This window comes from Marivita sp. S2033, from assembly GCF_046592965.1.
GTDB lineage: Bacteria > Pseudomonadota > Alphaproteobacteria > Rhodobacterales > Rhodobacteraceae > Marivita.
Genome location: NZ_JBISBV010000014.1, coordinates 1 through 41,346, shown reverse-complemented (window position 1 = coordinate 41,346; position 41,346 = coordinate 1). Strand labels below are relative to the sequence as shown.

At 60.2% G+C, this 41,346-nt stretch carries 44 protein-coding genes and 1 pseudogene; 21 read left to right on the top strand and 24 right to left on the bottom strand.

What is annotated here, in order from left to right; translation table 11 throughout:
- Positions 1 to 136 precede the first annotated feature (136 nt).
- The 3 genes from lgt to ACGKZZ_RS15870 all read right to left on the bottom strand — a co-directional run bounded on the left by lgt (position 137) and on the right by ACGKZZ_RS15870 (position 2,282).
- Complete coding sequence (gene lgt, locus ACGKZZ_RS15880) at positions 137 to 1,057, bottom strand: prolipoprotein diacylglyceryl transferase (RefSeq protein WP_050686145.1); 921 nt, start codon at positions 1,055 to 1,057, stop codon at positions 137 to 139.
- 105 nt (positions 1,058 to 1,162) lie between these two features.
- Positions 1,163 to 1,549, bottom strand: coding sequence for a DUF302 domain-containing protein (locus tag ACGKZZ_RS15875; RefSeq protein WP_050686143.1), 387 nt, complete (start codon positions 1,547 to 1,549; stop codon positions 1,163 to 1,165).
- A gap of 139 nt (positions 1,550 to 1,688) precedes the next feature.
- Complete coding sequence (locus ACGKZZ_RS15870) at positions 1,689 to 2,282, bottom strand: EF-hand domain-containing protein (RefSeq protein ID WP_411224510.1); 594 nt, start codon at positions 2,280 to 2,282, stop codon at positions 1,689 to 1,691.
- Positions 2,283 to 2,679: 397 nt separating this feature from the next.
- Between ACGKZZ_RS15870 and ACGKZZ_RS15865 the strand changes: the two genes are divergently transcribed.
- On the top strand, positions 2,680 to 3,237 hold the full coding sequence (locus tag ACGKZZ_RS15865; protein ID WP_233152328.1) for a hypothetical protein: 558 nt from the start codon (positions 2,680 to 2,682) through the stop codon (positions 3,235 to 3,237).
- 87 nt (positions 3,238 to 3,324) lie between these two features.
- Here ACGKZZ_RS15865 and ACGKZZ_RS15860 read toward each other — a convergent pair whose 3' ends face one another.
- From ACGKZZ_RS15860 to ACGKZZ_RS15845, 4 genes are all read right to left on the bottom strand, one after another.
- Entirely contained in the window at positions 3,325 to 3,990 is a 666-nt protein-coding gene (locus ACGKZZ_RS15860) for a L,D-transpeptidase (protein WP_411224509.1), read from the bottom strand.
- Between the two features lie 42 nt (positions 3,991 to 4,032).
- Positions 4,033 to 4,518, bottom strand: a complete 486-nt coding sequence (locus ACGKZZ_RS15855; protein ID WP_100931433.1) for a disulfide bond formation protein B — start codon at positions 4,516 to 4,518, stop codon at positions 4,033 to 4,035.
- A gap of 140 nt (positions 4,519 to 4,658) precedes the next feature.
- Positions 4,659 to 5,948, bottom strand: coding sequence for a multicopper oxidase family protein (locus ACGKZZ_RS15850; protein ID WP_411224508.1), 1,290 nt, complete (start codon positions 5,946 to 5,948; stop codon positions 4,659 to 4,661).
- 98 nt (positions 5,949 to 6,046) lie between these two features.
- The gene (locus ACGKZZ_RS15845; protein WP_012187183.1) at positions 6,047 to 6,628 is read right to left on the bottom strand and encodes a L,D-transpeptidase; all 582 of its coding nucleotides are present in this window, start codon (positions 6,626 to 6,628) and stop codon (positions 6,047 to 6,049) included.
- A 179-nt stretch (positions 6,629 to 6,807) separates the two neighbouring features.
- Between ACGKZZ_RS15845 and ACGKZZ_RS15840 the strand changes: the two genes are divergently transcribed.
- Positions 6,808 to 7,644 (top strand): DUF305 domain-containing protein, encoded by an 837-nt coding sequence (locus ACGKZZ_RS15840; RefSeq protein ID WP_012187184.1) that lies wholly within the window; start codon positions 6,808 to 6,810, stop codon positions 7,642 to 7,644.
- Between the two features lie 12 nt (positions 7,645 to 7,656).
- Positions 7,657 to 8,421 (top strand): annotated as a pseudogene (locus ACGKZZ_RS15835) (MauE/DoxX family redox-associated membrane protein).
- A gap of 21 nt (positions 8,422 to 8,442) precedes the next feature.
- On the opposite strand, the gene cueR reads toward ACGKZZ_RS15835, so the two are convergent.
- Complete coding sequence (cueR, locus tag ACGKZZ_RS15830) at positions 8,443 to 8,841, bottom strand: Cu(I)-responsive transcriptional regulator (protein ID WP_038008399.1); 399 nt, start codon at positions 8,839 to 8,841, stop codon at positions 8,443 to 8,445.
- Positions 8,842 to 8,853: 12 nt separating this feature from the next.
- Positions 8,854 to 11,364, bottom strand: coding sequence for a heavy metal translocating P-type ATPase (locus ACGKZZ_RS15825; RefSeq protein ID WP_411224507.1), 2,511 nt, complete (start codon positions 11,362 to 11,364; stop codon positions 8,854 to 8,856).
- Between the two features lie 152 nt (positions 11,365 to 11,516).
- On the opposite strand from ACGKZZ_RS15825, the gene ACGKZZ_RS15820 reads away from it, so the two are divergent.
- Positions 11,517 to 11,717 (top strand): heavy-metal-associated domain-containing protein, encoded by a 201-nt coding sequence (locus tag ACGKZZ_RS15820; RefSeq protein ID WP_007803412.1) that lies wholly within the window; start codon positions 11,517 to 11,519, stop codon positions 11,715 to 11,717.
- 42 nt (positions 11,718 to 11,759) lie between these two features.
- On the opposite strand, the gene ACGKZZ_RS15815 is transcribed toward ACGKZZ_RS15820, so the two are convergent.
- The 7 genes from ACGKZZ_RS15815 to ACGKZZ_RS15785 all read right to left on the bottom strand — a co-directional run bounded on the left by ACGKZZ_RS15815 (position 11,760) and on the right by ACGKZZ_RS15785 (position 17,322).
- Positions 11,760 to 12,491: a DsbA family protein gene (locus ACGKZZ_RS15815; protein WP_009807488.1), complete on the bottom strand. Its 732-nt coding sequence runs from the start codon at positions 12,489 to 12,491 to the stop codon at positions 11,760 to 11,762.
- Between the two features lies 1 nt (position 12,492).
- On the bottom strand, positions 12,493 to 12,975 hold the full coding sequence (locus tag ACGKZZ_RS15810; RefSeq protein ID WP_411224506.1) for a c-type cytochrome: 483 nt from the start codon (positions 12,973 to 12,975) through the stop codon (positions 12,493 to 12,495).
- A complete protein-coding gene (locus tag ACGKZZ_RS15805; RefSeq protein WP_038008397.1) occupies positions 12,972 to 14,366 on the bottom strand; it encodes a multicopper oxidase family protein in 1,395 nt (464 codons plus the stop codon). The genes ACGKZZ_RS15810 and ACGKZZ_RS15805 overlap by 4 nt, the downstream gene beginning before the upstream one ends.
- Before the next feature lie 43 nt (positions 14,367 to 14,409).
- Entirely contained in the window at positions 14,410 to 15,327 is a 918-nt protein-coding gene (locus ACGKZZ_RS15800; RefSeq protein WP_411224505.1) for a c-type cytochrome, read from the bottom strand.
- 2 nt (positions 15,328 to 15,329) lie between these two features.
- The gene (locus ACGKZZ_RS15795) at positions 15,330 to 15,902 is read right to left on the bottom strand and encodes a c-type cytochrome (RefSeq protein ID WP_054540597.1); all 573 of its coding nucleotides are present in this window, start codon (positions 15,900 to 15,902) and stop codon (positions 15,330 to 15,332) included.
- 372 nt (positions 15,903 to 16,274) lie between these two features.
- A complete protein-coding gene (locus ACGKZZ_RS15790) occupies positions 16,275 to 16,733 on the bottom strand; it encodes a c-type cytochrome (protein ID WP_163852047.1) in 459 nt (152 codons plus the stop codon).
- Between the two features lie 28 nt (positions 16,734 to 16,761).
- On the bottom strand, positions 16,762 to 17,322 hold the full coding sequence (locus ACGKZZ_RS15785; protein ID WP_054540595.1) for a L,D-transpeptidase: 561 nt from the start codon (positions 17,320 to 17,322) through the stop codon (positions 16,762 to 16,764).
- A 201-nt stretch (positions 17,323 to 17,523) separates the two neighbouring features.
- On the opposite strand from ACGKZZ_RS15785, the gene ACGKZZ_RS15780 reads away from it, so the two are divergent.
- Both ACGKZZ_RS15780 and ACGKZZ_RS15775 read left to right on the top strand, forming a co-directional pair.
- Positions 17,524 to 17,781 carry a DUF2933 domain-containing protein gene (locus ACGKZZ_RS15780; RefSeq protein WP_239521101.1) on the top strand — a complete coding sequence of 86 codons (258 nt, stop codon included), beginning with the start codon at positions 17,524 to 17,526 and terminating at the stop codon, positions 17,779 to 17,781.
- Positions 17,782 to 18,064: 283 nt separating this feature from the next.
- Positions 18,065 to 20,194, top strand: a complete 2,130-nt coding sequence (locus ACGKZZ_RS15775; protein ID WP_411224504.1) for a protein-disulfide reductase DsbD family protein — start codon at positions 18,065 to 18,067, stop codon at positions 20,192 to 20,194.
- A 28-nt stretch (positions 20,195 to 20,222) separates the two neighbouring features.
- Here ACGKZZ_RS15775 and ccmI read toward each other — a convergent pair whose 3' ends face one another.
- The 7 genes from ccmI to ACGKZZ_RS15740 form a co-directional block, all read right to left on the bottom strand.
- Complete coding sequence (gene ccmI / locus ACGKZZ_RS15770) at positions 20,223 to 21,374, bottom strand: c-type cytochrome biogenesis protein CcmI (RefSeq protein WP_411224503.1); 1,152 nt, start codon at positions 21,372 to 21,374, stop codon at positions 20,223 to 20,225.
- Entirely contained in the window at positions 21,371 to 21,844 is a 474-nt protein-coding gene (locus ACGKZZ_RS15765) for a cytochrome c-type biogenesis protein CcmH (protein WP_411224502.1), read from the bottom strand. The genes ccmI and ACGKZZ_RS15765 overlap by 4 nt, the downstream gene beginning before the upstream one ends.
- Complete coding sequence (locus tag ACGKZZ_RS15760; RefSeq protein ID WP_411224501.1) at positions 21,841 to 22,407, bottom strand: DsbE family thiol:disulfide interchange protein; 567 nt, start codon at positions 22,405 to 22,407, stop codon at positions 21,841 to 21,843. The genes ACGKZZ_RS15765 and ACGKZZ_RS15760 overlap by 4 nt, the downstream gene beginning before the upstream one ends.
- 8 nt (positions 22,408 to 22,415) lie before the next feature.
- Positions 22,416 to 24,416 (bottom strand): heme lyase CcmF/NrfE family subunit, encoded by a 2,001-nt coding sequence (locus ACGKZZ_RS15755; protein ID WP_411224500.1) that lies wholly within the window; start codon positions 24,414 to 24,416, stop codon positions 22,416 to 22,418.
- 65 nt (positions 24,417 to 24,481) lie between these two features.
- On the bottom strand, positions 24,482 to 24,787 hold the full coding sequence (locus tag ACGKZZ_RS15750) for an SHOCT domain-containing protein (RefSeq protein ID WP_239367986.1): 306 nt from the start codon (positions 24,785 to 24,787) through the stop codon (positions 24,482 to 24,484).
- Positions 24,723 to 26,189, bottom strand: coding sequence for an ATP-binding protein (locus ACGKZZ_RS15745; RefSeq protein WP_411224499.1), 1,467 nt, complete (start codon positions 26,187 to 26,189; stop codon positions 24,723 to 24,725). The genes ACGKZZ_RS15750 and ACGKZZ_RS15745 overlap by 65 nt, the downstream gene beginning before the upstream one ends.
- Positions 26,189 to 26,911, bottom strand: a complete 723-nt coding sequence (locus tag ACGKZZ_RS15740) for a response regulator (protein ID WP_007803380.1) — start codon at positions 26,909 to 26,911, stop codon at positions 26,189 to 26,191. Before ACGKZZ_RS15740 ends, ACGKZZ_RS15745 begins: the two co-directional genes overlap by 1 nt.
- Before the next feature lie 188 nt (positions 26,912 to 27,099).
- Here ACGKZZ_RS15740 and ACGKZZ_RS15735 point away from each other — a divergent pair, with 188 nt between their 5' ends.
- From ACGKZZ_RS15735 to ACGKZZ_RS15710, 6 genes are all read left to right on the top strand, one after another.
- Positions 27,100 to 27,573 carry a rhodanese-like domain-containing protein gene (locus ACGKZZ_RS15735; protein WP_411224498.1) on the top strand — a complete coding sequence of 158 codons (474 nt, stop codon included), beginning with the start codon at positions 27,100 to 27,102 and terminating at the stop codon, positions 27,571 to 27,573.
- A 40-nt stretch (positions 27,574 to 27,613) separates the two neighbouring features.
- Positions 27,614 to 28,099 carry an ion channel gene (locus ACGKZZ_RS15730; RefSeq protein ID WP_007803359.1) on the top strand — a complete coding sequence of 162 codons (486 nt, stop codon included), beginning with the start codon at positions 27,614 to 27,616 and terminating at the stop codon, positions 28,097 to 28,099.
- 161 nt (positions 28,100 to 28,260) lie between these two features.
- Complete coding sequence (locus ACGKZZ_RS15725) at positions 28,261 to 28,710, top strand: DUF6010 family protein (RefSeq protein ID WP_054540584.1); 450 nt, start codon at positions 28,261 to 28,263, stop codon at positions 28,708 to 28,710.
- 3 nt (positions 28,711 to 28,713) lie between these two features.
- Complete coding sequence (locus ACGKZZ_RS15720) at positions 28,714 to 29,376, top strand: TVP38/TMEM64 family protein (RefSeq protein WP_008327266.1); 663 nt, start codon at positions 28,714 to 28,716, stop codon at positions 29,374 to 29,376.
- A 1-nt stretch (position 29,377) separates the two neighbouring features.
- On the top strand, positions 29,378 to 30,385 hold the full coding sequence (locus ACGKZZ_RS15715; RefSeq protein WP_411224497.1) for a cation diffusion facilitator family transporter: 1,008 nt from the start codon (positions 29,378 to 29,380) through the stop codon (positions 30,383 to 30,385).
- Positions 30,386 to 30,396: 11 nt separating this feature from the next.
- Complete coding sequence (locus ACGKZZ_RS15710) at positions 30,397 to 30,846, top strand: DUF411 domain-containing protein (protein ID WP_411224496.1); 450 nt, start codon at positions 30,397 to 30,399, stop codon at positions 30,844 to 30,846.
- A 5-nt stretch (positions 30,847 to 30,851) separates the two neighbouring features.
- Here ACGKZZ_RS15710 and ACGKZZ_RS15705 read toward each other — a convergent pair whose 3' ends face one another.
- Positions 30,852 to 31,466 (bottom strand): Crp/Fnr family transcriptional regulator, encoded by a 615-nt coding sequence (locus tag ACGKZZ_RS15705; RefSeq protein ID WP_411224495.1) that lies wholly within the window; start codon positions 31,464 to 31,466, stop codon positions 30,852 to 30,854.
- A 27-nt stretch (positions 31,467 to 31,493) separates the two neighbouring features.
- On the opposite strand from ACGKZZ_RS15705, the gene ACGKZZ_RS15700 reads away from it, so the two are divergent.
- From ACGKZZ_RS15700 to ACGKZZ_RS15660, 9 genes are all read left to right on the top strand, one after another.
- The gene (locus ACGKZZ_RS15700; protein ID WP_411224494.1) at positions 31,494 to 32,018 is read left to right on the top strand and encodes a hypothetical protein; all 525 of its coding nucleotides are present in this window, start codon (positions 31,494 to 31,496) and stop codon (positions 32,016 to 32,018) included.
- Between the two features lie 106 nt (positions 32,019 to 32,124).
- Positions 32,125 to 32,682: a ubiquinol-cytochrome c reductase iron-sulfur subunit gene (petA, locus tag ACGKZZ_RS15695; protein WP_411224493.1), complete on the top strand. Its 558-nt coding sequence runs from the start codon at positions 32,125 to 32,127 to the stop codon at positions 32,680 to 32,682.
- A gap of 532 nt (positions 32,683 to 33,214) precedes the next feature.
- On the top strand, positions 33,215 to 33,634 hold the full coding sequence (locus tag ACGKZZ_RS15690) for a hypothetical protein (RefSeq protein WP_411224492.1): 420 nt from the start codon (positions 33,215 to 33,217) through the stop codon (positions 33,632 to 33,634).
- Between the two features lie 101 nt (positions 33,635 to 33,735).
- A complete protein-coding gene (locus ACGKZZ_RS15685) occupies positions 33,736 to 35,592 on the top strand; it encodes a ParB/RepB/Spo0J family partition protein (RefSeq protein ID WP_411224491.1) in 1,857 nt (618 codons plus the stop codon).
- A gap of 825 nt (positions 35,593 to 36,417) precedes the next feature.
- Positions 36,418 to 36,756 (top strand): DUF736 domain-containing protein, encoded by a 339-nt coding sequence (locus ACGKZZ_RS15680; RefSeq protein WP_411224490.1) that lies wholly within the window; start codon positions 36,418 to 36,420, stop codon positions 36,754 to 36,756.
- A 515-nt stretch (positions 36,757 to 37,271) separates the two neighbouring features.
- Positions 37,272 to 38,489: a plasmid partitioning protein RepA gene (gene repA / locus ACGKZZ_RS15675; protein WP_411224489.1), complete on the top strand. Its 1,218-nt coding sequence runs from the start codon at positions 37,272 to 37,274 to the stop codon at positions 38,487 to 38,489.
- A gap of 73 nt (positions 38,490 to 38,562) precedes the next feature.
- Positions 38,563 to 39,558 (top strand): plasmid partitioning protein RepB, encoded by a 996-nt coding sequence (gene repB / locus ACGKZZ_RS15670; RefSeq protein WP_411224488.1) that lies wholly within the window; start codon positions 38,563 to 38,565, stop codon positions 39,556 to 39,558.
- Between the two features lie 164 nt (positions 39,559 to 39,722).
- On the top strand, positions 39,723 to 41,021 hold the full coding sequence (gene repC, locus ACGKZZ_RS15665) for a plasmid replication protein RepC (RefSeq protein WP_411224487.1): 1,299 nt from the start codon (positions 39,723 to 39,725) through the stop codon (positions 41,019 to 41,021).
- Between the two features lie 51 nt (positions 41,022 to 41,072).
- Positions 41,073 to 41,258, top strand: coding sequence for an AAA family ATPase (locus tag ACGKZZ_RS15660; RefSeq protein ID WP_411224486.1), 186 nt, complete (start codon positions 41,073 to 41,075; stop codon positions 41,256 to 41,258).
- The last annotated feature ends 88 nt before the right edge of the window (positions 41,259 to 41,346 follow it).

Here is a 41,346-nt window from a genome sequence, read left to right as displayed (position 1 = left end):
AGCTGTCGCTCGAAAGCTCATTACAATCGTCAACGCCCTCTGTAAATCAAGCCAGAAATGGGCCGTTCCAGCAAGTTGAAGATACAGTTGCTAGGGCTTCCATCCGCGGGAGGGTCAAGAGAGATCAGTACGGCGATTACATTGCGGCTCTGCGGGGTGGCGCTGTCCGGCCCCGTTCCCGCCGGGCGAACACGATCAACGCCAGCCCGACCAGCGCCATTGGCATGGAGAGCAACTGGCCCATGGTCAAACCCCACTCACCAAAATGAAGCGCATGGCCGATCGGGTTGTCCGCCGTCACAAATTGTTGGTCCGGTTGCCGGAACATCTCGACGAAACTTCGGGCAAGACCATAGCCGGTCAGAAACACGCCAGCCAAGGCACCGGGCATTTTCAGCCAGCCCCGGCCCCAAGCGAGATAAATGAGCAGCATTCCAAGAATGAGCCCCTCCAATAGCGCCTCGTACAGCTGGGACGGGTGTCGGGCGCAGAGGCCACTAATCCCTGGGCAGGCCTGCGCGACTTCGCCGGGAAAGATCACCGCCCAGGGAACGTCCGTCGGCCGCCCCCACAACTCATTGTTGGTGAAGTTCGCCAGCCTCCCAAGAAACAAGCCTGGCGGTGCCGCCAAAGCCAGCAAGTCGCCAGTGCTGAGCAAAGACGCGTTCTGTCGAAGGCAGAACAGCAAGGCAGCGATGACAACGCCCGCGAACCCCCCGTGGAAGGACATGCCGCCTTGCCAGACCATCAGAATTTCCAAGGGATTTGCGAGATAATATGCAGGCTGGTAGAACAGTACAAAGCCTAGGCGACCACCAGCAATCACGCCGATGATGATCCACGTCAGAAGATCTTCGATCTGCGTCCGGTCAAGCGGCGGTCCAACTGATGTCCAGAGCGCGGGACGGCTTATCGCACTCAAACAAATGCGCCAGCCAATCAGGATACCGAAGATATAGGCTAGCGCGTACCAGCGGAGTGCGAATGTGACCCCCCCGATGTCGAAGGAGATGAGGTCGGTTCCAATATCCGGAAATGGCAATCCCGCTGGCAGCACTGGGTGAGTTCCTCATCAGGAATTTACGTGGGGATTAGATGGCATTGATCGAGCACCGCTAAAGGCGCTCGATCTGCGACAGGGCATCCAACGCCCATCCCGCCATCACGCGGCGTCGAGGGCGTCCCGGAGTAGATCGCGGACTTCGCCGGCGACCGCGTCCAGGTCTTGGTTCTGCACCGCCTGCATCGAAGCGACAGGATCGACCGCGCTGACCTCGGTGTCGCCGTCCACTTGCCGCAGGATGACATTGCAGGGAAGCATCGCACCGATGCGAGGCTCGATCTCGATGGCTTTGTGCGCCATGCCCGGATTACAGGCCCCGAGAATGCGGTAAGGCGGCATGTCCGCATCAAGTTTCTTTTTCATCGTCGCTTTGACGTCAATCTCAGTCAGAACGCCGAAGCCCTTGTCTGCCAAAGCATCCCGAACACGCATCTCTGCGTCATCGATATTGGTGTCTTTCAGGACGCGATCATAGGTATAGGCCATGGGAATTTTCCTTTCCGTGTCTCTATTTTTTGGCATAACGAGGCTAAACGGTTCAGGTCGCGGTTCGGTTCAATGTCCCGGCCGAGAACGGTTTTGGCGTTTTGAGGACGGGTGCCGGAAAAAACCGGCACCCGTTGGCTCAGTTGTCCTGCATCATGGAGCCGTTGCCCATGCCCTGACCGTTGCCCGGCCGCGCAGGCGCATCTGCCATGTTCGACCGCATCATCTGCATCCGCTCCATCCTATCGGCCGGAGCGGCCATCTCTTCCGGCGTCACCGCGCCGTCGCCATCGGCATCGAGGTGTTGAAAACGATCCACCATCATTTCGCGGATCATCGCGCTGTGGAGAGCTTCAAACTCGGTAATCGAGAGGTTTCCATCCCCGTCGCTGTCAAACTCGGAAAGCTTGGCCTGCAGCTGCGTGCGCATTTCTTCCGGCGTCGTTGTGCCGTCTTCATCGGTGTCGAACATTTGCATCATGCCGCCAGCCATGCCTGCGCCCATCATACCACTGCCCATGCCTGCGCCCATCATGTTTCCGTGCATGCGCTGCATCATGTCCATCATTCCGCCCATGTTCCCCATCATGCCCGGACCACCGTTCTGCATCATGCCTGCCCCACTTTGGGCACCAGGTTGACCACTGTGCCCATGGTTGGCATCCGCCAAGGCGACGCCACCAAAGGCGGTTGCAGCCAGAGTCATTGCAGCGAGTAGAGTATTGCGTTTCATGTCGATCACCTCGTGTCAGTGTTACGATAGCCACCATATGGGATGCACCTGCAGATTCGGAATGCCACGCGAGCCGGTGTTTTGTATCGCGAGGTCACAAAGGCGGGGTCTGTTACAAATTGCGACAAATCAATTCGGGGCGAACGCTCCTCTTAATCTGAGACTTGCGATATCCAGAGAAAAACCTGTCGAGGAGTCGCGTACCAACCGACACCGAACCCGTGTTTCGGTGGACGTGAAATCCGGAAGAGTTGGTGTCGAGAGTGGTAGAGGACCTGAATATCCCGAAAATTCAATTATTCAACCCATGGCAGGAGGCTGCAGGGTGCTCTTTTTGAACCGCATTTTCTCAGTTCTAACCTTGGTAATTTTGGCGGGGTGCGGTGCAGGAAACGACATGCGCCCTGATGCTTCAGCCGAAGTCATCAGTAGTGCATCCTACCGTCACGACGGACCGGCCGCGCTGACGCTGTACACCATGATCAATAACAGGTCCGGGGCGGGTGCGCATACCAGCGTCATGATTAATGGGTCGCAGCGTGTTATCTTCGATCCGGCAGGAACGGTCCGGCTGAGCGCGGTACCGGAACGGGGAGATGTGCTTTATGGCATTACTCCACAAGTGGCCGATTTTTATGCGCGGGCTCATGCTCGGGAGACCTACCATGTCGTCATACAAGAGATCGATGTGTCTCCCGAAGTCGCGGAGCAGGCCTTACAGCTTGCAATTGCCAGCGGCCCAGCCGCTTCCGGTTTTTGTAGTGCCAGTACCTCCGCGGTACTCAGACAATTACCAGGATTTGAATCCATTGGACGCACATTTTTTCCAAAGCGCCTGATGGCGGATTTTGGCAAGTTGCCGGGTGTGCGAACCAGAAAGCTGTTCGAGAACGATGAGGACGATAAATCCGTAGCGATCGCACAGTTCGAAAATTCACTTGCGACACAGCCGTGAGTGTTCGTCCAACAATTCGTTGCAAGATTTTCCTGCATGACGCTGTCCTCAGCGCGTGAGCCCAAGATGCGCTGTCCGACGAATTGATCAGCTTCGAGCGGTAACGCTGTCCTCGGCCGAGTAAAGGAACGCCGTCGATCCGACAGCGACATTCGGATAGAGATCATTGATGTGGGCCATCACCATGCGCACGCATCCCGAACTGGCCCGGCCGCCAATGCTGCGTGGGCTGGGTGTCCCATGGATACGAAGGTACGTATCCCGATCTCCGACGAATAGATACAAAGCCCTGCTCCCCAAGGCATTTTCCGGGCCGGGCTCCATTCCATCGGCAAACTGAGCGAATGCATCTGGGTCTCGCTCAATCATCGACTGCGTCGGCGTCCAGTGTGGCCATTCGACCTTGCGACGGATCGTATAGGTGCCGGGTTCATAGAGATCGCCCTTGGCAATCGCCACCCCGTATCGCATCGCGGTGCCACCTTCCTCGATATGGTACAGATAGCGCGCGATCGCATCGACGTGAATGTCACCCGGGCGCAAACCGTCATTCGCCAAAACGCGTTGCGGCAGCAGCCTGGGATGCAGCCCCCATGGGTTGGTTGTTGCCGGGTCATAGTTGGCGGGCGTGATCTGCGCATCCCAAGCTGCTTTTTCGGCTGTTGACGGCCAGGTCTTAGCGAATGCTGGCGAACTCAGAGAAGCTGAAAACAGCGAGCCGGAAAGTGCAAGGAAGTGTCGTCTTGTAACCATGAAGCGAAGCCCTTTGTTTGTTTTCGATGAATGCGGGACGATTCAAGAAACGTCCGCGACCCCATGCCACCGAACCTTTTGATGTCTTGCGATCGCGACCAACCAGAGGCAAGCAAGGACACCGCTTAGGATCGCGTTCCAACTCGCCATGGACAACGTCAGAAATTCCCAGACAACCTCACTGCACAGAACAAGATTGGACGCATTTGAACTGGCAGAGGGCAGCAATTCCGATACCGACATTTGGGAAACATCGAGGCCGGATCCCGTGCAAGAAGTCGGTCCCTCCCACCAGCCGCGCTCGACACCGGTATGAAACACTCCCAACGCGGATGTGCTGAGTGCCGACAGGGCACCGATTATCAGGATTGGCAAAATCGGCAGAGCAAAGAGCAACAGAGCGCCCATTCCAATGGCGATTGCGTGTGGGTAGCGTTGCCAGATGCACATTGCGCACGGCGCGTACCCAAGAGCCTGGAAAACGAAGGCCCCCAACAGCAAGGCGGCTGATCCTGCCGCCGCAGTCATGCCGAGAGATTTTGGTGTCAGGGTCAATGAACGCTCCCATTGGCAGTCGATGGACCTGTTTCTCGCTTGTCAGGTTACGTAGACGGCGAAAGGCCTGTTATCATTCAGAGATTTGTAACGGTATGTATCCGTCTCGACCCTCAGCCGACTCTGATCCACGTTGCCATACCGTCGGCTTGGTGGCTCAACATGTGGCAATGCAGCATCCAGGATCCCGGATTGCCCAAGACGACGAGAATATCCCGCGTCTCGCCGATATCCAGAAAGGTCGAGTCCCGGTATGGACCGGCTTTCCCCGCCGCATCGAGTTCCCAGAAATGGTGGCCATGCAGATGCATGACGTGTGGAAACCCGGTTTCGTTGCGGATCGAAATGCGCGCGGTCGTCCCCTGCGCGACGGATAGGAAAGGGGTTCGAGGCAGGCCCGATACGTCATTGAGCGCCCACGTCCCTGTGCCGTTGTGGGACGCGCTTCCCGCACCTCCCTGAAGCACCAGCTCCGCGGTTTGGCCGGGGTCTTGCGGGGCGGGCATTCGGTTGGCGGGCAACGCGGTGATGGGCGCTTTCGCAGGCTCACGAGAGCCGGAAACAGCGATTTCGCCAAGGCTCAACGTCCGCTCTCCAAAGCTGTCGTCAAATCTAATAGGCCCGGTCGCATCACCAATCACATCGCATCTTTGCCCCGGAGCTAGGAGGATGGGTTCGAGTGTCTGTGGCTGCGCCAGGGGCATACCATCCAGTGCAACGATCTTGCCTGCCAGACCGTCCAGCCCGACACGGTAAACCCTGTCGATAGAGGGATTTATCAGGCGCAAGCGCAGGCGGTCGCCTTGTCTCACATTCTTGCTGGTTCCATTGGAAACAAGCGCCGTGACCGTATTGCCGATACGGCCCTCGGTCGCGAAATGAGCCGGGTTGAACCCTTCGTCGTACTGTCCGGACTGATCCAACAAGACATCGAAGAACTGAACAACGATGTCATGGTCGACAGCCGGCGCATTTTGCTCCTCGACGATGAAGGCGCCGAAAAGACCGCGGCTGACCTGATCGTAAGACAGGTAATGCGAGTGATACCAATACGTGCCGGCATCCGGGACGCCGAATTGATAACGATACGAGTCGCCCGGAATGACCACATCCTGAGTGAGGACGTTGACACCATCCATCCGATTTGGAACCCGCAACCCATGCCAGTGAACGAGAGCGCCCTCCTCCAATCGGTTATCGAGGGTAATGCGGGCGGTTTGTCCTTGTCGCATTCTGACTTCTGGGCCCGGCAGACCACCGTTGAAGCCCAACATCGACACGTCGTACCCAGCAAGGTGCGCCTTGATCGATTGGGGCGCGAGGATCAACTCGTGTGTCGCTGCTGGCAAGCGGGTACCAGCCAGCGCAACGGTCATCCCGCCAAGGAAAGACCTCCGGCTCAAAGACAATTCCGTCACCTCATGAATGATAGACTGGCTTTCGCCAACTGCCGCACTTGTGCCATTTCCGGAAGAGGAACTTCAAGGCGACAGAACACTCCTCACGCCGTTGTCACTTTGGGATACAGGAAGACGCGGGCGCCGATTTCAACGCGTTCGTACAGATCCTTCACATGTTCATTCGTCAACCGCGCGCATCCATTCGACACGGCAGACCCAATTGTCTCCGGGGCGTTCGTTCCATGAATGCGAAGATAGGTATCGCGTCCCTCGGCATCGTAGAGATAGAGCGCGCGGGCCCCGAGCGGGTTGTTTGGCCCGCCTTTCAGTCCATCCTTGTACTTTGCGTATTTGCGTGGCTCGCGCCGGATCATGGCGTTCGTTGGCCGCCACCATGGCCATTTGGCCTTGCGCGCTACCGTGAACTCTCCGGGTTCGTACAAACCTTTGCGCCCTACCCCGACCCCGTAGCGGATCGCCATCCCGTCCTCGAGCATGAAATAAAGGAAAAAATCGTCGGGAACGACGTGGACATCGCCTTTAACCCAGTCACCACGACGGGTGTTTACCAATTGTGGTTCGAACCGTTCGGGCAATTTGACTTTGTGGGCCCAGGCAGTTGTGGGCAGAAAGCAACCCATCGCTCCGGCACAAATCAATTCTCGTCTCGTGAAATTCTGCATGGCGCGATCTCCTCGGACCCATGAAAATTCAGTGCGCGTCAGGGGCAAAGAAAAGAAGCCGTGAACCGGGGCAAACGACGCGCCTTTGTTGCCTTGAAACTACGAAAATTCGTGCTTTTGGAACTCTCCAGCGCTGGAATGTTGTTGTTTTACAGAGAACTGCAAGGAGGTGACTGGAAATGCACTACTCACGATTCTTTATGATGATCGGAACATCGACCGTGGTCATGTTCGTTCTGATGTACCTGAACACCTATCTTTGGGGCCATATCTTCTTTTCGGAGACACGCCTTTACATGGCCATCCTGATGGGGGCGACCATGGCCGTGATCATGTTGGCGTACATGTTGTCCATGTATCAGAACACCAAAGCCAACATCGCGATTTTCGTTGGCGCAATAGTCCTTTTCGCGGCGAGCCTCTGGCTGGTTCGCGGGCAATTCACGGTGCAGGACAGGTCCTACATGCGCGCCATGATCCCGCACCACTCGATCGCCATCATGACGTCGACTCGTGCCGAGATCACCGACCCGCGCGTCCGGGGGCTCGCAGACGACATTATCTATGCGCAGGACAAGGAAATCGCCGAAATGCGCTACCTTATTGCTGACATTGGAGCAAACGGCGAAGCATCGGCCACGCGAAGCGAAACGCCGGCGCAGGTTGTGGATGCGCAACAGGCGCTTCAAACGGAGGTCGTGTCGAAGGTCGATCCTGAGTTTCTGACGGAAGACGAAATCGCTGCGGTGTTCCCGAATGGCGGAAATTGCCGCTTTGCTTACACCTCGGACAGTCCGGCTGTACTGGTGACTGGTGAAACCGGCGAAGGGTCTGCAGCCGCAATGAAGATCAGCGGTGATCTGGTGCGCCTGAATGCGCAGGGCGAAAATGCATTTTCTGAAGGCCCGCTGTCGGCCGAGATCGCAGAGACGAACGGTGACCTGACCGATCTGATCGTCAGCGCGGGAACCGACTACGAAGCCGGGTTCCGTGGTCAACTTACGTGCAGCGGATAAGGAGGAAAGGACATGCCCCGCGACACAGACAGTAAATCCGCGCAGCTTTATCGCATGGTCATGCCGGGCCATGTCTGCCCCTACGGTCTGAAATCGAAAGACCTGCTGGAGCGGCAAGGCTTCGAGGTGGAAGACCATCCGCTTGACACCCGTGAAGACACCGATGCTTTCATGGAGAAGCACGGGGTCGAGACGACGCCGCAGACTTTCATCGGGGACGAACGGATCGGCGGTTACGATGATCTCAGGGTGTTTTTCGACATTGACCCACCCGAGGAAGAGCAAAGCGACACGACCTACCAGCCGGTCATCGCGATCTTTTCCGTTGCCGCGCTGTTGGCATTGGGCCTGTCTTGGCACCAGTACGGGTCGGTCCTTACCTTGCGGGGGTTCGAATGGTTCATTTCGCTGTCCATGACCATTCTCGCGATCCAGAAATTGCAGGATGTCGAAGGGTTTTCGACGATGTTCCTCAACTACGATCTGCTGGCGCGCAAATGGGTGCGATACGGCAAGGTCTACCCGTTCGGCGAAGCGTTGGCAGGTGTCCTGATGACTGCCGGCGCGCTGCTGTGGCTCTCGGCGCCTGTCGCCCTGTTTATCGGCACGGTAGGCGCTGTCAGCGTGTTCAAGGCTGTTTATATCGACAAGAGAGAGCTGAAATGCGCCTGAGTCGGCGGTGACAGTTCCGTCCCGCTGGGGTTCATTTCGCTGACGGAAAACCTGATGATGATCTTCATGGGTATCTGGATGCCGGTCCGCGCGATCTGGTTCTGAGGTACAGCCCCTTCTTGCCTGTCACTTGGCCAACCGCTCCGGCGACAGATCCTCGATGATGGGGCAGTCGGGCCGGTGATCCCCGGCACATTTTTCCACCAGTTCGGCGAGCGTCGCGCGCATGGATTGCAGTTTCGCGATCTTTTCCTCGATCTGGCGCAGATGGTCTTCCGCAACCGCCTTCACTTGCATGCTTTCGCGGTTTTCATCCTCGTAGAGCGACAGGAGAGTCCTGCAATCTTCGATGGTGAACCCCAAGGCCCGTGCGCGACCCAGAAACGCCAGCTTGTGAACGTGGTTCTCGGTGAACGCGCGATAGCCGTTCTCGCTACGGTTCGGGCGGATCAGACCGATGTCCTCGTAGTAGCGGATCGTCTTGGCGGGCACACCCGATTGTCGGGCAACGTCTCCGATGTTCATGTCGGACCTCCGTTATTCTGCTGGAGCAGGAGTGGCGGCTGCCATCTCTGCCGGGATTGCGCGCTGCTCGTCCATCGCAGGCGCGATGCGCCGCAGCCGCAGGGCATTGGTCAGGACAAACACCGAGGACAACGCCATCGCACCCGCCGCAAGGATTGGTGACAGGAGCAACCCAAAGGCCGGATAGAGCACCCCGGCAGCGACCGGAATAAGTGCCACGTTGTAGGCAAAGGCCCAGAACAGGTTCTGCCGGATGTTGCGCATGGTCCGCCGCGATACTTCGAAGGCGTTCACCACGCCGCGCAAATCGCCCGACATCAGGACGACATCCGCAGATTCGATGGCCACATCGGTGCCGGTTCCAATGGCGATGCCCACATCGGCATGCGCCAGCGCCGGGGCGTCGTTGATCCCGTCGCCGACAAAGGCGATGCGCTTGTTCCCTTGGCGCAAACTGTCGAGCGCCGCAACCTTGCCGTCCGGCAGGACGCCGGCGATGACGTGGTCGATACCGGTTTCGCGGGCGATGGCTTCGGCGGTTTCGCGTTTGTCGCCGGTGATCATCGCAACCGCAAGACCCTTTTCGTGCAGCGCTGCGATGGCTGCGCGGCTTGCCGGTTTGACCGGATCGGCCACGCCGATCACGGCGGCGACACGCCCATCTATGGCAGCGTAAAGCGCCGTGCGACCCTTGCTTGCGATCTTCGTTTCCTCTGGAGACAATGCCGAGACGTCAATGCCTTCGCGCGCCATGTAGCGGTCGGCCCCAACCAACACCTCCACGTCTTCGACCACGGCGCGCACGCCGTAACCTGTGACCGATTGAAAGCCTTCGGCCGCCACAAGAGGTGCGCCCTCGGCCCGCGCGGCCCGCACGATGGCGTCCGCGACAGGATGCTCGGAGAGCGACTCCACGGCAGCGATCTTCGAGAGCGTTGTTGGGCGATCGAACCCTTCCGCCAGCACAAGGTCAGTCAGTGCGGGTCGCCCCTCGGTCACCGTGCCTGTTTTGTCGAGGGCGACCACATCAACGGAATCAAGTTGCTGCAAGGCGTCACCTTTACGGAACAGGACACCCATTTCCGCAGCACGTCCCGTCCCGACCATGATCGAGGTCGGCGTCGCAAGCCCCATCGCGCAGGGGCACGCGATGATGAGCACCGACACACCGGCGACCAGCGCCATCGTCAGGGCCGGATCAGGCCCGAAAAACAGCCAGACCAGCACGGTCGCCGCCGCGATCGCCATCACGGCAGGCACGAACCACAAGGTGATCCGGTCGACCAATCCCTGGATCGGCAGTTTGGCGCCCTGGGCCTCTTCGACCATGCGAATAATCTGCGCCAGGGTCGTGTCGGCGCCGACCCGCGTGGCGAGGAACTGCAGGCTTCCGGCGCCGTTGACCGTCCCGCCGGTCACCGTATCTCCGGCACCTTTTTCAGCGGGGATCGGCTCGCCTGTCAGCATGCTTTCGTCGACGCGGCTGGTCCCCTCGATGACCTCGCCATCGACCGCGATGCGTTCACCAGGGCGCACGATGACGATGTCACCCTGAACCAGCGCATCGATCTCGATCTCGACGCTTTCTCCGTCCCGCATCACGCGTGCAGTCCGCGCCTGAAGCCCTAATAGCTTCTGGATGGCCGCGCCCGTTCTCCCCTTGGCGCGCGCTTCAAGAAACCGCCCCAGAAGGATCAGAACGACGATGACCGCTGCCGCCTCGAAATAGACGGTGCGCAGCGTGTCAGGCAGGACCGACGGTACGAATGTCGCAACCACGGAATAAAGGTAAGCCGCCCCGGTGCCGACCGCGACGAGGCTGTTCATGTCGGGGGCACCCCGGAACAAGGCCGGGAAACCCTTGGTGTAAAACGTCCGGCCTGGGCCGAAGAGAACGATTGTCGTCAGCACGAACTGAAGAAGCCAACTCGTCTGCTGGCCAATCGTGGTCTCGATCAGCATATGAACGGCCGGAATGACGTGGCCACCCATTTCGATCAGGAAGACCGGCAAGGCGAGGATGGCCGCAAAGGTGACCCGTTTGGCAAGCGCCTGAGCCTCTTCCTCCTTGCGCGCAACTCTGTCGTCACCGGCCTGGGCCGTTGCCACGGTTGCTGGATACCCTGCCGCGCCGCTTGATTCGATCAGATCGGATGTCGTGACAAGACCTTCGACGTAAACGACCGTCGCCGTCTCTGAGGCGAGGTTGACGTTCACCTCGACCACCCCGGGCACCGCGGCAAGCGCCTTATCGACCCGCCCGACGCAAGAGGCACAGGACATCGCTGCAATCGTGAGTTCGGCCCTGGCCTTCCGCGCGGGGTAGCCCAGCTCGCGAAGGGATTCGATGATGTCGGGAATGCGCTTGAGCGCGTCCACGCTCATGCGAGCAGTTTCCGAGGCAAGGTTCACCGACACATCCTCTACGCCGTCGATTGCATTCAATGCGCGATCGACCCTGCCAACGCAGGACGCGCATGACATGCCTTCGATCGGCAGGCTGATCTGTTTGGGTTCGGGCATATGTGTCACCTGTTTTTCCATTCGAAGTGGAATATGAGGCTTCCAGTTACTGGAGGGTCAATGGGAGGGCGCCAAATATATTTCTTCACTTGACCTTCCAGCGGGGGGAAGCCCCATGTCACCGATAGAAATCAGATCAAGGAGTGGTTCCGATGAAGTTCAGCGTTCCGGACATGAGCTGTGGGCATTGCACCGCAGCAATCGAAAGCGCGGTGAAGAGCGCAGATCCGAATGCAGGCGTAGAATGTGACCTTTCTGCCCGACAGGTGCATGTCGACAGCGTGTTACCAGCCGATCAGGTCCAAGCGATCATTCGGGATGCGGGCTACAACGTGGAACCTGCGGCCGCTTGATGCAGTGCCTGGACCACCCAAGGGTGGTCCGGGCACAGAATTTCAGTCTTCGACTTTGCGGGCTTCCTCGACCAAGTCGGCAAGCTGCGCCTTTTCGACGAAGCCCGGGACCAGCGCATCCCCGATCACGAAAGACGGCGTGCCGTTAAAGCCCAGAGCTTGGGTCAGTTGCATGGAGGTCGCAATGTGCTCTTCGACCTCGGGGGCCTCCATGTCCTTGCGCAACTGCGCGATATCCAGGCCGATCTCCTCGGCCACGCGCAGCACGGAGGCCTCTTCCGCGCGGCCTTCCAGCCCCATCATTGCCCAGTGAAACTCTTCGTATTTGTCCTGCTTGCGCGCTGCCAAGGCCGCTTTCGCGGCAAACACCGATCCGTCTCCGAGAATGGGCCATTCACGATAGACGAGGCGAATGTTGGGATCGTCTTCGATCAAAGCCCGCACCTCGGGTTTGACCCGCCGACAATAGGGACAGTTGTAGTCGAAAAATTCCACAACAGTGACGTCCCCTTCCAGGTTGCCGAGAACCGGCGCATTCGGATCGTTCTCGATCAGATCGCGCTGGTCATTCAGAACTTGGGCCTGACTGAGCTCCTGCGCTTGCGCCTGCCTTTGTTCGAGGATCGCCACGGCCTCCATGACAATCTCCGGGTTCTCGCGGATTGCCTCGAGCACAAGTTCCTTGACCCGGGACTCTGACAGTTCGTCCGCGAGTGCCGGTATCGGAAGCAAGGCAGCTATCGCGACCGTCGTGAAGGCTTGTCTGAAACGCATTTTAGTTCTCTCCCCGTTGTTCGTCGGCTTCTGTCCGCGCGGCCTGGACTTCGCGGATGCGGCCTGGCCAGGTGGACCGGATGAAGGCCAGGATGTTGTGAATTTGCTGGTCGGTCAGCACGTCTGCGAAACCGGGCATGCCACTGTCGAATTCGACGCCCTGACGCGCCAGAAGCGCCGCACCCCCCAGTTTTGTGTAATCGAAGAGCAGGCTGTCAGGATGATGCCAGGTGTGACCCGTCTCATCATGTGGTGGTGCTGGCAGGCGCCCATCCGCGCCGGGCGTTCGCCATTCCGGCTGGCCTTCCAGACCCGCGCCATGACAAGACGCACAGTTTTCTGCGTAGAGCAACGCGCCTTCTTCGATGTCGTAGCTCTCCGCCCTGGACGCGCTGCCGACATCCGAGGATGCACTGGTCGAGAGCCAATACGTGAAGGCGGCTGCTGCGACAGTGATCGGAAGGGACCAAACGAGATATCTCATGTGACCCGTATCCAGGTTGTCATGCCAGATGCGGCGTGGCTGAGCATGTGGCAATGGAACAGCCACTTGCCGGGATTGTCTGCCGTAAAGGCGATCTCCCGGGACTCGTTGCCGGCCAACAGGATCGTGTCCCGCATCGGCCCGAACGCGCCGTCGGGGCGCAGCTCGCGGAAATGCATCCCGTGCAGGTGCATCGCATGTGGGAAAACGGTCTGGTTCTCGATCTTCAGGCGCACCGGCTCGTTCAGGGATAGATCGGCCAGTGGCGTGTAGGTCATTTCGGCGACATCATTCAGGGCCCAGAATTTGCCCGCTTGGGCAAGCTGACGGAATCCAAGACGTTCCCCGCCAAGCAATGCGGACTGCATTCGCCCCATTGCCCCGCCGGACATGACCAGTCGCAAATCACGCGCATCGGCAAGGTCCGGGGCGTGTGCCGCGGGGTTCGGCGGCAACGGCAGTGGCTTGCCTCTTGGTACTGAACTGGCTGTGCCGTTGACCAGAAAACTCACCAACGGGGTCAGTTGATCATCATCGCCGATGCGAAGCAATTGGGCGGTGCCGCCTTCGCCTTCGGTCACATCCACAATTAAGTCGACGCGCTGTGCCGGGCCGAGGATCAACTCGCCGTCAACCGACTGGGGTTGGCCGGTTGGCATTCCATCCACGGCCACCGTCCAGCCACTGAATCCAGAGAGCCTCAGCGGGAAAATTCGAGCGCTTGCTGCGTTGATGATCCGCAAGCGAATGCGTTCGTTGCGCTTCGCGGGCAAGGTCAGGTCATAGCGCCCATTGGTCGTGATAAAGTTGCCGATGCGTCCACCGTGGCTCATCATCATAGGCTGTTCGAAATTGTCGAACAGCTGCCCGCTCTCAGGGTCGAGCAACCAGTCCTCCAGAACGATGACTTCCTCGCGGTCTATGTCCGGTCCATCGACCTCTTCGACGATCAAGGCACCGCGCAAACCACGCGCGACTTGCTCGTATGAGCGATTATGCGCGTGATACCAATAGGTGCCCGCGTCCGGTACGACGAAGTCGTAGTCAAAGGTTTCACCTGGTGCCACGGCTTTCTGGGTCAGTCCTGAAACGCCATCCATCGCGTTATCGATCCGGATTCCGTGCCAGTGAACCGAACTGGGATCGGGTACCTCGTTGCGGAACCTGCGACGCACCCGATCGCCTTGTGCAACCCGGATTTCCGGGGCCGGAACAAGACCGTCATAGCCCCAGATCTCTGTTTCCGGGTAGGTGTCCGGAAGAAGTTGTCGACGCGCAACCTTGGTAACCACGTCCTCGAACGGGGTTGCGGCATAAGCCGACCGCGGGATGGCGGCCGCACAGGCCGCCAGAGTTGCATTGCGCAAGAAATCCCTACGTGTTTGTTTCATTTCGATCCTCGAGAAAGCGGGGGCGTGTCGCCCCCGCGTGATGTTAGTTCGAAGCGGAGTTCTCCGCCTCGACCGTGTCCTTGTTCAGTAGGAAAAGCGCCATCGCTTCGCGATCGGCAGGTGTCAGAAACCGAGTTCCGTCGCGAACGACTTCCGCCATGCTGCCGCCGAACGCATCGCCCGAAGGGGTGATGCCGGTCTGGAGCGCATAAGCGAGGTTTGAAACCGTCCAGTCATTTTTGGCCAGGTCTTTTGGCCGTATCGCGGGTGCCTTGCTGCCACCGGGAAGCTGGGCGTTGCCTGCAAAGGAAGCACCGATATCGCGGCCTCCCGCAAGATTGCGCGGCGTATGGCAGGCTCCGCAATGTGCCGCACCGCGCACCAATTCCCGTCCGCGATTCCATGAGTCGCTTCGCCCTTCAACCGGTTCGGTATCCGGATCGTAGAAGAACGCCGCTCGCCAGAGCTTCAGCCCCCATCGTTGGTCGAATGGGAAGCTGACATCGTTTTCTGGTGCAGGCTTGTCCACGGGCTGCACGGTTTGAAACGCCGCCCAGAGGTCAGCGATATCCTGGTCAGAAAAATCCGCATAGAGCGTATATGGGAAAGACGGATAGTAGGGCGTTCCATCGGGGCCGATACCCTGCCGCACGGCTTTTGCGAACTGTTCTGCCGTCCATTCGCCCATGCCATGTTCGGGGTCTGTCGTCAGGTTGGGCGGATAGAACGTTCCGAACGGGGTTTCGAGCGGCGCCCCTCCGGCAAGTGGCGCGCCGCCCGCTTCGAAATTGGTATGACAGGCAATGCACCCACTGGCGCGCGCCAGATACGCGCCCCGGTCGACATTGCCCGCTGTTGCGATCGGCGCCACCGCACTGCCGACAGGCCATGCAATCACCGCGCCGAGGCCGGCCGCGCCCAGCACGGCGACCCCGCTGACCAGTGTCAAAAACCGTCGCATGGTCAGTCTTCTTCCGCCCGGAAGCGTTCATGGCACGCGGAACAGACCTGGGTCGTCATCGCGAATGCCGCGTCGGCGGGCATTTCGGCAATGGCGGCAGCATCCATCATGCCGCCTCCGCCCATCATCGTGCTCCCGCCCATCATGGACCCACCGCCCATCATCGAGGTGCCACCCATGGAGGTATTGCCGCCCATGCCGCCCAATCCATTGTCGGCTGCGCGTTCCAGGCCTTCGGAATATTCTTCCAGCTGACTCGCCAATGCTGCGAAGCGGTCCCAGTCGGTCCACACCTCGTCTTTGGCTTCCGAGGGCATGCCCCCTGTGCCCTCAGGGAACAGGTTCGTCATGCTCTCACCGGCGTGCTGCTGGAACAGGCGCGCGGCATCGCGCACTGTTTCTGCGTCATAGGCCGTTTCGCCCCTCATCATCGGGGCCACGGTCTTGACCGCCTTCCCCATTGCAAGCATGGCGTCCATGCGCTCTTTCACGATGCCGGTGGCACCGCTATGCGCGAATGCCGTGACCGCAGTACCTGCAATCAACACTGCCGCTACGATAGTCGTCTTTTTCATGTCTTCGATCCTTCTTTGGGTCTGCTTTTCGAGCGATGTGAAATCAGACCCACCGTCGTGGCGGTGGAGGATCGCTGGCGGAGCGCAACTCGGTTCGTTGGGTCGCGACGTCTTGCATGACTGCCGTCAGAAACTGCGGCTCGTAAACCACGTTTGGCTGGAGAAACACCACCGCCGTGACAGAACAATCGAGTCCCGGATGACAGTGGCCAGAGGCCTCGTTCGTCGATGACCCTACATCTTCGTGAGCGTGAAATTCTTGCGCCAAGGACGCTTCACCATGAAAAGCTGGCGCCTCAGGCACTCCGAGAACCACTAGGAAAAGGCCGAAAACGATCGACAGAATCCATCCGTTTGTCTTCGACCAACGCATCAGTCAATCCCGTTGGCCCGCTGTAGTTCGCGGACATAGGCGGCAACCATCTTGACGTCTCCCTGGGTCAATCCCTCGATCCGTGGCATGTTACCGAAATTCCAGTGATGCGCACGCACGCCATTTTGAGCGGCCAAAACAAAGGCCATGTCGGAATGGTGGCTTGGTTCGTAGATCTTGTGCACAAGAGGCGGCGCAACACCGTTTTGACCGGCAGCATTTTCACCGTGACACTCAGAACACTTTGCCTCGAATATGCTCTTTCCAAGCGCCGCCTGTTGCGAGAGATGAGAAGGCAGCTGGACCTGAACGATCGGGCCGCCTTCAGCGATCTCACTTGTGTCGGGTGGCGTCATGGAGTGGCCAACCGCTGTATCTTCCGCTCCAACGAACTGCCAAACGGCAAAACCCCCGCCGATAACAAAAACGGCACCAATCAGCGCAGTCAATTTGTCCATGCCTGTATCTTCCGCCTTGCCCGTTGGGTCAGATGAGTTTGACTTGAGTGCCGACAGGTGCCCGCTCGTAGACTTCCTCGATCTGTGCGTTGAACAGGCCGATGCAGCCGTTTGACGACCGGCGGCCGATCTTGCGCGTATCCTGTGTCCCGTGAATACGGTAGTACTGCCACGACAGGTACAGTGCACGAGTACCCAATGGGTTGTCCGGATCACCCCCCTCGACACGAGCCGGCCATTCCGGATTGCGTTCCCGCATGGAGGGCGTTGGCGCCCAGCTGGGGTTTTTGCGTTTTTCCACCACTTCGGTGTAACCGCGTTTGGTGAGTTCGTCGGTCAGCGGAACGGACGTTGGGTAGATCCGCATTTCGCCATCTGATGTCCAATGCTGGAGCGCCTTCGTCACGGTATCGGAGATGATGATCCCCTTTCCGAGTGCGTCGAAGTGATCTTGCCAGTCATGAACTCGAAAAGAAGAGATGTTGCGGCGAATGGTTTCGGCTCGAACCACGCTTGGTGCAACCAAAGCGACAGCCGCATATCCCAACAGGCTTCGTCGATTAACCTTGTTGTTTCGCAAAATTGTCATGACACACTCCTAGCCTCGGATTTGTTGCATCTCTTTTACGGGAGACCCGGCATCAGGCAACCTGACAAGGCCGCGAGAAGTGTATCCATTTGTATCCTTGACCTTACCCTGCTGGAGGGCCGCAAATGACGCGGGGAACGAGACAATGGGGGTGTCATGGACCACCGGAACCACAGAAAAAAGCCGATCACGGACAGGCTCATGCATTACGGAATGATGGCGTGTTGCGTCGTCATGCTGCTGCCCATTGCGGGATTTTTTCTTGCCGGCGGCACATTGGCGGGCATGTGGGGCAATGCAGCGGCTTTTGCCCCGCTCCTGCTGTGCGTGGGGGCGCATCTCGTGATGCACAAATTCATGGGAAAATCGTGCCATTCCGACAAGGCAAAGGATACTATCGAGGAAACGACCGAGCCCATAACCTCCGCGATTCCAGTCGTGGTCCGCGACAGGCCGTGATGTGCGCGGGAAGGTACGCGTAGGCGCGTTGCTGTTGTCGGGTTTCATGCTTGGGGGATGTGCAGGAAGTCTTGAAGACTGCTCGGATCGCGGCGCTATCGTGTCCACGTAGCAAGCGTCAGACCTTCTGCCGGATGGGTGTCGAACCCTTTCATCTTCTGCGACTGGCGTTGCGCGAATTGTCTGTGCGGACGGTCGTCAGGGTTTTGCCACAGGTGGACTTTGACGCAATTTCCGCCGTCCTGGCGAAATCTGCGGAAAATATGGGAAGGAAGCAGGTATCTTGATCGATTGCCTTTTGATCCTGCGACGGGTTTTGCTTATTCCCTTCGTGCTCCTGGCCCTTGTCTCTGGAAGTGTCTCGGCAGCAACCTCTGCTGAATACCAAAGTGCGCCACTTACCGCGTATCTCATCAGTGTACAGGACGGCGTTCCCGAGAACACACGGACTCTGTCAGCCGGGCTTCATCTTCAACTGAACGAAAACTGGAAGACCTATTGGCGGTCGGCGGGCGAGGTGGGAATACCGCCTTCGGTCGAATGGAGCGGTTCCGAAAACGTCGCAGATGTCGAATTCATGTGGCCCGCCCCGACGCGCTTCACCGCCTTCGGCATCGAAAATTTTGGGTACGCGGGTGACGTCGTCTTTCCGCTGCGCATAACGCTCAAAGATCCCGGCGCACCTGTGACTCTTTCCGCGCAGGTCAAACTGCTGGTGTGCTCCAATGTCTGTGTCCCGGAAGAGTTTGACCTGTCACTTCGCCTCGGACGGGGCAACGTCATCGACAGCACTTCGGCTGGGCTGATCGGTACGTTTTCCGAGCGCGTCCCCGAAAGTGCTGAGGCGAGTGGCGTCAGCGAGGCAAATGCCTTCATCGACGAAGACCTCACGGAGTTGATCGTCAGCCTTCGCGTCGATGAACCACTCCAGTCGCCGGATGTGTTTCCCGAACTGGGTATGGGTGTTGCGCTTGGCAAACCCGATATCCGTTTGGGAGAAGAGGATCGTTTGCTTTGGGCGCGCTTGCCGATCCTCTCGTCGAATACGGATGTGACAGTGGCTCCGTCGATTACCGTCACCGACGGCGAGAACCGGGCCTTCACGATCATCGCGGATCGCGTGGCGCAAGGAATAGCACCACCCTTTGAACTGGCCGCCACGACACCGGACATGATGGAACTGATCTGGATTGCCGCGATCGCGCTGCTGGGCGGATTGATCCTGAATGTGATGCCCTGCGTGCTGCCGGTGCTGTCCATCAAGGTGTCGTCTGTGCTCAAACACACCGATCACGACACAACCCGTGTCCGGTTCGGTTTCGTCGCTGCCAGCGCCGGCATCATGACGTTCATGTGGGGTCTGGCGCTCGTCCTCTGGGCGCTCCAGACGGCAGGCCTCAGCGTCGGGTGGGGTTTGCAGTTTCAAAGCCCGCTGTTTCTTGCGGCGATGATCGCTGTCCTGCTCGTCTTTTCGGCAAATCTGTTCGGAGCGTTCGAGTTCGCCCTTCCACACGGCATGCAGACGCGGCTTGCAGGGGCCGGAGGACGCAACGGGTATTCCGCCGACTTTTTCACTGGCATGTTCGGTGCCGTCATGGCGACGCCTTGTTCGGCACCGTTCCTCGGCACCGCGGTGGCCTTTGCTTTGGCCGGGCGTGGCGTGGACATCCTCATCGTCTTTACGAGCCTCGGGCTCGGCCTCGCCCTGCCCTATCTCGTCATCGCCGCGTTCCCGCGTCTGGTCGCATTCATGCCCAAGCCTGGTCGATGGATGCTGATCATCAAAAGCGTCATGGGGGTTTTGTTGCTTGCAACCGCCGTGTGGCTGTTCTGGGTGCTCGACGGTGTCGCCGGGCTTGCGTCTGTCATCGCGGTCGCGGCGTTGTCCGGTCTCGCCGTTCTGATCTTGTCCCTCCCGAATGTGCAGTCCCAATTCAGGTGGTCTATTGCCACAGCCAGCCTTGTCCTGGCTCTTGCCGCAGGTCCTGTCCTGCAGCAATCAGCGCCGGCCCGTTCAGAGTCGCAATCGGCATTGGCTTGGATCGCATTTGATCGTTCGGACATAGCGAAACGCGTGTCCGCAGGAGAGGTCGTCTTTGTCGATGTGACCGCTGACTGGTGCCTGACGTGCAAAGCGAACAAGACACTTGTCATCGACCGTGATCCGGTCCGGAGCGCGCTGGACACGCCGGGCGTCACGCCGATGCAGGCAGATTGGACACGCCCGGACGCGCGCATTTCCCGCTACCTTGAGAGTTTCGGCAGATATGGCATCCCCTTCAATGCGGTCTATGGGCCGTCGGCACCAAATGGCATTGTGCTGTCCGAATTGCTGACGACCGAGGACGTGATGAACGCCTTGGCGCAAGCCAGTGGTCGGGATATTTCCGCAAAGTTTGCCGGACAGGAGTGACCTGCCCGGGCGAGACACCGAGCAGTAGTCAGCCGCCGAGCCGCTCAAGCGCGGCACGGACCGCCGCACGCCGAGGATCACTGGCGGGCTGCTGCTCCAACAGCGCTTCAGCCTTGCGGTAGGCCTCAACGGCGCGATCGGACTCCTGAAGGACGGTATAGGCATTTGCCAGCCGCATCCAACCATCCAGATCGTCCGGATCATCCTCAAGACGCTCGGCCAACCGCAAGACCATCGACCGGATGAACTCCGCGCGGTCCGCGTCATTCATCTCCGACGCCGCCGCAACATCTGCCGCACTCGGGCCGGGTTGTGATGTCGGCCCGCTGGGTAGATCGACGACCGGGAGGTCGGCTGCCGTTGCAATCCGGTTGATCTGCAAAACGTATGTTTCCATCCAGGGCACGAACGTCTTTTCCTGGTTCAGCCGGGAAACGAGCAGATCGTAGGCCTTACGCGTCTCTTCTTTCTGGAGATAATACAGAGACTCGAAGTAGGTTGCCGCAGGATTGGATGGGTCAAGTTCCAAAGCGCGATCAATGGCCAATTTCGCCCGTGGAATAACAACGCCGTCATTGGCAACCGCGACGGCCTCCGCCAGCATGGAGAATGTCGCGGAGGTGGCATCCTCCCGTTTGGCGACAACTTCGAATGCTTTGACGGCATCAACTGTTCTGCCCATGCGCTGATAGGTCTGGCCCAACAGCATCCACCCTTCGCTGGGGCCGCCGGTCGGATCGGATACAAGCCTTTCGCGAAGTTGTATCGCCAGCGCCGTCACTTCATCAGTCTGTGCGCGCTCCTCTGCACGGGCAGCGAAGGCCATTGAAGGCACCTCCGGCGATCCCATCGTCAGATAGTAGCCCGCGGCAATAACCGGCGCGAGAACCGCCGCGACAACGAGAGTGACTCTGCCACCACTACGGGACGATCCGGCTTTTTCTTCCGAATTGCGGGTCGTCGCGAGGATCCGTTTCTTGATTTCGAGTCTGGCTGCTTGAGCTTCATGTTCAGAAATCAAACCGCGGTCCATGTCTCGTTGGATTTCCCGCATCTGATCGGCGAGGATTGCCGGTACAGCATCTCCTCTGGTGAGAGTGTTCGATTTGGACAGCAGCAGCGGGTAGAGGACTATTCCGATCGCGAGCAGCGTCAGAAGACCAAAAATACCCCAGATCATGGCGCATCCCCCGCTTCGTTTTGCCTGAGAATTTCGGACACGGTGTTCTCATCCTCTGAGCCCAAGTCTTCAAATGGCTCTTGCTTTCGCCGACTCATCAGTACCCCACCACCGACGAAAACCCCGACCAGAACGAAAGCGATTGGCGCAAACCAAAGCGCGTAGGTCGCAGGCTCCAGAGGCGGTTTGAGCAGCACGTAATCCCCGTACCGCGCCCGTATGTATTCGATCACCTCGGTGTCACTGTCTCCGGCGACCAAGCGCTCGCGTACGAGCAGACGCAAGTCCCGCGCCACACCCGCGTTCGAGCTGTCGATGTCCTGATTTTGACAGACGACACATCGCAGATCCTTGGAAATCTCCCGCGCACGCTGTTCCAATACCGGGGCGGTCAGCATTTCGTCCGGTTCCACCGCATTGGCGGCAATGGGAAGGAGCCCGATGCAAAACGCGAAAATCAACTGTCTCATGATGCTGCTCCATTTGGCAGTGCGCCTGCCTGCTTCAGGGCTTGCGTGAACCGTTCGACGGCGTCCGGACCCACGACCGGCCCGACATAGCGAAACAAAACGGTGCCATCGCTATCGACGATGAAGGTTTCCGGCACGCCCGACAGGCCCCATTCGATCCCGGTCCGGCCCGACAGGTCGGACCCGATCCGCTCGTAGGGATTGCCGAGGTCATTGAGCCACTTCACGGCATCCTCAGGTTTGTCTTTGTAGTTTATTCCGAACAACCGCATGCCTTCTCGTTCGACAAATCTTGTCAACACGGCATGTTCCGCGCGGCAGGGCACGCACCAGGACGCAAAGACATTGACCACGACCGGTCGTTCGTTGCCGACAAGATCGCTTCGGGCCAGGCCGGGTGTCTCCAACCCCGGCACGGGATCGAGGTCGAACGCCGGGGCCGGTTGCGAGATCAGGACGGAAGGGATCTCGTTGGGATCCCGGTCGGGATTGAGCCCCCAGAGAAAAAACCCACCGAATATGACCGCCGCAATAAACGGCAGCCCGGCAATGAGACGTTTCATCTTCTCTCCTACTCGGCAGGAACGGCATCGGTGGCTGGCTGTTTGGCACGGCGCGGCGCCCCGACCCTCAAACGGCGATCCGACAAGGACAAACAGCCACCGATCACCAGCAGGATCGAGCCGATCCAGATCAGGTTGACGAGCGGTTCATAGAGGATCCGAAGGGTCCATGCTCCGGCGTTGTTCACTTGATCGGAGGCTGGCGTTGCAATCGACGTATAGAGATCACCCGCCAATGTGGAGCGGATGGCCGACTCCGTCGTCTGGCTTTCCGCGACCGGGTAATACCGCCGTTCCGGGAAAAGTGTCGTGACCAATTCGCCATCCCGACGCACCACAAGGGTGCCGCGATCCGCGATGTAGTTCGGCCCTTGAACCTTTGCGGCCCCTTCGAAGGTGATGTCGAACCCGGCGATCGTGACTTCGGTCCCGGGGGCGGCAAAGACGATCTCCTCACTCTTCCATCCGGTCGAGCCGATCATCCCCATCATCAACACAGCGACGCCGGCATGGGCAAGCGTCATACCGTGAGAGGCGCGTGGCAGGTTGCGCACGCGTCTCGCGCTCTCTGCAAGGGAAACCTCGAACAGACGGATGCGTAGCGCCCATTCCCGCAGGGTCGCAAAAAGCAGCCACGCTGCGCCGAAAATGGCAAGATAGGCCATGATCGGCCCGCCATACAGAAGATACCACGCGGCCAAGGCGGCGACGACCGCCAGCACGGCCACGAACCGAATGCGATCGAGCAAACCGGCGAAATCAGCCCGCTTCCATGAAAGGAATGGACCAAGACCCATGAACACGACCAGCGCCAGCATCATCGGAATGAAGGCCGCGTTGAAGAAAGGTGGACCCACCGAGATCTTGTCCCCCGTGACAGCCTCGAGGATCAGCGGATAAAGCGTCCCGAACAGGACCGTTCCCGTAGCGGCGGCCAGAATGAGGTTGTTCACGAGCAGCCCGGCTTCGCGGCTGATCGGGCGAAACAGACCGCCCGGCTCCATTTCGGGTGCCCGCCAGGCGTAGAGCGCCAGCGACCCACCGATGGACACGGCCAGCAGACCCAGAATGTAAAGCCCGCGCTCCGGATCGACGGCGAACGCGTGTACCGATGTAAGCAGGCCTGACCGGACAATGAACGTCCCGAGAAGTGAAAGCGAGAAAGTCAGGATGGCAAGCAGGATAGTCCAGCTTTTGAACGCATCGCGCTTTTCCGTGACGATGGCCGAATGCAACAGCGCTGTGCCCAGAAGCCAAGGCATGAAGCTTACATTCTCGACCGGATCCCAGAACCACCAGCCGCCCCAGCCCAGTTCATAATAGGCCCACCAAGACCCGAGGGCGATACCCGCCGTCAGGCTGATCCAGGCGGCCAATGTCCATGGCCGGACCCATCTGGCCCAGGCCGGATCGACGCGACCCTCTATAAGAGCCGCAACGGCGAAGGAAAACACGATGGAGAAGCCGACATACCCGAAATACAAGAGCGGCGGGTGCATGGCGAGACCCATGTCCTGAAGCAACGGGTTCAGGTCATTGCCGTCGAGCGGCGGCGGAAACACCCGCTCGAAGGGGTTCGACGTCAGCAGCAGGAAGGACAGGAAGCCGACACTGATCCACGCCTGCACCGACAGGGTGCGCGCCTTGGTCTCGGCGGGGATGTTCGATCCGAACCAGGCGACGCCCGCGCCGAACACCGCGAGTATCAGGATCCAGAGCAGCAGCGAACCCTCATGGCTGCCCCAGGTCCCGGCCACCTTGTAGAGCATCGGCTTGAGCGAATGGGAATTCTCGACGACGTTCCTGACGGTGAAGTCGCTGACGATGAAGGCCTGCATCAGCGCTGCGAAGGCTATGGCCACAAACAGCACTTGTCCTATTGCCGTCGCCTGGGCGGATTTCATCCAGACGGCGTTTCCACGCGACGCACCTGCAATCGGCAGAACGCTTTGAACAAGCGCAAGCGCAAGCGCGAGGGCCAGTGCGAAGTGACCAATTTCCGGGACCATGGCGTTCTTTCCTATCCAGTGTCGGTGGGCGTCGCGTCGGACGGCTTTGGCGTCCGCGGCGGGGTCTATTCGTCGAGCGTTGCTTTGCGGCGACGGAACTCTTCTTCGTCGATTTCCCCATTCGCAAAGCGGCGCCGGAGCGCTTCCTGCGCGTCCGAGTCCGGGGGACGGGTGCCATTGTCCCGCAGCCTGAGCACCAGAAACACGATCAATGCGATCACGGCGCCCCAGAAGGCGAGCATCATGAAGCCGCCCATAAAGCCATAGCCTCCGCCCCACATGTGACCTGTCCAGGAGCCTGGACCATCAGCTCGCGCCATGCTGGCGGGCAAGCTGGCCAGCAACGTTGGAATGAGCGTTTTCAGTTTCATCTGTTTCTCCTTCGATTAGTTCGCTTTCATCCAGTGGGATGGTGACAACAGCGCGCAAACCCGCGCTGTTATGGTTGACCAGCTGGATATCGCCGCCATGGGATTGGACGATTGTCCTCGCGATCGAGAGCCCGAGCCCATAGCCGCCCGTTTCCAGAGACCTCGATTGCTCGAGGCGATAGAAGGGATCGAAGACCTTTTCCAACTGGTCGACGGGAATGCCGGGGCCATTGTCATCGATGTTGAGTACGAGGTTCGAACCGTGGGTCGCCCAGCTGACTTTTGCGGCACCACCGTAGCGAACGGCGTTCTCAAGCAAGTTCCTCAGTGCCCTTCGGAACGCGTTGGGTCGAAGCCGCACGGCAACATCATCACTCGGGGCAAAGGTGCAGTGTGCCGCCATATCGCTGCACAAGCTGTCCAGAAAATTGCGCAGATCGACCACTTCGGCACCTTCGGATCCGGTAAGGCCCCGTGCAAAGGTGAGCGTCGCTTCGACCATGCTCTGCATCTCTTCGACCGATGCGATGAGGCTGTCCCGCGTCTCTTCTTCGTCAACCAGCTCCGCGCGGACACGCATAGCAGTCAACGGCGAGCGCAAATCGTGACCAAGCGCTGCGAGCATCCGTGTCCGATCGCTGACAAACCGGGTCAGCCGTCGTTGCATGCGGTTGAAGGCGAGGGTCAGATCCTTGACCTCGGTCGGCCCCGCGACGGTCAATTCACCCACATCCTCGCCCCGGCCAAGATGGTCCGCGGCCTTGGAGAGGTGCCGCAAAGGACGCGTCAGGCGCGTCATGACAAACCAGAAGATCGCCACCAGAAGCAGTCCGGCGGAAATTCCAAAGGTCAGCATCGAATAGAAAGGCCATTGGATTGGCGGACGCTCGAACCGCGTTCCGACATTCAGCCAACGCGCTCCCTTGATGGCGATCGACAGGTTCATCTCAACCGCCGTCAACTCTCCGCGCATCATCGCGAGATGCATTTCCGTCATCTCGTCCGAGAGATTGGGAAGGGGCCGCAACGCGCCCTCGACCTCGTGCAGTTCAACGCGAATATCCCGGCTGTAGCTATCGCCCAGAAGCGCGCGTATGCGTCCTTCCACGATGCCGCCATCCGAATGACCGGTGTGTTCCACGCTCGGAACGTCCGACAGATCAAACCGGATCAATGGCGAATTCGCCGCGCGGAGGATCGAGTCCTGCAACTCCGGCGGGGCCTCCTCGATCAACCGCGCGACATTTGCTGCGCGACCGGCGGCCTCGAACCCCAATGCGGCACGAATCGCAAGGGTGCGCTCGTCAGCGAACAGGAACAGGCTGATCGCCTGGGCCACGACAAGTGCCGCGACCACAAGCAGGATCAACTGGCCGCTCAGAGACCTCATCGCACGGCGCATCACGGCGCATCCTCGACATCGGCAGCCAGACAGTATCCGCCGTTCCGCACCGTTTTGATGACACTGGGCCTAAGTACATCCGGCTCGATTTTGCGGCGGAGACGGCTGATCTGATTGTCGATGGTTCGATCCATCGGGCCTGCCGTCCGCCCAGCGGTCAGGTCAAGCAACTGGTCACGGCTGAGCACCATCCTCGCGCGTTCCAGCAGGACCGCCAGCAATTTGAACTCGGAGGTCGTCAATGGGGTCTCGGTGGTGGACTCGTCAATCAGCACCTGCCGGTCGGTATCCAGTATCCAGTGCGCAAAAGAGACTTTCCTCCCAGCGAGGCTTCCGGCCACAGGTTCGTCGCGGTTGCTTCTCCGAAGAACCGACTTGATGCGGGCGAGCAGTTCTCGTGGATTGAACGGCTTGGCGAGATAATCGTCCGCACCGATTTCCAGACCCACGATCCGATCCGTTTCCTCACCAAGCGCCGTCAGCATGATGATCGGAAGATCACCCTCTGGCGCAAGTCTGCGGCAAACCGACAAACCGTCCTCGCCCGGCATCATGACATCGAGCACGAGGAGGTCGAAGTGACCGGTGGCCAGCTTGGCATCCATCTCCACGGCATCCCTAGCGACGGTCGTGCGCATTCCGTTCTTCTCCAGGAAGCGCGCGACGCTTTCGCGTATCTGAGCGTGGTCGTCCACGATAAGGATATGAGGTGGCGGTCCCATGGCGTCCTTCCTAGATCATCGTTGCATTCTGTTTCATGGGCAGAATTGTAGCCGTTTGTATCAGGTCAGTCCCTTGCTACAGATGGATCCAAATCTGTGCCTGCACCGTGTCGTGCTCCCGGGTAGCGTCGCGCGTATGTTATGTGACCTTTGGGGTCGCAACCGATCAAAGGATGAGGTTTTCGAATATGGCTCTTGATTTGAACCGGCGCCGTTTCGTTCTGGGTGCTCATATGACGGTGCTGACCGTCGCGGCGTCACCGCTGTTGGCGCAGAGCCGATCTGTCTGGTCGGCAGAGAATGCCTTTGACGCGCTTCTATCGGATACGGCGCGGATCATCGATGTCAGAACGCACAAAGAGTGGCAAGAAACCGGCGTAGGTGCTGGTGTATGGCCGATAAGCACGCACGCGTCCGGTTTTCCGGACCGATTGTTCAGGGCCAAGGAACTGAGCGGTGATCGCACTGTTGGACTGATCTGCGCCACTGGCGGACGCTCCGCATCGCTGCTTCGAGCGTTGAGACAAGCTGGTTATTCGGGCTACGCCGATATCTCGGAAGGGATGTTGGGATCAGGCGAAGGGCCTGGCTGGATCGCATCGAACTTGCCGACCGTTCCGGTGGATGTCGCCCTGAACGGGTTGCCCCCCGCGTTGGCCTGACCAGTGAAGAATCAATTGGTCCCGTTGTGCTAAAAGCCTGATGTATGGTCAAATTGACCTGTTTGAACAGGAAGACGGGTTTGGGTGTATGACCGAGTTGATGGCTATGTTTGTCGGAATATGCGCGGCGATCGTGATGGGAATTGTCCATCATTATGCGTTGTCGGGCATTCTGAAGTTTTCCCCGCAGCGGTCGGATGGCTCCGGCTTTCGGATCATCCTGACGTTTTCCGCGTTGCTGTTGCTGCACGTATTGGAACTTGTGACGCTCGCCGTGTTCAACACGATGGTGGTGGCAAGCGTTCTGCCGCAATCGTTCAGCAACAGCCCGCCGATGTTTCAGGATGTTCTCTATGTTACGGGCATCTCGTTCTCGACCCTTGGCTATTCGTCCATAGAGGTGGTCGGGCCCTTTCGACTATTGCTGATGCTGCAATCGCTTTTGGGCTTCATGTTGCTGACCTGGTCAGCGACGTTTCTTTACTCAGCCTGCCAGCAAGTCTGGCAGAAGGCGAAAGATGACTGAAAATCGCCACGCGCGTCGGACATGAGCCGGGCGTCAGCGTCAAATACGTCCTGATATCGGTCCTTTGACCTCACCGTGGAAAGGTTGAGTGAGCGCCGCGATGCGCGCGTGGATGAATAGTCCTTGACCTTCCAGTTGCTGGAATCCCTAGGTACCAAGCCATGGCACAGATTTTCGAAAAGACAGGCGATCACGTATCGCACCATCGACACGGGGATATCTTGAAATCTCCCGTATGGGTTGGCGTGTTGCTTGTCGTTCTCACATTGCCGGCTCACCTTTTTTTGGATGAGCAAAGCTCGATAGCTCTTGCTTCGATCACGCTTGCTTTGATTGGCGGTGCCTATATCGGCTTTGGCGCTGCGGACGGCAGAGCGCGCGTGTTCTGGGCAGAGCTCGCGGTCGCCCTTTTGTTCGGCTTAGCAGCGTTCCTGGGGCTGATATGGCATTGGGCCTTCCTCCCCTTGGGCTTGGCCCTTCACGCCCTTTGGGACATGTCACACCACAATTCTTATCGTCTCGCCCGGATTCCGAACTGGTATATTCCATTCTGCGTGGCCTTTGACCTTTTGGCAGCGACGTTCTTCGTTCTGCTCTATGCCGTGTTTTGATCCATGATGATGCGCATCCTTCTTATGGCGGTGTTCCTGATGGGAGTCGTCGCATTGGCCTTCCCGGACGTCCTTGGCGTTGACATTCGCCTGCCGGATCGCGCGGAAATTGACCGCTGGATCGAGGCGGCAGGTCTTGCCGGACCAATTGTCATCGTGGCGCTCATGACAATCGCTATTGTCGCAAGCCCCCTGCCCTCGGCGCCAATCGCACTCGCCGCCGGAGCGGCTTATGGACACACGTACGGGACGCTCTTCGTCGTTCTAGGTGCGGAACTCGGTGCGCTTGCCGCCTTTGGTCTGGCCCGCGGCTTGGGTCGTCCCTTCGTTGAGCGTCATCTCGGTCAGAAGATTAACGCAGGCCTGTTCGGGTCCCAGAACACTCTGACCTTCCTGGTCTTCGGCAGTCGCCTGCTGCCGTTTCTGTCCTTCGATATGATCAGTTACGCCGCAGGTCTGAGCAAGCTGCATCTTTGGAGGTTCGCGCTGGCCACGATGGCCGGGATTATTCCAGCGAGTTTCTTGCTCGCTCACATGGGCAGCCAGGCGATGAACGGCGATGCCCGCACTGCCACATGGACCGCACTTGCGCTGGGTGGCTTTACCGGCCTGTCGGTTCTCTTCGCCGCGACGCGAAAGACCGGTACGAAACGGAAGGAGAGCTGATATGGCCAGTCATTCCCACGCCGGGCATATGCCGAGTTCCGGCAAGGCCCTTATGATTTCTGCCTGGCTCACCGGCGTCTATTTTGTGATTGAACTCGCCATCGGGCTCTGGACCGGCTCGATCGCCGTGCTGTCGGATGCGTTTCACACCCTGTCGGCGGTTGGTGGCGTTCTGGTGGCCATCATCGCGCAGCGCATTGCGCGCCGCCCGGCGGATTCGGCGCGGAGTTTCGGCTGGTACCGCGCCGAGATCATCGGGGCACTGGTGAATGGCGGCTTTCTTCTCGGTATGGCGCTTCTGGTGATCTGGATGGGCGCGATGCGGCTCGGGAATCCGATTCACCTGGCCACGGGTCCCATGCTCTGGGTCGCCTTCGGAGGCCTGGTCACCGAAGTGATCTCGCTGGGGCTGATGTGGCAATCGAGCAAGGACGATCTGAATGCCCGTGGTGCGCTCTGGCACATCATCCAGACCTTTGTCGGCAGCCTCCTGATCATCGTCACCGCTCTAGTGATCGAGTTCACCGGCTTTCTGGCGATTGACCCGATCCTCGGCATGGCGTTCGGGGTGGTTCTCCTCTGGGCCTCCGTCGGCGTCATCAAGGAAGCGGTCCACATCCTCATGGAAGGCACGCCAGAGGGAACGGATCTCGAGGCTGTGACGGCGGACCTGCGCGGCCAGGACGGGGTTCTGGACGTTCACCATGTGCATGCCTGGACGCTGACCAGCGGCAAACACGCATTTTCTGCCCATATCCGCCATGGTGAGCCCGCAGAGGCCGCGGACCTGCTGAACCGGGCCTATCATCGACTGACGGAACAATATGGGTTTCACATGGTCACGCTGCAGCTCGAAACCGCGTGTCTCGACGAGCGCCACGCACGGGATCTCGATGTGACGCTCCCGGACAGCCAACGCGTGTCGCCCGCCGCCGCCGACGCCCATGCCGCCCATGCAGACCTGCTCGACAGCGCGGCGCAGGACGCTAGACTCCCTGACAACTCCTAGAGGACCTCCGAATGAAACGACGCACATTTTTGATGACAGGCGCAGCAGCCACCCTGGCATTTCCCGTTGCCGCTGACACGGCACCCCTTCTGAAGGTGCTCAAAACGCCAACCTGTGGATGCTGCTCCGCCTGGGTCGATCATGTCCAGCAAGCGGGGTTCGCGGTCGAGGCCCAAGACGTCGATCAGGATCAACTTTGGGCGTTCAAAGACAGGCTGCAAATCGCACCAGAGCTTGCTGGATGCCATACGGCGGTGATAGGCGACTATTTCATCGAGGGCCACGTGCCTGCCGCTGACATCACGCGGCTGCTGGCAGAGCAACCGGTGGCGCGCGGGTTGACGGTTCCCGGCATGCCGATGAGTTCGCCCGGCATGGGCGGTCCGGAGGCCGGTGACACTTTTGATACCCTGCTTGTCGGCTCCGACGGGGTGACCTCGGTCTTCGCGAGTCACAGCTGATCGGGTCATGGGGGCAGGTGATAGATCCCGCGGGTCGGGTTTTTGACCCGCCCGTCTTGCACAAGCTTTCGCAGCGCCCTGTAGGTCGCCTCATGGCTCAGCTGTAACCGGGCGGCGAACTCGACGACGGACCCGTCGAGCAGGCCCGCGACCAACCCCGCCATGACCCGGTCCTCTGCGCGCCGAATACCGACGATCTCCAGCATCTGTCGTTGCGCCTGTATCTGTTGAGCTGCACGGCGGCCATAGGTGCGCGCAAACTCCGGCTCCGCAAAGGCGGCCAAGACAGCGGCCTTGTCGATCCGGACCAACGCCCCGGCCTCTAAGAAGACCGCATCGCAATGATAGACCTCTGAAAACACCGAAGCTTCGGCAAAACTTGTTCCGGCTTGGGCACGGTGAATGATGAACCGCTCGCCATTTGGGCCGACCCGCTCGAGATGCACGCGCCCGGTTTGCACGACATAGAGACCGTGGGTGGGGTCACCTTGGTGAAACACCACATCGCCAATCGCGCCGGAAAAAGGGCGCAGGGCTGAGCTCGGGATAAGATCATAGGGGTTTGGCAACATATGATTGAAATCATATTGCGATGCATCCGCCCCTGCTAGCGTAAACATGACATCACCTCATTGAAGGACCCGTCCATGCGTCTTATTCCCCTCCTCCTTGCTATAGTGATGGCCGCACCCGTGGCCGCGCAGCATGCCCATTCCGCGAACGGCCACACGATGGGGGGTCCCCAGGAAACCGGGCAGTCAACCTTTGCCGCCCTGGCGGAAATCGTTGCGATCCTGCAAGCCGATCCCGAGACGGACTGGGAGCGGGTCGATATCGACGGATTGCGCCGCCATCTGGTCGATATGGACCTTCTGACCCAGGAGGCCGTGGTCACCCGCACCCTGCGGCCGGAAGGGGCCCGGTTCGAGATTCGGGGCACCACCCGTGTTCTCGAGGCCATCCGCGCCATGGTGCCCGCCCATGCGCCCTTTCTCGCGGCTGAATCCGGCTGGGACGTTGTGACAGAGGATCTCGAAGATGGGGTGGCGCTCAGTGTCGATGGCGATGCCGCGCAGATTCAGGGACTTGGCTTTTTTGGCCTGATGACCATCGGGGCGCATCACCAGGAGCATCACCTCATGATGGCAAAAGGCGCAGCCCCACACCATTAATGCGCCGACACGGCTTGTTTGTTGATCCGTAGAGAGGTGCACTGACAAAACGTTACATCTCGCGTGTTGACCTTCCAGCGCTGGAGACGCGCACACATGCCCGGTGATGGAAGCGTCAGAGGATACCGCGCGCAGGGATTTCCTGTATTATGCAACGGCCGGGGCGGGGGTCGTGGCCGCAGGGGCTGCGCTCTGGCCACTGGTGAACCAGATGAACCCCTCCGCCGATGTCCGCGCCTTGGCACAGATCACTGTTGATATTTCCGATCTCGCGCCCGGAACGCAATTGACCGTCAACTGGCGCGGAAAACCTGTCTTTATCCGTCATCGCACAGAGGCGGAGATCGCTCAGGCTCGGGCAGAGGCGGTCTCTGACCTGCCCGACAGCCAGGCGCGCAACCCCAATCTGCCCGACGATGCACTGGCAAGCGATGAGAATCGCGCCATTGCGGGTCATGAGGCTTATCTGGTGATGATCGGTGTCTGTACCCATCTGGGCTGTGTCCCTCTGGGGGATGGGGCGGGGGATTTCGGGGGTTGGTTCTGCCCCTGTCATGGCTCGCATTACGATGCGGCCGGGCGCATTCGCAAAGGTCCGGCACCTGAAAACCTGCATATTCCGGACTTGTCGCTCTCGGAGGAGATGGTGCTGACTTTGGGCTGACGCAGAGCGTCTCCTGGTCGATCCCATCGGGCCCGCCGCCGGGATCGGCGGCCAGGCTCTAGGGCGGAAACGCCCCGGAGCCAATCCTGTCTCCGCCCAGACGGGTGACGATCCTTCGGGCACCAGAACACGGAGATCGCGGGCAGACCCGCGATCACGGGATCAACGGACAGGCGCGCCGCCGCGTTGCTCTGGCCCGCCTGGCGGGTTTTCCATGTTTTAGACCGCCTGACATCCGGATGTCGGCGGAAACAGGGGCTCTGGTGCCGCTGGCGCGTCAGCCTCCACCGGAGAAATCCGGTGCCTCCCAGAGGCTTTGCCCCCGGGTCCCTCCCGATTTCTTCGCTCCGGCCCCCTGTGTCCCGCCGCCAACCGGCCGCAGGTCGGGCGCTGCCCTTCCCTGCTCTGCCCTTCGGAAGACGCGGGGGTCTTCCGAACGTCAGAGACAGCGATGGCCCCCGCCCAAGGCGGCAAAAGGGCCAGAGATGAAAAAACCCATGCCGCGTTCACCACGAAGGAAAGGAGCGAGACCATGGGCCTCGACCAATATGCCTATCGCAAAACGCCCGAGACCGGAGAGGAAGGCGACAGCCCCGCCTTCTGGCGCAAGCATGCCAAGCTGCAGACATTCATGGAACATCTCTACACCGCCCGCACCGGGTTGGACGCCTCCAACCTCAATTGCGGCGAGTTGCGCCTTGAAGCGGCGGATATCGACCGGCTGGAAACCGCTACCAAGGCAGGCACCTTGCCCGTCTGCGCAGGCGGTGGCTCCGCCTGTTCGCGCCTGAATTGGTCCCCCAGACCAATTCCGGGACGGCTCTCACTCTATGGCCATCAGTTTCAGGACGAACAGGCCGAGGCTTACCGCACGCATGATCTCGCCTTCTGCGCTTGGGCGCGGGCCGAAATGCAGGCCGGATCGACAGTGATCTATTCCTGCTGGTGGTAGCGCCCGACCTCCCTGCCCTTCCGTCAACACCACGCCACCGTGCAGCGGTGCGCTACGCGCCGCTGGCCTCCTTCCCAATCCCATCACAGGAGACCCTTCCCATGACCAAGCAAGACCCCCTCCCCACTGAGACCAGCGTGATCGAACAGGTGCCGCTCGACAGCCTTACGCTTTCGGACCTCAATCCGCGCAAAACCGTTTCCGAGGCGCATATCGACACGCTTGCGGCCAGTATCGCCCGCTTCGGCCTGATCCAGAATCTCGCAGGTCTGCGCCAACCCGATGGGCGCGTCGAGATCGTCGCGGGCGGATGCCGCCTGCGGGCACTGCAACAGATCGCGGCCAAGGCCGAAACACCGAGCCCCGCCACGGTCCCCGTGCGCCTCACCGAGGACCCGGAGGAAGCCGCCGTCTGGGCTTCTGCCGAAAACGCGGCGCGCGAAGCCCTGACCCCGGCGGACGAAATCCGCGCCTTCGGCGCGATGGCGGCCAAAGGGGCCAGCGTGGCGGATATCGCGCTGGCCTTCGCCGTGAGCGAGGCCCGCGTCTACCAGCGATTGGCGCTGGCCGCCCTGCCCCAACCGGTGCTCGACGCCTTGGCGGCAGGCGAGATCACCCTAGGCGCGGCCAAGGCCTTCACCCTATCGCAGGACGCGGCCCTGACACAAAAGCTTCTGGACCAGATCAAGGACCAGCCGATCTCGGAGGCGCAGTTGAAATCTGCCCTCAACCCCGACGCCGTCAGCAGCAGCGACCGGCGCGCGCGCTTCGTCGGTCAGGAGGCCTATGAAGCGGCAGGGGGCAGCCTCACCCGCGATCTCTTCTCGGATGCGGTCTATTTCGCCGATCCGGGTCTGCTCGACGATCTCTTTGCCGACGCGCTCGAGGCCGAACGCACCGCATTGGTCGAGGAAGCAGGCTGGCTCTGGGCCGAGACCAAACCCGAGCCGTGGCTCAATTATTACGAGATCGACCAGGCCAAGCTGGCCCGGGTCTATCCTGTCGCGGGCGATCTGACCGAAGACGAGGCCGAAGACTACGATACACTGGCCGAGATGTGTGAGGCCGGGGTGCTCGACGCCACAGGGGAGGCCCGTCTCGCCGCGCTGCAAGCCATGCTCGACGGGGATTACACCGACGATCAGAAGGCCGTGGCCGGATGCTTTGTCGTTGTAAATCAATCGGGTAGACCCGAGGTCACTGCAGGTCTGGTGCGCGCCGAGGACAAAACCGCTGCGATCGAAGCCGGGGTTCTGACAGCCCCGGCGCGCCCGGCCCCCGCGCCGAAATCGCCCTATTCGCAGAAACTGACCGCCGATATGCAGGCGATCCGGTTGGCGGCGGTACAGGCCGCGCTCTTGGCCAAACCCGAATTGGTCCTCGACCTTCTGGGGTTCGGTGTGTCCGAGGCGTCGGGCAGCTTCGAGACCGTCTTCGGTCTGCGGCTGGAGCGTCCAAGCAATGTGCCGAGTGTGGAGGACGGGTTTGCCCGTGAGCCGCGTCTCGATCACGGGATCGATGCGACGGCCTATTGGTCGGAGGGCACGCGGGTCGAGGACCTCACGGAGACCTTCAACGCGTTTCGCGCGGAGGGAAAGAAGGCGCGGAACGCTCATATTACCGAGGCCATCGCCCGCAGCCTGCCTTATCAGGCGGGAGGGGACGCGTTCTTCGACCAGATCGCGGCGGAGGCCAGGGCGGATATCCGCAAGCACTGGACCCCCACGGCGGAGAATTTCTTCGCGCGGGTGTCGGCAGACCATCTGACGGAATTGCTCTGCGCCTTCCTCGACTGCGATGCCCGCGACGAACGGATCATGGCCTTCGGCAAACTCAAGAAGGCGGAGAAAGCCGAAAAGATGGAGAAGCTGATCACCGATCCGGTCACGCAAAAACTCATGGGGCTAACCTCCGAGCAGAAAGAAAACCTGGCGGTCTGGGTCCCGGACTGCCTCTGAGCCTTCCTTCGTGGGAAGACCACCTGGCCTCGCCGCGTGCGGGGTCTTTTTTTGTCAGGGTGCGGGCGCGGGACTGGTAGGGGCTCAAAATTGTCCGGCGGCGGGGCAGAGGACAGGCCCCCTGCCCCGCCGCCGGACCGGCGCTGCCCGCGCGGGGGTCGCCGCATCGGCGACGCTGCTGGATCAAACCTCAGCCCAACGCCCCGCGCGCTCAGACATCGACGCAGGGACACGGCCGCGCAGATTGTACGACATCGGGTGACACGCCTCATTGCCGAGTGCCTTGGTAGTCTTTTGACTGTGGGTGCTCACGGGTCTGAAGAGGCCCGGGTCGCGCTTGGCCGGATTTGCAGGCAGCCCGGATTCTCGGCTGACCTGTGCCCCGAGGCCTGCGCCGCCGGGTTGGTTTGTGTTCGGGGTCGGACTGCCGCGCTGCCGCATGATGACGTCTGACGTGCATTGCGGAGCCTCCGGGTTGAGACGGCGTAAATGGGACGTCCAACATGTCACTGGGGGCGGCGCGCTCCCGATCAGGTCAGCGAGCGGCATTTCAGACGCGGTCTGTTTGGCGCGCCGATTTTGGCGCAGGAGCGATCTGAGCGGGTCGGTCCGGTCTCCGGCAGGTGTTGCTGCCCAGGGCCGGTGGCAGGTCGTTCCGGGACCGCAAAGGTGGGGACCCGTCTTTTTCCCCTGCCCGTGCCGGGCATTCCGCGCGGCGCAAAAAGAGCGGCCCCCTGCCCTTCTCCGCTGCGCTGCGCCTGCGGTGCGGTCCCGCGCCGGCCTGCGGGGTCACCGGCATTGCAACACCAGACAAGGAGACACGCAATGACCACCAACTGCATCAAGTTCGACGCCGCCGATATCGGTACGGCCAAGGGGACCGGATCGATCTCCACACTGACCTTCGATCTCGACATCTCGGTCGAGCCCGTGACAAGCGACAACCCGATGGCGCCCACACATCGCGTTCTAGGGCGCTCGCCGCGGGGCCGTCTCGTCGAATGCGGCGGCATCTGGCGCAAACAGAACCGCGAGACCGGCGCGGATTACTTCACGCTGACCATCCGCGACTACGGGTTCAACGCCAATCTCGGCCAGGCCGCGCATCAGGACGATCCGACCCTGCAGGCCGTGATCCCCTGGGGACCGAAAGAGTCCGCCTGAGGCGGGGGTTGGCCGGAAACCCGGTCAACCTTTTCGCGCCGCGCCGGAGAATCGATTACCCGATTCTCCGGCTTTGGGCGTGTTTCGGGGCCGAGGACACTCCGAAAGCCGGCAAAGACATAGGTGTCGGCGGGGCTGAGCGCTGGCGTCGCTCTTGACCGTGGCGATGCGCCCTGGGGCCGACTTGCCCGCAGCGGCCAGATTGGGACCGTGCCAAGGCCGTGACACGGTTTGACAGCCGTGCAGATCGCATAAAAAGAAATGAAAATAGAGTGATAGCGGGGTATGCGTGTGATTTCCATTATGTTCAAGTTTCGTGCATCGCGTGCTTTCACACCAGATATTGGGGTGCCTTTTATGGAAGCCGCGCGGTCTTGTGGTCGTGCAGATTTCTGCCATGATCCGGCAACGCCTTGCCGCGTGCTGAAAAAATCGTTGTGGATAACCCGCTTCCGCTGTAGTCACAGTTTAACGAAAGAAATCGCGATAAAAGCGATATTAGGCGAGGCGGCAGGATGGACAAAGTACCATTCCAGCAGACTGCAGGCGATTTGGCCTTCGATGAAATCATTCTCCAGCAGGGAGAACTGATTTCGGATCGGCTCAATATCTTGCGTCAGGAACAATACCCCCCGGATGCCCAGAAGGGCCTGCGGCAGTTCTCGCTGGCCGAGGTGGCCTATTTCCTCGGGGTCACCCAATCCACGATCAAGAAGCTGCATCTCGAGGGCAAGGGCCCGGACCCCGAAACCTCCGCCTCCGGGCGGCGGTCCTATTCGGCGGCGCAGATGCTCGAACTGCGCGCCTATCTCGATGCCCACGGCCGTCCCGGCAAGCGCCGCTACCTGCCGCACCGCACCGAAGGCGAAGAGTTGCACGTCATCTCGGTGGTGAACTTCAAAGGCGGCAGCGGCAAGACGACGACGGCAGCCCATCTTGCGCAACACCTGGCCCTCAAGGGCCATCGCGTGCTCGCGATTGATCTCGATCCGCAAGCCTCGCTCACCGCGCTGCACGGGATTCAGCCCGAATTAGATTCTGTTTCTTCGCTCTACGAGACGCTGCGCTATGACGCCGAGCGCCAGCCGATCAGCGCGGTGATCCGGCCCACGAATTTTCCGAACCTCGATATCGTCCCGGCCAGCCTCGATCTGCAGGAATACGAGTATGACACGCCGGTCGCACTCACCAGCCGCGACCCGTCCGAAGGTCGGGCCTTCTTCACCCGCATCTCGACAGCGCTCGCTGAGGTTGAGGAACAGTACGATGTGGTGGTGATCGATTGCCCGCCGCAGCTTGGCTATTTGACCCTAACCGCCCTCACAGCGTCGAGTTCCGTGCTGATCACCGTGCATCCCCAGATGCTGGATGTGATGTCGATGAGCCAGTTCCTCCTGATGCTCGGTGGCATCCTGCGCACCATCCGGGAAGCCGGGGCCGAGATGCGGCTGAAATGGTTCCGCTACCTTGTGACCCGCTTTGAGCCCACCGACGGGCCGCAAAAGCAGATGGTCGGGTTCCTGCAGGCGATGTTTCCCAACCAGATGCTGGAAGCGCAGATGGTGAAGTCCACCGCGATCTCCGATGCAGGGATCACCAAGCAGACGCTTTACGAGGTCGAGCGGGCGCAATTCGTGCGCTCCACCTATGACCGGGCGATCACCTCGCTCAACGCGGTGAACGACGAAATCGCCGGTCTCGTGCATCAGGCCTGGGGGCGTGACCTCCCATGAGTTTGACAGCCGTGCAGATGCGTTTTGACAGCCGTGCAGACGGGGCGGTTCACACCTCGGAAAGGAGGGCGACATGGCCAGAAAAGACCTGCTGAAATCCGTGATCGGGCAACCGACCGACACGCCCGTCGATGGGGGCCGTTCGAGCTATGCCATGCGCGGGGCCTCGAAATCCATGAAGGTCTCGATCGACAGCTTGGCCGAAAACTCAAAACGCCTGCTCGAAGGTGAAACCATCATCGAGATCGATCCCGGTCTGATCGACGCCTCTTTCGTCAATGACCGCCTGAGCGGTGATGACGAGGCCTTCGAAGAGCTGAAAGCCTCGATTGCTTCCAGCGGACAGGACACGCCGGTCCTGTTGCGACCGCATCCCGAAGCCGCGGACCGGTACATGGTGGTCTTCGGGCACCGTCGGGTGCGCGCCGCGCGCGCCCTCGGGCGTCCCGTCCGGGCTGTGGTCAAGGAGATGGACGATGTCGCCCATGTGCTGGCGCAGGGCCAGGAAAACACCGCCCGGGCGGACCTGTCCTTCATCGAGAAGGCGCTCTTTGCCAAGAACCTTGCCGATCTCGGCCAGGCCAAGGAGGTGATCCAGCAGGCTTTGACCATCGACGGCACGCTCTTGTCGCGCATGCTCTCCGTCGCCAGCAGCGTGCCGACCCATGTCATTGCAGCGATCGGGCCGGCCAAACAGATCGGGCGGGATCGCTGGGAAGACTTCAAGAAGCTGATGGCGGTGAAGAGCAACCTCACAGTGGCCGATCGCATCCTGGACACAGAGGGCTTCGATCAGCTCGACAGCGACACCAAGTTCGAAATTCTGCACAGCAAGGTGATGGAGGCGGGCAGGGCACCCAAGCGTCGTGCGGCCAAGGCAGCCCCGGCCAAGCGCACCTGGACGGCCGGAGAAGGCCGGATCAAGGGTGTGATCGGACGGTCCGGCCGGGCCTATACCATCTCGCTGACGGCCAAGGATTCTGCAGGGTTTGGCGAGTTTCTCTCGGAGAACCTCGATCAGCTCTACGCGGAGTATCTCGCTCAATCCGAGGAGACATCGACATCATGACCTGAGGCAAAAGAAAAGCCCCCAAGCCGATCCGGCCCGAGAGCTTATCCGATTAGATTAGACACCTACTGGATACCGCTCCCGCGAATCACTGTCAACAAGAGACGTCGTTTTGGCGAACGGGATCCTTTTGCCTCCCTAAACCACGGAGGTGAAATACAGGCATGACACAGAGCGGTTGGCGCAAACCGACGCCGGGACTTCTACAGGCCGAACGGTTTGCGGAAGTCGGCGAACACTTATCTGTACCCAAATCCCAGGCCATCGTCGCGGTGAAGAAAGTCGCGGCAGCCATTGGCCTGAAATCCCAGGACCTGCTTCTTCTCGATACCTTCGGGGCGGTCACACAGCCCCAGGATTGGGAGCCGGGCAGGCGGCCCATCGTCTGGGCGTCGAACCATTTCCTGATGGAGCAGACCGGGTTCTCGCTCGCCACGCTCAGACGCCATGTAAGGCGGCTCTGTGAGGTTGGGGTGATTGCGATGAAGGACAGCCCCAATGGCAAGCGGTGGGGCCGCAGGGACGCGGATGGCGTGATTGTCGAGGCCTACGGCTTCGATCTCGCGCCGCTTGCGGCCCGTGCGGAGGAGTTCGAGGCGCTTTATGCGCATCTCAAGGCCGAGAGGGCTGCCTGTGCGCGCTTGCGCAACGCCATCACCGTGACACGTCGCATGATCCGCGCGAAGATCGAAAAGGCGCTGGAGGCCGGTCTTCGTGGGCCCTGGCGCAAGCTGCAGGACGCCTATTGCGGGCTTCTGGAGGGCCTTCCCGCGCGGTCCGAGGGGGCAGGGCGGCTCGAGCGCTTTCTGGCCCGCATCAAGGCACTCCTGGCGTCCGTGGAGACATCCTTCGAGGCGGCTTTCGATTGGCCAGACAGATCTGATGTGATGCAGACCTCTAACGGAGAAAACAACCAACACAATATTCCAAATATGACACCCTCGAGTCTCGAAAATGAGACCCACATACGAACTACAAATGAACCTGATCCTGTAAAAAGTAATCGCTTTGAAACAAAGCACGCAGCAGGCGCTGCGCCAGAAGAGCAGGGGAGGGCGCCGGTTGAAAGCCCGGAAGAGGTCGATCTCGATATCAGCTGGAGCACACATGGCCAAAAACGCGGGTCCGATGTCGATATCCCGATGTTGATGGCCTCCTGCCCGCATTTTGCCGAGATGGCGCGCAGCACCCAAGGTTACATGCGGGATTGGAACGATGTGCACCGGGCTGCGGCAGCCCTGAGACCGATCGTCGGGATCTCCGAGGACGCCTGGAACGTGGCCAACAAGGTGCTTGGGCCGGCTGTGGCCGCCGCGTCGATTGCCCTGATCCTCGACAAATCGACCGACGGCGAGGTCAAATCGCCCGGTGGATACCTCCGCGGGCTCGTTGAACGCGCGCAGATCGGTGAGCTGCACCTTGATCGCAGTTTCTATGGGCGTTTGAGCGGAGCAGGCGCGTAGGACATGACGTTAACCTTGCAAATCTTCCATTGGATGGCATAAATGCAAGGTATGATCACCCGAACTCACCTTGAGCGGCTCACTCAAGCCCTGGATGCGCAAGCCGGGGTGGTCCTCCTTGGGCCGCGCCAGGTGGGCAAGACCACGCTGGCACAGGATATCGCAGAGGCGCGCGACGCCGTCTATCTCGACATGGAACGCACCGCGGACCGGCAGATTCTCGAGGAGCCGGTGTGAACCGGCATGCAAGATTGACCCCTGTATTGGGGTAATCGGCGTCCAAAAGTGACCCCCCTGATATTTCTGTTCAGAAGCTTCCTCGACG

Bases quoted from the DNA above. Each gene is read 5' to 3' on its own strand.
- ACGKZZ_RS15705 (WP_411224495.1), bottom strand. From the start codon at position 31,466: ATGTTTACGCTAGCAGGGGCGGATGCATCGCAATATGATTTCAATCAT.
- petA (WP_411224493.1), top strand. From the start codon at position 32,125: ATGGAAGCGTCAGAGGATACCGCGCGCAGGGATTTCCTGTATTATGCA.
- ACGKZZ_RS15800 (WP_411224505.1), bottom strand. From the start codon at position 15,327: ATGCGACGGTTTTTGACACTGGTCAGCGGGGTCGCCGTGCTGGGCGCG.
- ACGKZZ_RS15755 (WP_411224500.1), bottom strand. From the start codon at position 24,416: ATGGTCCCGGAAATTGGTCACTTCGCACTGGCCCTCGCGCTTGCGCTT.
- ACGKZZ_RS15690 (WP_411224492.1), top strand. From the start codon at position 33,215: ATGGGCCTCGACCAATATGCCTATCGCAAAACGCCCGAGACCGGAGAG.
- ACGKZZ_RS15715 (WP_411224497.1), top strand. From the start codon at position 29,378: ATGGCCAGTCATTCCCACGCCGGGCATATGCCGAGTTCCGGCAAGGCC.
- repB (WP_411224488.1), top strand. From the start codon at position 38,563: ATGGCCAGAAAAGACCTGCTGAAATCCGTGATCGGGCAACCGACCGAC.
- ACGKZZ_RS15735 (WP_411224498.1), top strand. From the start codon at position 27,100: ATGGCTCTTGATTTGAACCGGCGCCGTTTCGTTCTGGGTGCTCATATG.
- ccmI (WP_411224503.1), bottom strand. From the start codon at position 21,374: ATGATCTGGGGTATTTTTGGTCTTCTGACGCTGCTCGCGATCGGAATA.
- ACGKZZ_RS15785 (WP_054540595.1), bottom strand. From the start codon at position 17,322: ATGACAATTTTGCGAAACAACAAGGTTAATCGACGAAGCCTGTTGGGA.
- ACGKZZ_RS15730 (WP_007803359.1), top strand. From the start codon at position 27,614: ATGTATGGTCAAATTGACCTGTTTGAACAGGAAGACGGGTTTGGGTGT.
- ACGKZZ_RS15820 (WP_007803412.1), top strand. From the start codon at position 11,517: ATGAAGTTCAGCGTTCCGGACATGAGCTGTGGGCATTGCACCGCAGCA.
- ACGKZZ_RS15875 (WP_050686143.1), bottom strand. From the start codon at position 1,549: ATGGCCTATACCTATGATCGCGTCCTGAAAGACACCAATATCGATGAC.
- ACGKZZ_RS15805 (WP_038008397.1), bottom strand. From the start codon at position 14,366: ATGAAACAAACACGTAGGGATTTCTTGCGCAATGCAACTCTGGCGGCC.
- ACGKZZ_RS15870 (WP_411224510.1), bottom strand. From the start codon at position 2,282: ATGAAACGCAATACTCTACTCGCTGCAATGACTCTGGCTGCAACCGCC.
- cueR (WP_038008399.1), bottom strand. From the start codon at position 8,841: ATGAACATCGGAGACGTTGCCCGACAATCGGGTGTGCCCGCCAAGACG.
- ACGKZZ_RS15720 (WP_008327266.1), top strand. From the start codon at position 28,714: ATGATGATGCGCATCCTTCTTATGGCGGTGTTCCTGATGGGAGTCGTC.
- ACGKZZ_RS15865 (WP_233152328.1), top strand. From the start codon at position 2,680: ATGCGCCCTGATGCTTCAGCCGAAGTCATCAGTAGTGCATCCTACCGT.
- ACGKZZ_RS15750 (WP_239367986.1), bottom strand. From the start codon at position 24,787: ATGAAACTGAAAACGCTCATTCCAACGTTGCTGGCCAGCTTGCCCGCC.
- ACGKZZ_RS15790 (WP_163852047.1), bottom strand. From the start codon at position 16,733: ATGGACAAATTGACTGCGCTGATTGGTGCCGTTTTTGTTATCGGCGGG.
- ACGKZZ_RS15760 (WP_411224501.1), bottom strand. From the start codon at position 22,407: ATGAAACGTCTCATTGCCGGGCTGCCGTTTATTGCGGCGGTCATATTC.
- ACGKZZ_RS15700 (WP_411224494.1), top strand. From the start codon at position 31,494: ATGCGTCTTATTCCCCTCCTCCTTGCTATAGTGATGGCCGCACCCGTG.
- repA (WP_411224489.1), top strand. From the start codon at position 37,272: ATGGACAAAGTACCATTCCAGCAGACTGCAGGCGATTTGGCCTTCGAT.
- ACGKZZ_RS15860 (WP_411224509.1), bottom strand. From the start codon at position 3,990: ATGGTTACAAGACGACACTTCCTTGCACTTTCCGGCTCGCTGTTTTCA.
- ACGKZZ_RS15660 (WP_411224486.1), top strand. From the start codon at position 41,073: ATGATCACCCGAACTCACCTTGAGCGGCTCACTCAAGCCCTGGATGCG.
- ACGKZZ_RS15765 (WP_411224502.1), bottom strand. From the start codon at position 21,844: ATGAGACAGTTGATTTTCGCGTTTTGCATCGGGCTCCTTCCCATTGCC.
- ACGKZZ_RS15810 (WP_411224506.1), bottom strand. From the start codon at position 12,975: ATGAGATATCTCGTTTGGTCCCTTCCGATCACTGTCGCAGCAGCCGCC.
- ACGKZZ_RS15780 (WP_239521101.1), top strand. From the start codon at position 17,524: ATGCATTACGGAATGATGGCGTGTTGCGTCGTCATGCTGCTGCCCATT.
- ACGKZZ_RS15685 (WP_411224491.1), top strand. From the start codon at position 33,736: ATGACCAAGCAAGACCCCCTCCCCACTGAGACCAGCGTGATCGAACAG.
- ACGKZZ_RS15825 (WP_411224507.1), bottom strand. From the start codon at position 11,364: ATGCCCGAACCCAAACAGATCAGCCTGCCGATCGAAGGCATGTCATGC.
- ACGKZZ_RS15680 (WP_411224490.1), top strand. From the start codon at position 36,418: ATGACCACCAACTGCATCAAGTTCGACGCCGCCGATATCGGTACGGCC.
- ACGKZZ_RS15710 (WP_411224496.1), top strand. From the start codon at position 30,397: ATGAAACGACGCACATTTTTGATGACAGGCGCAGCAGCCACCCTGGCA.
- ACGKZZ_RS15725 (WP_054540584.1), top strand. From the start codon at position 28,261: ATGGCACAGATTTTCGAAAAGACAGGCGATCACGTATCGCACCATCGA.
- ACGKZZ_RS15795 (WP_054540597.1), bottom strand. From the start codon at position 15,902: ATGAAAAAGACGACTATCGTAGCGGCAGTGTTGATTGCAGGTACTGCG.
- ACGKZZ_RS15845 (WP_012187183.1), bottom strand. From the start codon at position 6,628: ATGCAGAATTTCACGAGACGAGAATTGATTTGTGCCGGAGCGATGGGT.
- ACGKZZ_RS15740 (WP_007803380.1), bottom strand. From the start codon at position 26,911: ATGGGACCGCCACCTCATATCCTTATCGTGGACGACCACGCTCAGATA.
- ACGKZZ_RS15745 (WP_411224499.1), bottom strand. From the start codon at position 26,189: ATGCGCCGTGCGATGAGGTCTCTGAGCGGCCAGTTGATCCTGCTTGTG.
- repC (WP_411224487.1), top strand. From the start codon at position 39,723: ATGACACAGAGCGGTTGGCGCAAACCGACGCCGGGACTTCTACAGGCC.
- ACGKZZ_RS15855 (WP_100931433.1), bottom strand. From the start codon at position 4,518: ATGACTGCGGCGGCAGGATCAGCCGCCTTGCTGTTGGGGGCCTTCGTT.
- ACGKZZ_RS15815 (WP_009807488.1), bottom strand. From the start codon at position 12,491: ATGCGTTTCAGACAAGCCTTCACGACGGTCGCGATAGCTGCCTTGCTT.
- ACGKZZ_RS15840 (WP_012187184.1), top strand. From the start codon at position 6,808: ATGCACTACTCACGATTCTTTATGATGATCGGAACATCGACCGTGGTC.